Origin of the sequence: Lachnospira intestinalis (assembly GCF_040095895.1) — a bacterium.
Taxonomy (GTDB): Bacteria; Bacillota; Clostridia; order Lachnospirales; family Lachnospiraceae; genus Lachnospira; species Lachnospira intestinalis.
In genome coordinates this window covers 115,343-173,013 of sequence record NZ_JBBMFS010000002.1, presented here as the reverse complement: position 1 = coordinate 173,013, position 57,671 = coordinate 115,343, and the positions used below count along the sequence as shown (strand labels likewise).

General features: G+C 41.8%; 58 protein-coding genes (2 of these 58 running past the window's edge). All 58 read right to left on the bottom strand.

What is annotated here, in order from left to right; translation table 11 throughout:
* Positions 1-1,222, bottom strand: the 5' portion of a protein-coding gene (gene flhA, locus WMO37_RS03025) for a flagellar biosynthesis protein FlhA (protein WP_022433365.1). 818 nt of this gene lie to the left of the window's left edge; 1,222 of the gene's 2,040 nt are visible here — the first part of the coding sequence; it begins with the start codon at positions 1,220-1,222; its stop codon lies off the left edge, out of view.
* A gap of 132 nt (positions 1,223-1,354) precedes the next feature.
* A complete protein-coding gene (flhB, locus tag WMO37_RS03020) occupies positions 1,355-2,497 on the bottom strand; it encodes a flagellar biosynthesis protein FlhB (protein ID WP_022433366.1) in 1,143 nt (380 codons plus the stop codon).
* Positions 2,498-2,501: 4 nt separating this feature from the next.
* On the bottom strand, positions 2,502-3,281 hold the full coding sequence (fliR, locus tag WMO37_RS03015; protein WP_022433367.1) for a flagellar biosynthetic protein FliR: 780 nt from the start codon (positions 3,279-3,281) through the stop codon (positions 2,502-2,504).
* 14 nt (positions 3,282-3,295) lie between these two features.
* Positions 3,296-3,565 (bottom strand): flagellar biosynthesis protein FliQ, encoded by a 270-nt coding sequence (gene fliQ, locus WMO37_RS03010; RefSeq protein WP_022433368.1) that lies wholly within the window; start codon positions 3,563-3,565, stop codon positions 3,296-3,298.
* A gap of 108 nt (positions 3,566-3,673) precedes the next feature.
* Positions 3,674-4,468, bottom strand: a complete 795-nt coding sequence (gene fliP / locus WMO37_RS03005; RefSeq protein WP_022433369.1) for a flagellar type III secretion system pore protein FliP — start codon at positions 4,466-4,468, stop codon at positions 3,674-3,676.
* Between the two features lie 15 nt (positions 4,469-4,483).
* On the bottom strand, positions 4,484-4,819 hold the full coding sequence (locus WMO37_RS03000) for a flagellar biosynthetic protein FliO (protein ID WP_227089255.1): 336 nt from the start codon (positions 4,817-4,819) through the stop codon (positions 4,484-4,486).
* A gap of 35 nt (positions 4,820-4,854) precedes the next feature.
* Entirely contained in the window at positions 4,855-5,217 is a 363-nt protein-coding gene (locus WMO37_RS02995; protein ID WP_022433371.1) for a response regulator, read from the bottom strand.
* A gap of 119 nt (positions 5,218-5,336) precedes the next feature.
* A complete protein-coding gene (gene fliY, locus WMO37_RS02990; protein ID WP_349154280.1) occupies positions 5,337-6,617 on the bottom strand; it encodes a flagellar motor switch phosphatase FliY in 1,281 nt (426 codons plus the stop codon).
* 2 nt (positions 6,618-6,619) lie between these two features.
* A complete protein-coding gene (gene fliM, locus WMO37_RS02985; protein ID WP_022433373.1) occupies positions 6,620-7,603 on the bottom strand; it encodes a flagellar motor switch protein FliM in 984 nt (327 codons plus the stop codon).
* 39 nt (positions 7,604-7,642) lie between these two features.
* On the bottom strand, positions 7,643-8,170 hold the full coding sequence (locus tag WMO37_RS02980; protein ID WP_022433374.1) for a hypothetical protein: 528 nt from the start codon (positions 8,168-8,170) through the stop codon (positions 7,643-7,645).
* Between the two features lie 40 nt (positions 8,171-8,210).
* Complete coding sequence (locus tag WMO37_RS02975; RefSeq protein ID WP_022433375.1) at positions 8,211-9,029, bottom strand: OmpA/MotB family protein; 819 nt, start codon at positions 9,027-9,029, stop codon at positions 8,211-8,213.
* A complete protein-coding gene (locus WMO37_RS02970; protein WP_022433376.1) occupies positions 9,029-9,835 on the bottom strand; it encodes a motility protein A in 807 nt (268 codons plus the stop codon). Before WMO37_RS02970 ends, WMO37_RS02975 begins: the two co-directional genes overlap by 1 nt.
* 18 nt (positions 9,836-9,853) lie before the next feature.
* Positions 9,854-10,054 carry a flagellar FlbD family protein gene (locus WMO37_RS02965; protein WP_022433377.1) on the bottom strand — a complete coding sequence of 67 codons (201 nt, stop codon included), beginning with the start codon at positions 10,052-10,054 and terminating at the stop codon, positions 9,854-9,856.
* 236 nt (positions 10,055-10,290) lie between these two features.
* A complete protein-coding gene (locus WMO37_RS02960; RefSeq protein WP_022433378.1) occupies positions 10,291-11,622 on the bottom strand; it encodes a flagellar hook protein FlgE in 1,332 nt (443 codons plus the stop codon).
* Positions 11,623-11,708: 86 nt separating this feature from the next.
* Positions 11,709-12,134: a TIGR02530 family flagellar biosynthesis protein gene (locus tag WMO37_RS02955; RefSeq protein ID WP_022433379.1), complete on the bottom strand. Its 426-nt coding sequence runs from the start codon at positions 12,132-12,134 to the stop codon at positions 11,709-11,711.
* Positions 12,135-12,163: 29 nt separating this feature from the next.
* The gene (locus WMO37_RS02950) at positions 12,164-12,712 is read right to left on the bottom strand and encodes a flagellar hook assembly protein FlgD (RefSeq protein ID WP_022433380.1); all 549 of its coding nucleotides are present in this window, start codon (positions 12,710-12,712) and stop codon (positions 12,164-12,166) included.
* 17 nt (positions 12,713-12,729) lie between these two features.
* Positions 12,730-14,091, bottom strand: a complete 1,362-nt coding sequence (locus WMO37_RS02945; RefSeq protein ID WP_349154279.1) for a flagellar hook-length control protein FliK — start codon at positions 14,089-14,091, stop codon at positions 12,730-12,732.
* Positions 14,092-14,170: 79 nt separating this feature from the next.
* The gene (locus WMO37_RS02940) at positions 14,171-14,947 is read right to left on the bottom strand and encodes a MotE family protein (RefSeq protein ID WP_022433382.1); all 777 of its coding nucleotides are present in this window, start codon (positions 14,945-14,947) and stop codon (positions 14,171-14,173) included.
* A gap of 2 nt (positions 14,948-14,949) precedes the next feature.
* Positions 14,950-15,408, bottom strand: coding sequence for a flagellar export protein FliJ (gene fliJ, locus WMO37_RS02935; RefSeq protein ID WP_022433383.1), 459 nt, complete (start codon positions 15,406-15,408; stop codon positions 14,950-14,952).
* 22 nt (positions 15,409-15,430) lie between these two features.
* Positions 15,431-16,750, bottom strand: a complete 1,320-nt coding sequence (fliI, locus tag WMO37_RS02930; protein ID WP_022433384.1) for a flagellar protein export ATPase FliI — start codon at positions 16,748-16,750, stop codon at positions 15,431-15,433.
* Between the two features lie 19 nt (positions 16,751-16,769).
* Positions 16,770-17,591 (bottom strand): FliH/SctL family protein, encoded by an 822-nt coding sequence (locus tag WMO37_RS02925; protein WP_349154278.1) that lies wholly within the window; start codon positions 17,589-17,591, stop codon positions 16,770-16,772.
* Positions 17,584-18,606 (bottom strand): flagellar motor switch protein FliG, encoded by a 1,023-nt coding sequence (gene fliG / locus WMO37_RS02920; protein WP_022433386.1) that lies wholly within the window; start codon positions 18,604-18,606, stop codon positions 17,584-17,586. The genes WMO37_RS02925 and fliG overlap by 8 nt, the downstream gene beginning before the upstream one ends.
* Before the next feature lie 47 nt (positions 18,607-18,653).
* Entirely contained in the window at positions 18,654-20,264 is a 1,611-nt protein-coding gene (gene fliF / locus WMO37_RS02915; protein ID WP_022433387.1) for a flagellar basal-body MS-ring/collar protein FliF, read from the bottom strand.
* Between the two features lie 21 nt (positions 20,265-20,285).
* Positions 20,286-20,615 carry a flagellar hook-basal body complex protein FliE gene (gene fliE, locus WMO37_RS02910; RefSeq protein ID WP_022433388.1) on the bottom strand — a complete coding sequence of 110 codons (330 nt, stop codon included), beginning with the start codon at positions 20,613-20,615 and terminating at the stop codon, positions 20,286-20,288.
* A gap of 40 nt (positions 20,616-20,655) precedes the next feature.
* A complete protein-coding gene (gene flgC, locus WMO37_RS02905) occupies positions 20,656-21,138 on the bottom strand; it encodes a flagellar basal body rod protein FlgC (RefSeq protein WP_227089248.1) in 483 nt (160 codons plus the stop codon).
* A 55-nt stretch (positions 21,139-21,193) separates the two neighbouring features.
* Complete coding sequence (gene flgB, locus WMO37_RS02900) at positions 21,194-21,586, bottom strand: flagellar basal body rod protein FlgB (protein ID WP_022433390.1); 393 nt, start codon at positions 21,584-21,586, stop codon at positions 21,194-21,196.
* 206 nt (positions 21,587-21,792) lie between these two features.
* Positions 21,793-22,566 (bottom strand): GTP-sensing pleiotropic transcriptional regulator CodY, encoded by a 774-nt coding sequence (gene codY / locus WMO37_RS02895; protein ID WP_022433391.1) that lies wholly within the window; start codon positions 22,564-22,566, stop codon positions 21,793-21,795.
* Between the two features lie 126 nt (positions 22,567-22,692).
* Positions 22,693-24,771 carry a type I DNA topoisomerase gene (gene topA, locus WMO37_RS02890; protein WP_349154277.1) on the bottom strand — a complete coding sequence of 693 codons (2,079 nt, stop codon included), beginning with the start codon at positions 24,769-24,771 and terminating at the stop codon, positions 22,693-22,695.
* An 18-nt stretch (positions 24,772-24,789) separates the two neighbouring features.
* Positions 24,790-25,917 carry a DNA-processing protein DprA gene (gene dprA / locus WMO37_RS02885; protein ID WP_349154276.1) on the bottom strand — a complete coding sequence of 376 codons (1,128 nt, stop codon included), beginning with the start codon at positions 25,915-25,917 and terminating at the stop codon, positions 24,790-24,792.
* Positions 25,918-25,970: 53 nt separating this feature from the next.
* On the bottom strand, positions 25,971-27,518 hold the full coding sequence (locus WMO37_RS02880) for a YifB family Mg chelatase-like AAA ATPase (RefSeq protein WP_349154275.1): 1,548 nt from the start codon (positions 27,516-27,518) through the stop codon (positions 25,971-25,973).
* 70 nt (positions 27,519-27,588) lie between these two features.
* Positions 27,589-28,437, bottom strand: a complete 849-nt coding sequence (locus WMO37_RS02875) for an ATPase, T2SS/T4P/T4SS family (RefSeq protein WP_227089243.1) — start codon at positions 28,435-28,437, stop codon at positions 27,589-27,591.
* A gap of 25 nt (positions 28,438-28,462) precedes the next feature.
* A complete protein-coding gene (locus WMO37_RS02870; RefSeq protein WP_349154274.1) occupies positions 28,463-29,746 on the bottom strand; it encodes a hypothetical protein in 1,284 nt (427 codons plus the stop codon).
* Between the two features lie 30 nt (positions 29,747-29,776).
* A complete protein-coding gene (locus WMO37_RS02865) occupies positions 29,777-31,609 on the bottom strand; it encodes an aminopeptidase P family protein (protein WP_349154273.1) in 1,833 nt (610 codons plus the stop codon).
* 21 nt (positions 31,610-31,630) lie between these two features.
* Positions 31,631-32,263 (bottom strand): RNA polymerase sporulation sigma factor SigK, encoded by a 633-nt coding sequence (gene sigK, locus WMO37_RS02860; RefSeq protein ID WP_227089240.1) that lies wholly within the window; start codon positions 32,261-32,263, stop codon positions 31,631-31,633.
* 67 nt (positions 32,264-32,330) lie between these two features.
* Positions 32,331-33,578, bottom strand: a complete 1,248-nt coding sequence (locus tag WMO37_RS02855) for a peptidase U32 family protein (protein ID WP_022433399.1) — start codon at positions 33,576-33,578, stop codon at positions 32,331-32,333.
* A 243-nt stretch (positions 33,579-33,821) separates the two neighbouring features.
* The gene (locus WMO37_RS02850) at positions 33,822-34,472 is read right to left on the bottom strand and encodes an O-methyltransferase (RefSeq protein WP_022433400.1); all 651 of its coding nucleotides are present in this window, start codon (positions 34,470-34,472) and stop codon (positions 33,822-33,824) included.
* Positions 34,472-34,852 carry an endolytic transglycosylase MltG gene (locus WMO37_RS02845; protein WP_022433401.1) on the bottom strand — a complete coding sequence of 127 codons (381 nt, stop codon included), beginning with the start codon at positions 34,850-34,852 and terminating at the stop codon, positions 34,472-34,474. The genes WMO37_RS02850 and WMO37_RS02845 overlap by 1 nt, the downstream gene beginning before the upstream one ends.
* A gap of 30 nt (positions 34,853-34,882) precedes the next feature.
* Positions 34,883-35,236, bottom strand: coding sequence for a YlbF/YmcA family competence regulator (locus WMO37_RS02840; protein ID WP_022433402.1), 354 nt, complete (start codon positions 35,234-35,236; stop codon positions 34,883-34,885).
* Positions 35,237-35,254: 18 nt separating this feature from the next.
* Positions 35,255-36,925, bottom strand: coding sequence for a ribonuclease J (locus WMO37_RS02835; protein ID WP_022433403.1), 1,671 nt, complete (start codon positions 36,923-36,925; stop codon positions 35,255-35,257).
* A 15-nt stretch (positions 36,926-36,940) separates the two neighbouring features.
* On the bottom strand, positions 36,941-37,204 hold the full coding sequence (locus WMO37_RS02830) for a DUF1292 domain-containing protein (protein ID WP_022433404.1): 264 nt from the start codon (positions 37,202-37,204) through the stop codon (positions 36,941-36,943).
* A gap of 110 nt (positions 37,205-37,314) precedes the next feature.
* The gene (ruvX, locus tag WMO37_RS02825) at positions 37,315-37,743 is read right to left on the bottom strand and encodes a Holliday junction resolvase RuvX (RefSeq protein WP_022433405.1); all 429 of its coding nucleotides are present in this window, start codon (positions 37,741-37,743) and stop codon (positions 37,315-37,317) included.
* Between the two features lies 1 nt (position 37,744).
* Entirely contained in the window at positions 37,745-38,002 is a 258-nt protein-coding gene (locus WMO37_RS02820; protein ID WP_022433406.1) for an IreB family regulatory phosphoprotein, read from the bottom strand.
* Positions 38,003-38,287: 285 nt separating this feature from the next.
* Positions 38,288-38,977, bottom strand: a complete 690-nt coding sequence (locus WMO37_RS02815) for a DUF4956 domain-containing protein (RefSeq protein ID WP_227089237.1) — start codon at positions 38,975-38,977, stop codon at positions 38,288-38,290.
* Complete coding sequence (locus WMO37_RS02810) at positions 38,914-39,717, bottom strand: polyphosphate polymerase domain-containing protein (RefSeq protein ID WP_022433408.1); 804 nt, start codon at positions 39,715-39,717, stop codon at positions 38,914-38,916. Before WMO37_RS02810 ends, WMO37_RS02815 begins: the two co-directional genes overlap by 64 nt.
* Before the next feature lie 197 nt (positions 39,718-39,914).
* A complete protein-coding gene (locus tag WMO37_RS02805) occupies positions 39,915-40,793 on the bottom strand; it encodes a mechanosensitive ion channel family protein (RefSeq protein ID WP_022433409.1) in 879 nt (292 codons plus the stop codon).
* 77 nt (positions 40,794-40,870) lie between these two features.
* Positions 40,871-43,234: a GlgB N-terminal domain-containing protein gene (locus WMO37_RS02800; RefSeq protein WP_022433410.1), complete on the bottom strand. Its 2,364-nt coding sequence runs from the start codon at positions 43,232-43,234 to the stop codon at positions 40,871-40,873.
* An 18-nt stretch (positions 43,235-43,252) separates the two neighbouring features.
* Positions 43,253-44,098 carry an alpha/beta hydrolase gene (locus WMO37_RS02795; RefSeq protein ID WP_022433411.1) on the bottom strand — a complete coding sequence of 282 codons (846 nt, stop codon included), beginning with the start codon at positions 44,096-44,098 and terminating at the stop codon, positions 43,253-43,255.
* Between the two features lie 292 nt (positions 44,099-44,390).
* Entirely contained in the window at positions 44,391-45,623 is a 1,233-nt protein-coding gene (locus WMO37_RS02790) for a DUF1015 domain-containing protein (RefSeq protein WP_227089232.1), read from the bottom strand.
* Between the two features lie 35 nt (positions 45,624-45,658).
* Positions 45,659-47,149 carry a methyl-accepting chemotaxis protein gene (locus tag WMO37_RS02785; RefSeq protein WP_349154272.1) on the bottom strand — a complete coding sequence of 497 codons (1,491 nt, stop codon included), beginning with the start codon at positions 47,147-47,149 and terminating at the stop codon, positions 45,659-45,661.
* A gap of 136 nt (positions 47,150-47,285) precedes the next feature.
* Positions 47,286-48,449 carry a phosphoglycerate dehydrogenase gene (locus WMO37_RS02780; protein ID WP_022433414.1) on the bottom strand — a complete coding sequence of 388 codons (1,164 nt, stop codon included), beginning with the start codon at positions 48,447-48,449 and terminating at the stop codon, positions 47,286-47,288.
* Positions 48,449-49,534 (bottom strand): 3-phosphoserine/phosphohydroxythreonine transaminase, encoded by a 1,086-nt coding sequence (gene serC, locus WMO37_RS02775; RefSeq protein ID WP_022433415.1) that lies wholly within the window; start codon positions 49,532-49,534, stop codon positions 48,449-48,451. The genes WMO37_RS02780 and serC overlap by 1 nt, the downstream gene beginning before the upstream one ends.
* Before the next feature lie 77 nt (positions 49,535-49,611).
* Positions 49,612-51,303: a biosynthetic-type acetolactate synthase large subunit gene (gene ilvB, locus WMO37_RS02770; protein WP_349154271.1), complete on the bottom strand. Its 1,692-nt coding sequence runs from the start codon at positions 51,301-51,303 to the stop codon at positions 49,612-49,614.
* 56 nt (positions 51,304-51,359) lie between these two features.
* Positions 51,360-53,036, bottom strand: a complete 1,677-nt coding sequence (gene ilvD / locus WMO37_RS02765; protein WP_022433417.1) for a dihydroxy-acid dehydratase — start codon at positions 53,034-53,036, stop codon at positions 51,360-51,362.
* 115 nt (positions 53,037-53,151) lie between these two features.
* Positions 53,152-54,234: a 3-isopropylmalate dehydrogenase gene (gene leuB, locus WMO37_RS02760; protein ID WP_349154270.1), complete on the bottom strand. Its 1,083-nt coding sequence runs from the start codon at positions 54,232-54,234 to the stop codon at positions 53,152-53,154.
* 230 nt (positions 54,235-54,464) lie between these two features.
* Positions 54,465-54,749 (bottom strand): preprotein translocase subunit YajC, encoded by a 285-nt coding sequence (gene yajC, locus WMO37_RS02755; protein ID WP_022433419.1) that lies wholly within the window; start codon positions 54,747-54,749, stop codon positions 54,465-54,467.
* A 121-nt stretch (positions 54,750-54,870) separates the two neighbouring features.
* Positions 54,871-56,007, bottom strand: a complete 1,137-nt coding sequence (tgt, locus tag WMO37_RS02750; protein ID WP_349154269.1) for a tRNA guanosine(34) transglycosylase Tgt — start codon at positions 56,005-56,007, stop codon at positions 54,871-54,873.
* 14 nt (positions 56,008-56,021) lie between these two features.
* The gene (gene aroC / locus WMO37_RS02745; protein ID WP_349154268.1) at positions 56,022-57,128 is read right to left on the bottom strand and encodes a chorismate synthase; all 1,107 of its coding nucleotides are present in this window, start codon (positions 57,126-57,128) and stop codon (positions 56,022-56,024) included.
* 142 nt (positions 57,129-57,270) lie between these two features.
* Positions 57,271-57,671, bottom strand: partial view of a molecular chaperone DnaK gene (gene dnaK, locus WMO37_RS02740; RefSeq protein WP_227089229.1) — the 3' end only. It continues 1,348 nt past the right edge of the window; the window shows 401 of its 1,749 coding nt (coding positions 1,349-1,749); the start codon falls outside the window, past its right edge — the gene reads right to left on this strand; the stop codon is at positions 57,271-57,273.

Genomic DNA, 57,671 nt, shown 5'->3' with positions numbered 1-57,671 from the left:
TTCCCTTAATCTTAATAACATACTGGTTCGGATTTAACTGGATATTATCACGCAGTCTGATAATCGGCACAACCGCACCCAGCTCCAAGGCTACCTGACGACGAATCATAACGACACGGTCAAGCAGGTCACCACCCTGATTCACATCTGCAAGCGGAATAATACCATAACCAAATTCCAGTTCGATTGGGTCTACATTAAGCAGTGATACTACATTTTCCGGTTTACGGATTTCCTGTGCTTCTGTTTCTTCCTGTTCAACCTCTTCTTCTATCTTGGCAGCACCTGCATCTGCCCCCACTTTACGGCTGTATATAATCAGTGCCACGCCAATCGGAATGAAGACATACCACGGCAGTGGTGTAAATGCTCCTAAAAATGCCATTGCCGCACCAACCATCAGCAAAACCCTGTCCATGGAGAACAGCTGTCCTACCATCTCATCACCAAGCTCACCCTCGCTGGAAGCCTTCGTTACAAGAATACCGGTTGCAAGAGAAATGAGCAGTGACGGAATCTGGCTGGACAGGCCATCACCGATAGTAAGAATGGTATACTTTGACAATGCCTCATTAATTGTCATTCCGCCATAGAGCATACCCATGGCAATACCACCGATAATGTTGATACCGGTAATAATTAAACCTGCCGTTGCATCACCTTTTACGAACTTTGTCGCACCATCCATAGAACCAAAGAAGCTGTTTTCCTGCTGTAACTTCTTTCTTCTGAGTGCCGCTTCCTTATCCGTAATGGCACCTGTATTCAGATCGGAGTCGATTGCCATCTGTTTACCTGCCATCGCATCCAGTGTGAATCGCGCCGTTACTTCTGAAACTCGTTCTGTACCTTTATTGATAACAATAAACTGGATAATAATGATGATGACAAAGATAATAACACCAATAATCAAATTACCGCCGCCCACAAATTCTCCGAATGTTTCAACAACATGTCCGGCATCACCATTTTTTAAAATCAGTTTTGTTGAAGATACATTTAACGAAATACGAAACAATGTCGTAAAGAGCAGCATGGTCGGATATGCCGCCATATCCAGAACCTCTTTTGCATATAATGTATTAAATAAAATAATCAGTGCTATTCCGATATTGATAGCAAGCATAATATCCAACAACCATGAAGGAATAGAAATAATGAAGAATATAACTGCTGCAAGCAGATACAAACCCATGAATAAGTCATTCTTCTTTACGCTCATTATTCCATTCTCCTTTCGTCTATTTTAATATTTTTTCAAATGTCACATATGTATTTATTCTATCATTTTTCTTTTTACATTTCAAATATTTGTAACATTTTGTCTTTTTTTCTATCTGATCCCCATACCATTTTATAACAGCATCGTTTTTTGTTTACCCGGCTGCAGGACTCTCGCAAGAATTTCCGCTACAACCTGATATAATTCCGGTGGAATCTCCATGCCAATATCGACATTGTGATAAAGGATTCTCGCAAGCGGTTTATTTTCCACAATTTCAATATGATATTCTTTTGCCTTATCCTTAATCTGGAAGGCCAGATAATCCGCACCTTTTGCAATAACCACCGGTGCTTTGCCCGAGTTCGGTTCATATTTTAGCGCAACCGCAAAATGTGTCGGGTTGGTAATGACAACATCTGCCTCCGGCAGTGCTTCCATCATTCTTCGTCTTGAAATTTCCATCATACGCCGCTTGACCTGACCTTTTACCTGCGGATCACCTTCGGAATTCTTAAATTCATCTTTAACTTCCTGTTTGGTCATCATATTGTCTGTTTTAAACTTATGCCGCTGGAAAATTAAATCAGCAAAGCCGATGATCAAAAAGACGGCACTTACTCTAATTCCCATGTCAACCAGAATATTCCCGACTGCCGCAATCGCCGTATATAACGGAATGTTGTAAAATGTCAGTATCAACGGCAGTTTATCTTTAATCGTCTGATAAGCTACTATGCCGATAACCGCCATCATCGCAATAGCCTTTAGCAGTTCCACCAGCTGTTTTACCGAAAAAATCCGCTTAAATCCGCTTAACGGACTGATTTTACTGGCTTTCGGCTGTAACGGCTTTGCCGTTACCATCCATTTCTGCTGTAAAACATTTAATAAAAATGCAATGATAACTGCCACAATCAAAAACGGGGCCGCAATCAGCACTATTGATATCAGCATCTGTTTGACTGCCTCCAGTGAAAGATTCATCGGAAGCCCTGTGGCACTGCTTGATATAATTTTATCAAATGTATTGTAAAAATCCTGAAATACTTTCAGTAATTTTTCACCTACTATCCCAATGTAAACTTTAATCAATACAAATAGTGCAAGCAGAGATACTGCTGAAATCAGTTCCTTGCTTTTCGCTACCTGTCCTTCTTTTCTGACATCATCCAGTTTCTTGCTGGTCGCCGGTTCTGTTTTTTCACCACCCGGACCGTCTTTTGCAAAAAACTGGAGATTGTATGCCAATACCAAATTCTCCAATTCCATCATGTCACTAACTCATTCCTCTTACCAGTGCTGCAAATATGGTTTCTATTTCTTCCAATATGTAGCCGGATACCGCAGGCAGCATGGAAATTGTAAAATAAATCACCAAAAGTCCTACAAATAATTTTAACTGGATACCGACTACAAACATATTCATTTGCGGTGAAACCTTCGCCATAATGGCAAGAATACAGTTTACCAGCAGCATGACCGCAAATACCGGAAGCGCAATACGAAATCCAATCACGAAATATTCACTGACGAATTTCAAAATATCCGTATAAATCGTAGAGGAAAACTTTACGCCACCTACCGGAATTGCATTATAAGTTTCCACAATTGCCGCTACCAGATACCGGTGCAGTCCACTTACAATCAACAGAAGCATGACAAGGTAGTAATAAAAATTCCCCATGATACCGACCTGCATACGTGTCGTCGGATCATAAATCTGTGCCATGGAAATACCTGTATCCATATCAATAATCTTACCGGAAAACAGAATAATCTGTGTGCAAAATGATGTAACCGCTCCCAGCAGAAGCCCTACTGCCACTTCTTCAAGCACCAATGCCGCATATCCGATTACCCCGTTGTATGACACAGAAACATCACTGCCCTGTAAGCTGTAAACCAAAATAGATAAAAATACCGAGAAGCCGACTTTTGTTTTCTGCGGTGTCCCCGATGTATTAAAAAAAGGAGCCGTATAGACAAAAGAAGCCATCCGCATTAATATCAATATAAAAATTTCAAATTGATCTAACGCAACCTCGAAATCCATCATCTGTAACTCCTTAATCAGCTAATATACTGGGCAAAACTGCCCCATAAAATATTCATATAAGAAACGATTTCATTCAGCAGCCACGGTCCCATAATCATCAGTGCAAGCATAATTGCCAGCAGTTTCGGGACGAATGTAAGTGTCTGTTCCTGTATTGACGTCAATGTCTGCAAAAGACTGATGATCAGACCTACAATCATTGACACCAGAAGAATTGGAACCGATGTCTTTATAATAATCCAGACCGTCTGTCTTCCAATCGAAATAATATCGCCTGCATCCATACAAGTCTTCCTCCCATTTTTAGATTTCAAAGCAGAATATCTGCCTATAAAGTAAGATATTCCCCAGACTATAAAAGCGGGGAATCTTACATAAAACCAACTGAATTGCTACTTAAATGTTGTCATAAGATTGCCGATAATTAAACTCCATCCATCTGCCATTACAAATAATAAAATCTTAAACGGCATTGATATTGTCGTTGGTGGCAGCATCATCATACCCATGGACATCAGGGTTGAAGACACAACCATATCAATCACAATGAACGGAAGATATATCAAAAATCCTATGATAAATGCTATTCTCAACTCACTGATAATAAACGCAGGAATCAGTATTTCCGTAGGAATATCATCCTCTGAAGCAATAGAACCGGCCTCAAATCCTTTGATTTTCAAAAATGTATCTAAATCCTTGTTTGAGGTCTGCTTTAGCATAAATGTACGAAGCGGTTTAATTCCGGTTTCATAGGCTTCCTGCATGGAAATTTCATTGTTGGAAAGCGGTACAACTGCACTTTGATAAACTTCGTTAAATGTCGGCGACATTACAAAAAGAGTTAAAAATAAAGACAAGCCCACAATAATCTGATTTGGCGGGATTGTCTGCGTTCCTAACGCAGTTCTGGTAAAATGTAATACGATAACTATTCTTGTAAATGATGTCAGCATAATTAGAATTGACGGTGCCAGTGCTATTACTGTCAACACCAGTAACATCTGTAATACACTCGCCATATCTGAACCATCACCTGCCGAGATTCCCACACTAATCAGCTTATTAGTGTTGTCCTCTGCCGCCGGAACTGAACTCGTCATCATAGTGCTGGCAGCAACTACAATTGCTATCAGCAGTCCTGCTCTGACAAATTTTTTCCCGTGTTTCTTTAAAAATCGTAACATAATGCCTTATCCTGCCTAATCCTCTGGCTTGTCCTTTTTATACTTATCTAATATTGCCTTGAAATTATCAACGTGAATTCCTCCCGTTGAATTTTCCCTGTATATCAGCTCTTCTTCATTTACTTCACATAAATAGGTAACAGTGTCTTTACAAACTGCAATTGCAAAACACTTATTACCTATCTTCAGAATCTGAATATACTTTGAGTTAGAGATACGCATTGTTTCCAAAACTTTGACATTGCTGCCAATCATCTTTTCTTTCTGAATACCCCCAACCCATCTGGTAGCAAAATATGTAATAGCAAGCACCAAAGCAAAAATTACAATTAATGTAACCAGCTGTGCCAATGATTCCAGCGTGCTACCAATCAATAACTGTTGCATTATCCTACAACTTTCTGAACAGCTTCAAGAACACGGTCTGCCTGGAAAGGCTTTACAATAAAGTCTTTAGCACCTGACTGAATGGATTCGATAACCATTGCCTGCTGACCCATTGCTGAACACATGATAATGGAAGCGTTTGCATCTGCCGCTTTAATTTTCTTTAAAGCTTCAATACCATCCATTTCCGGCATAGTAATATCCATTAAAACAAGATCCGGCTTCAATTCAGCATACTTTTCCACTGCTTTAGCACCATTCTCTGCTTCCCCTACAATATTATATCCATTCTTTGTAAGAATATCTTTGATCATCATTCTCATAAATGCGGCATCATCGCAAATTAAAATATTCTTTGCCATAAATAATCTCCTATCTAACTATAATGATATTTACTTTTTAACATGTTTATTATACATCATCACCATAAAATTGCATACTATTTTTTTAAATTTTATGTCGATTTTATAAACATCTGTTTTTATCTGTCTTTAATAATCTCCGTAATACGTACACCGAAGCTTTCCTCGATAACAACAACCTCACCCTTTGCGACATTTTTACCATTCACAAGAATGTCTATCGGCTCGCCTGCAATCTTATTCAGTTCTACAATCGTACCCGGTGCAAATTCAAGAATATCCTTGATTGATTTTGACGTTCTTCCCAACTCAACAGTTACCTCTAATGGTACATCCTTAATCAAATCAATGTTTTCCTGCTGTGTAATTGCATTCAAATCGCCAGAGAACGGTTGGAATGTTGCCGGCTGTACATTGACATTCGGCTGTGGTGCGTATCCGGCAGGCTGGGCATAGCCCATTGGCTGTCCGTATCCCATCGGCGGCATCTGCTGCATTGGCTGTCCATATCCCATCGGCTGTGCCTGCTGTGGTACAGGTGCCGGCTGTGGTACAGGTGCCGGCTGTGGTGCTGACATCTGCTGTGCTGCTGACGGTACTTCTGCTGATGCAGCTGAACTTGCTGTTCCTCCGCCGACCTGTGGTGCTACCGTACCATCGTCCGGTGCTGTAAACATCTTTAAAAGTTCCTTTGCAAAATCAATCGGATAGAGCTGCATAATTTCACTATCGATCAAATCACCAATCTGCATTCTGAATGCAACTAATACAAACTTATTTTTCAAAAAGTCCGGAATGGTATCCATACTTGTGTCAGAATAAGTTTCAATCACATTGGCTGTTGGCGGACTGATATCAATCTTTCTGTTAAACATTGAAGACATTGATGTTGCGGCAGAACCCATCATCTGATTCATTGCCTCACCAATTGCGCTTAAATGCAGTTCGCTGAGCGGCTCGGAGTCATCAACTTCCCCCGCACCTCCCATCATAAGGTCGGTAATAATCTTAACATCGTTTTCCTTTAAAATAAGCACATTATTGCCATCAATACCTTCTTTATAAGAAATCTGCATCATTACACATGGTCTGTCATATCTTTCTGCAAGATCATCCCATGAAGAAACAGAAACCTTCGGTGTTGTAATATTTACTTTCTGATTTAACAAGGAACTCAATGTCGTTGCTGCAGTTCCCATACTGATATTGGATATTTCACCAACTGCATCTTTATCTGAGTCAGCAAGTGTAAAGTCCTCCGTCTGTGGTGCTGCTGTATCTGCTGCTGTATCTGCTGCTGTATCTGCTGCTGTATCTGCTGCTGTATCCTGTGCTGCATCTTCACCGCCCATGCCATTGAGCAGTGCATTAATTTCTTCTTGTGACAGCATGCCATCCATTCTTACTCACTCTCCTCTCTCAAAATTTCTGTAACTCTTACTGCATACTTATTATCTGAATACCCCGGCAAAGCTTTGAATTTTTTAATATTGCCCACGTAAACTTCCAATTCGTCATCGACCTTTCTATCCAGTCTGATAACATCTCCCAGCTGGAGATTTACAAAGTCTTGTACATTAATCTTACTTGTACCAAGAACTGCTTTCATTGGAATCAGTGCATTGTCAATAATATTTTCAATCGCAGCTTCATAGGAGTTACTGTCTTTTTCTTTCATTGTTGAGAACCAGTACTTCGTATTCAGCTTATCCATAACCGGTTCTAATGTTGTATATGGAAGACAGATGTTCATCAATCCTTCCACATCACCAATCTTTAAATTGATGGTAACAATCGCTATCGTTTCACTTGGCGATATAATCTGTGCAAACTGAGAATTCGTTTCAATCCGGTTCAGACGCGGTGTAATCTCTACTACGTTTTCCCACGGTTCATGAAGCAGATTCACACAGATTGTAAATACTCTCTCTAATATTGATAATTCAATTTCTGAAAAATCCCTTTCTTTTTCCAGAGAATTTCCAACACCGCCCAAGAGTCTGTCTACAATTGCAAACCCAAGATTGGATGCCATCTCCATAATAACGTTCCCCATTAAAGGATCCATTCCAACTACACCAAGCAAAACTGGATTGGACAATGCATTGGAAAATTCTGAATAAATAACAACTTCCGAATTCACCACATCTACACTAACAGATTTACGAAGATATGCAGGAAGATTGGTTGCTAAAAGTCTTCCAAAATGTTCAAATATAATCTCAAGTGTTCTTAAATGTTCTTTTGAGAATTTTGCCGGACGTGCAAAATCATAATCTTTGACCTGGCGTTCATCCGTGTTTTTCATCTCATCAGCATCTAACTCACCTGTGCTTAAAGCTTTCAAGAGGTTATCAATCTCATCCTGGGATAAGACCTCTCCCATCTTCCTCACCTCCTTTGTCTTATTTTCTTATTTCTATCATTACGATACAACCATCTTAGTCAATGTGACAGATGTGATAGAATCTGTCTGGAATAAATCTCTTAAATAACTAAGCAGATTGCTTTCTACTGTTGCCTTATTTGCATTTAATTCACTGTAAGAATACTTTAATGCTTCTGTGTTTACCTGACTGACAACTACTTTCATGCTGTTTTCAAGGCTGGACTTTTTTTCTTCATAGTCTTTTGCCTTTGTATTAAAGCCTACTGTAACATTTAATACAGCATAATGCGTTTTACCGCCATCTGTATATGATACAGTAATATCTGTACTGTCATTATTCTTAACATCTACATATGCAATATCAGCGATATTTGCACCCGCAGAAGTGGTGTCATCTTTAACGGTTGTTTCACCAATATCCAAATCGATAATCTGAGCAACTTTTGTTATCAGATTATTGGTCTTATTATTTGTTGAAACAAGTGAAAAAGTCAGCAACACTGTCAAAATAAGATTAATAAGTACTAACGCTAATGTAATCACATTCAGCATACTCTTTTTCATTACTCTTCCTCCTAAATATCATTTATATATTATGCCGCTACTAACTATTGAGCATATTATATATCTTAATCTCAACGCGTCTGTTCTGTGCCCTTCCTTCTGCTGTCGCATTTGAAGCAACCGGAACAGCCTCACCACGTCCTGTTGATGAAATACTGTTGACATTAAATCCCTTTGTATCTACAAAATATGTATATACAGAATATGCCCTGTACATTGACAGCACCATATTATCCGGGTACTGTGCCGTATTCTGCGGAACATTATCGGTATGTCCTTCAATTGAAATGGTATTGTCATCATAAATCTTAACAGCATCTGCAACCTTATCTACAACCGAAATTGCTTCTGCTTTTAAGTCCGCTTTACCGGAATCAAACAAAATTCCGCTGCTTAAGCTCAGCATAACATACTGACTGGTGGTTGTAATTTCAACCTGGGAAGAATCTACATTAGACATATCCAATGCCGCCTGTATGGTATCTGCCATCTTTTCAGACTGCTCAAGCCCTTCTTCCTGTACTTTTTCATACGCTTCATCTACGGTATTACTCTCCTTATCCAGTTCAACATCGCCTTCACTGTTCATACCCATATTATTATAGTAATCACTCAGCTCATTTAACTGGCTGGCACCGCTTCCGACTAAGATGCCGTCGGATTTAATCGTTGAACCTCCTGACGGAAGCACACTGAATGCAGAAGCTAAAGAAGCCGCAAGTTCCTGAAATTTATCCGCATCAACAGTCGACATCGAGAACAACAATACGAAAAAGCAAAGCAAAAGATTCATTAAATCACTGAATGTATCCTTCCACAATAAGGACGGTGGTGCGTCTTCTGCTCTTTTTTTTGCCATTAAGCTTCACCTCCAGCATTTCCACCTTCGCCTTCACCCTGAAGCTGTCTTGAGCCCGGTGCTAAGAATGACTTTAACTTTTCTTCGATAACACGAGGGTTTTCACCTGCCTGAATAGATAACAGACCTTCAATGACGATTTCTTTCATCTGATATTCATTATTGTTAATCAGTTTTAATTTATTGGAAATCGGAGTTGCAAACCAGTTTGCAATAATAGAACCGTATAAAGTAGTAATTAAGGCTACCGCCATGTTTGGTCCTACTGTTGAAATATCATCAAGCTTGGCAAGCATGTTTACAAGACCAATCAGTGTACCAATCATACCCCATGCAGGACCCATCGCAGCCATGTAATCAAAAAATCCGGATACTTTTCTGTGACGGTCATCCATGTTTGCAAGCTCTGTTTCAAGAATGCCTCTTACCAGCTCCGGTTCCGTACCATCGACAATCAGAAGAATACCTTTTTTCATAAATTCATCTTCAAGATTACTTGCTACTTCTTCCAGTGCAAGAAGACCTTCTTTTCTGGCCACATTAGATAATTCAATAATTTTCGAAATTACTGCGCCATGATCCAGCTTCGGATCCTTAAATGCAATACCAGCACCCTTTAAATATGTAATTAAGTCTTTGAATGTATAAGACGTAATCAAACATGAAATTGTACCACCAATAGTAATAATAATTGACGGTAAATCAATAAAGCTCTCCGTAATTGCCGCAAAACTGGCACTGGAAACAATTCCGAAGATAATCATTACAAAACCAAGGACAAGTCCTACAAGTGTCGCTAAATCCACAGTTAACACCTTCCATTTCTACATATTTTCGTTAAGTACACTAATAATACTTCTTTTATATTCCAAAACCTTTTTTTTAATTTCTTCACAGCTTTCTTTCACAACATACTTCGTTCCTGTTGTCAAGGTAATCACTGTATCCGGAGTTTCTTCCACGGTCTGAATCAGGTCACAATTCAGAACAAACCGGGTATTATTAATCCGCGTTACATCAATCACACTTTTCCACCTCCCAAGCCTAATACCTCCATTTTTTCTTTTAGTAGAGTACAATTCCCCTGTTACTCAGACTATTTATATTAAAACACTATTATGGCATGATTGCAACAAAATAGTGAAATTTTCCACTTTTTTTGTAAATTTCTGCAACTAATTTTCATTTCAAATATGATTCCAATGTTTTGGAGAGGCGTGATAAAATTCCTTCTATCACGCTCCTCCATATGAACTTTTAATTATCTCTTTAAGTTAATTAACTCTTCGAGTAAAGTATCTGAAACTGTAATAATTCTTGAATTTGCCTGATAACCTCTCTGTGTGGTAATCATATTGGTAAATTCCTGTGAAAGATCTACGTTAGACATTTCCAGATAACCGGATGTAATTGATCCGTCTGTTTCGGAAACATCCTGTCCGATTCCGTTAAACAAACCAGAATTCATAGTTGCTGCATACAGGTTATCACCAACCTTTTCAAGACCTGCCGGGTTAGAAAATGTTGTAACGGCAATCTGACCGATTGTCTTTGTATCACCGTTGGTATAATTTGCAACAATCTTTCCGTACTTGTCAATACCAACAGAAGACATTGTACCGACTGCTTTACCGGCGCCTGTCTTATTCGTTCCAAGACCACGGCTGCAGTTGATATCCGTATCATCTGCATACATTGTAAGAGAGGAGGCGTCTAATGTCAGTGTAGATGAGTTACCACCGTTGTTGACACCGATATTTGCAATATTGTTTGTACCGTCATTATCTGTAATTGTAATTGTCATCGCCTGCATGGCATCGGTAATTGCAGCACCCGTTGTTGCATTAAACTGGAATTCTGCCGGATCTAATGCCATTGTAAGGGTTGTCGGCTTTCCGTTGATAGAAATACTTCCGCCTGTTGCAGTATAACGTGCAATGGAGGCATCACTGGTATCTGCACTGTACTGTAAAGAAATTGTTCCCTGGTAGGAATTTCCCAATGAATCATAGAAGTTAAATGTAAATGAATTTAAGCCTGTATCAGAAGCCTTTACATTTCCCTTTGCTGTAATGCCGGTTGTACGTTCCGGTGCTGTATATGTAAAATCTGAACTTGTAACGTGTAATGCAGAAACAAGGTCTTTCTGTACAACACCATCTTTATCCACCTGCCAGCCCATGACATTGGCGCCTTCGCTTGTAACTAACGCACCTTCTTCATCCAGCTTAAAGTTTCCGGCTCTTGTAAAGTAAGTGTTCCCCTGATTATTTACAATAAAGAATGCATCTCCTGAAATCTGTAAATCGTATGGGTCATCTGTTCTTTCAGGAGCACCCTGTGTTGTAATGGCTGTAGAAATACTTGCTACTGAAGAACCTGTACCAATCTGCATTGGGTTCGTACCGCCTGCTCCTGTTTTGGTATTTGGTCCTGTTGCGGTCTGTGTTGTCTGATAGTATACATCACTAAATGTAACAGACTGTGATTTGAATGCTACCGTATTTACGTTGGCAATATTATTACCGATAACATCCATTTTTGTCTGATGTGCCTTTAAACCTGACACAGCAGAGAACATTGATCTCATCATAGCTTTCGCCCTCCATAATCTGATGATGAAGACAGTTATTTTTATTCCTTCTGTCATTCCGGAATAATCGCTTCCTTGCGGTCCAGCTAGATAACAATTGCCCCATCAATATTTGTATAGATATTTTCCTCACCGGAATTCTGACACATAGCAGTAATCACTGTCTTATTCTGTGTATTCACAATGAATGCCATGTTGTCTAACAGCACCAGGGATTCCTTAATTCCCTTTTCTCCGGCGCGCTGTGTGCCTTCCTCTAACCGCATCATCTGCTCACTGGTCAGCTGGATATCTCTTTGTGTGAGCCGTTCCCCTGCGTGCTTTGAAAAACGTAATGATGTGGACTGAGTTTCATCTACCGCTGCTTCAATACTTTTTTTCTGCTGTAGTATTTCACCAAAAGAAGATGTTGCGGCTGTCCCCGTATTGTTGGTTAAACTCCTTTTTCCCCCAAACTTTCCGGTTGCCTGTTCAATAGAAGAAAAGCCTCCGGTTACGATATGGTTCATCATAATCTTCACTTCCTTAATTCTTCTTTGAACTATTCTGTCTTACCCGTTGTGTCACTTTTATCAGATGATGTATCTGATGATGAACTGTCGGACTTATTCGAAGTATCTGTTGTTGAATCATTCTTATTCCACTTCTTATAATAGTCATCATCCATAACGGTATCTAAGTCGTCAATGTCATAAAGCTTGCCGTCAATACCAAGATAAATCTTATTGCTGATAACTTCCCAGTAATCTACCTTTCCTGCAATATAACCGTCTTTATTCAAATCCGTTGTCATAATAACGGTCTTTCCTACAAGATTTGAAGCTGTCTGGCGTGTTGCCGTATCTAACATTTCTTTGGTCGCTTCAACCTGTGAGAACGTTGCCATCTGTGCAATATACTGTGAGTTGTCTGTCGGTTCAAGCGGATCCTGATACTGCATTTCCGTTACCAGAAGGCTTAAGAAATCATTGACGTCCAGTGTGCTGGATTCTTTAGCATCTTTTTCCTTCGTTGACTTTGAACTGATAGTTGTACTCTCTGTCGTTGATGATGTTGTTCCGTTTGTAGTTGTTACATTAGACCAGATCATTGAAACACTCCTTTCTTTTACGCGGTGTATTCTACACTGCTGTTTTCATTCATTACTGCATTTTTTGCTGCCGCTTCGTCCTCAGACAATTCATCATCTGAGAGTTCGTCTAAGCTGCTTAAATCCAGATGACGTTTTCCTTCTTTACCGGCTTTTTCCTGCTGGGAATTGTTTCCCTGAAGATTCTGTCCGCCTTCAAATGCATGGCTCTGTACAGTAATTTCAACTGCATCAACTTTGATGCCCTGACTTTCCAGATTTTCTTTTAACATGCTCATCTGGCTTTCCACTGCACGCTTCACCTGCTCGTTCTGTGTTGCAATCTCTGCTGTCAGCACTCCGTTTCTTGCTGAAACCGTAATGTGAAGTTTACCGAGATTTTCAGGATTTAACTGAACTTCAATACTCTGTAACGATTCTTTCTGAATTACCTTTACGGCATCGACGACCTGACGGACAACCTCAACAGGATTTACCTGTGCTGCTTCCTGTACTGCATTGGCAAAAACATCCTGGATGTTCTGCGAAAGGTTTCCTGCGATTTCATTCACCGCTTCTGCCTTTGTCTGGGTCTGTGCATTTTCCTGTTTTCCTGTACCGGAATCAGAGGTCTTATTCTCTGCTCCTTCCAGTGTCAGCTTCGACTTTAATACATCTTCAAGAACTGCTGTGCTTTCAGCTGCCGTATTATCCTGTGCTTCTTCCTGCGGCTGTATTTCCTTTGCAACCGGTGCTGCCATGGCAACTGTATTTTCCTGCGTATCAGCCTGCGCTGTATCCACAGTCTGTACTGCTTCTGCCGGAACCGGTGTCAGTTCGCGTCCTGCCTGCACATCTGAAACCAGCTGCTTTGCATAATCAATCACATCAGTCAGGGTTTCTGACAATCCTGCATTTGTAATAATTGCAACTGCATCTTCCACACCAGTCAGTTCTACGACTAAATCCGTAAGATTTGCCGGCTGAAGTAAATCCTGCATGCAAAGCCCAAGATCAGCCATAGCCTTTTCAAATTCTTCATCTGTCACACCCAGCTTTTCCTTTAAAAAGTCTTTGATTTTTTCACCTGCATCTGTCAGCTTGTCACTGTTGTCAGATAACGTAGACTGGGTGTTGTCAGACGTTTTCTTTGCGGTAGAAGCTGCTGTATTGTCCTGTGCGGATACCTGTTTTGTATTCTGCTGTGTGGAAGTGCTTTTCATACCTGATGCTGTCTTTGTCTGTACCATATTCTGCGATGCCTTATTATTGACATTAGAAGACAGGGACTTTGACATAATCTTCTGAAAATTTGCACCACCGGACTTACCTGCTGACGAAAGCTGTGTTAAATCAATGCCTGAAGCTGTGTCTGTGCCTTTAATTGCTGCGCTTATCATCTTTACGCCTCCTTTCAATTCTTTTTTATATAAACTGCCACAACATATGTCATGGCAGATTATACCGTTTTTAATGTTCCTACGGATACATAATCTTTGTCATCTTTGCCGCAAAGACTGTATCCATCTCTGCAAGAATTGCTGCACGCTGTTTTGCTGTCATGCACTCTAAAATTTCTGCAACAAGATTGGTATCTCCCGTCATTTCCTGTAAGATTGCCGCAGCATTCTTTGCATCCATCTTTGCATATGCCGCAGCCCAATCCTGTACTTCCTGTTTATGTTCCAGCTGTCTTACGACTTCTGCATACAGTGCGGCTGCATTATCCGCATCAATAGATTCATACCATTTTTTATATTCTGAAATATCAGGCGCATTATCCGTAAAGACAACTTCCCTGTCGAACTCATCCTTTAACTGTTCATAGTACTCCTGATTTTCTTCAAACACCTTTAAACGATCAACCTCTGCCTGTAAATCAGCAATCTGCTGTGCGGATGCATCCCCGGAATTCTGATAAGCGGAAAGCTGGCTTTCCAGTTCTTTGATACGTTCTACTGCCTCTGCGATACTGTTAAATTTGTAACCGGTTTCATCTGCAATTTCTTCACTGCTTGCATCAGGAAGAATCTGATTGATGACCGGAACATTTTTTAAGTACGGTCTTAACATCGTTCCTACACCGCCGACATCCATTTTAATCAACAGTGCAAAGATCACAAGCCATATAATTACAACTACCAGACCAACCAGAAAACTGGTAAGCTTACTCCCTTTGCTTTCCACAGGTTCGCCGTTTTCATCTAATTCTACATTGTCTAAATTAAGCTCTTCCTTTGATTTTTTCCTCGCCATATTTATTCACCTGTTTCCATATTATTATCATTGTAGTTAAAACTTACAAGTTCATCAATTTCTTTCTTTTCCTGTGCATTTAACTCCTGCTTAAATTCCTCAAATGCTTTCTCGCGCAGTTTTTCATAAATCTTGCGCTCCTGCATGGCAAGATTTAGCTTATCCCTTGCCCTGTCAAGATTTTTCTGTGCAATTCGGATACGGACAGCCTGCTGTGTCATCAGTTCTTTCATGACCGCCATCGATTCATTACTCTGCTTTATGCTTGCAATATTTACCCGGTTCATTGCACTCTGCTTGGCTTCATTTTCATACTGTTGTCTTCTTGACGCCAGATGATGCATTTTTTCTTCTTCAGCTGCAAGTCTTGCCGCATTTTCTGCATATTCTGTCTTTGCCTGTGTTTCCAGTCGCAGCTTAATATTCAAAATATTCTGCATTCTGTAAATGAATTTTGCCATGCCCTGCTATCCCTCTATGGTTTTAAGCTTCGTAGTCCTTAAAAATCTCTGACAGCATTGCCAGTTCTTCTTCAAAACTGAATTTTTCATCCGTTGCCTGCCGCAAAAATTCATTTACTGCATCAATCTTTGAAATCGCATAGTCAATATTTTTATTAGAACCACTCTTGTATGCACCAATATTAATTAAATCTTCTGCTTCATTGTAAGTTGCCAGTACATTTTTCAATCTGCCCGCCATCTGTTTATGTTCCTTCGTTGTAATCTGACTCATACATCTTGAAATACTCTGAAGAACATCAATTGCCGGATAATGATTTTTATGTCCCAGCTTTCGTGATAACATAATATGACCATCCAGTATGCTTCGCGCTGTATCTGTAATCGGCTCATTAAAGTCATCACCGTCAACCAGAACGGTATACAGTCCCGTAATAGAACCTTTTGCAGACATTCCTGCCCGTTCCAGAAGTTTTGGCATTTCGCTGTATACACTCGGCGGATATCCTCTTGTTACCGGAGGTTCCCCGGAAGCCAGACCGATTTCCCTTTGTGCCATGGAAAAACGGGTCAGCGAATCCATCATGAGTAAAACATCTTTCCCCTGATCCCTGAAATATTCCGCAATGGCTGTCGCTGTTTTTGCTGCCTTATTACGGATTAAAGCCGGTTTATCAGAGGTCGCCACAACAAGGACACTTCGTTTCATTCCCTCAGGACCTAAATCCCGCTCAACGAACTCCCGCACTTCCCTGCCACGCTCTCCAATCAGTGCGATAACATTAATATCCGCCTTCGTATTTCTTGCAAACATACCAAGCAGGGTACTTTTACCGACACCGCTTCCGGCAAAAATGCCGATTCGCTGTCCTTTACCGACTGTCAACAGACCGTCAACGGCTTTTACACCAAGCGGAAGCACCTGACTGATAATTTCCCTTGACATCGGGTCCGGCGGCTGTGCCTCAACGGAATATTCTTCTGTGAGCCCCAGTTCTTCACCATTCATTGGATTGCCCAGTCCGTCAAGTGTATGTCCCAATATGGCATCACCGACTTTTACCGCTAACGGTTTTTCTGTATTTTCCACAATACAGCCCGGTCCGATACCATCTACATTATCAAACGGCATCAAAAGCACTCTGGAATCTTTAAATCCTACAACTTCTGCATACAGATGGGACTCATTATCTGCGGAATGAATCACGCATAAATCATTGAGTTTTGCATCCGGTCCAATGGATTCAATGGTCAATCCGACAATCTTTGAAACCTTGCCCAGCTTATCAAAGTAGGATTTTTGTGTTAAATTATAGTATTTTGCTACATTAAATTCTGCCAAATCCAAATCCCCCAACTTACTACATACAGCTTAATAATTTAATCTGTTTAATGAGATTATGCAGTTCCACATCAAGGCTGCAGTTAAAAACTCCTGAATCTGTTTCTATCATACATTCATTCTGCTTTAACGCCATATCCTGCACAATATCAAGATTTACCTCATTGTTCATCGCACAATAGATTTTCCCCTGATTATTGAGTACAAAATTGTAATCATCAGGTGATACCTTAATGCTGTAGCTGTGACTGTTCTCTACATTCTTCAAAACATTGTTAATCAGATGCAGAACAATTTCTTTGTTGTCTTCAGAAACTGTATGTGTCACTTCGGTAAATACTGCCAGCAGTGCTTCAACAATCTGTGGTTCCATATCGTTTCTGCGCTGTTCATAATCTTCTTCCAGCTGTTTTACCAGCTGTGCGTGCTGCTGTTCTAATTCCTGTTTTTTTTCTGTGAGCTGGCGTTCTGATTCAATCGTTCCCGAATTAAATCCTTCCTTCTTTGCCTCTTCACGAATCTGTCCTGCCTGTGCCTGCGCCTGTGCCAGAATTTCTTCTGCTTCCGCTTTTGCCTGTGCAAGGATTTCTTCTGCTTCTGCTCTTGCAGCTTCAGCGGATTCCTGTGTCATTTCTTCTGATGCCACTGCTTCTGTATCAATTTCATCTTCCGGAAGCCGTTCTACAACATCTGCATTTAACCCGTTGATAAATCCGTCCGAATCTGCCTTCTGACGGCTTGCCGCTCTTGCTGCTTCTACTCTGTCTTTAATAATATCATTGTAATCAATGATTCTTTCACTTTTACTGATTGTTGTTCCAACCTTTAGCAAATTAGACAATGATCTCGTCACCTCCGCCTCTTGCAATTACAATCTCTGCTGAATCTTCAAGCTTTCTGATTACATTTACAATCTTCTGCTGTGCTTCTTCAACATCTTTCATACGAACAGGTCCCATGAAGTCCATATCTTCGCGAATCATAACAGCAAGACGTTTTGAAAGGTTGTTTAAGATTACATTCTGTACTTCTTCTGTTGCACCCTTTAATGCAAGTGCCAGATCGGCATTGTCTACATCTCGTAATACACGCTGGATTGCTCTGTCGTCCAGTGAAAGAATATCCTCAAATACGAACATCTTCTTGCGGATTTCATCTGCAAGTTCAGGTTCTTCAACTTCGAGAGTTTCCATAATATGTTTTTCTGTTCCACGGTCAACCGAATTGAGGATTTCTACGATTGCATCGACACCGCCGACAATTGTGTAATCCTGGTTGACCAGTGCAGAAAGCTTTCTTTCAAGCACTTTTTCGACCTGCTTGATAACATCCGGTGATGTTCTGTCCATCTGTGCAATTCTTCTTGCTACATCTGCCTGTTTCTCCGGTGGCAGTGATGACACTACCATCGAAGACATGGAAGCCGGCAGATATGAAAGAATTAAAGCGATGGTCTGCGGATGCTCGTCCTGAATAAAGTTTAACAGCTGGCTCGGATCTGTCTTTCTGACAAACTCGAACGGTCTTACCTGTAATGATGCTGTCAGCTTGCTGATAACATCCTTTGCCTTGTCTTCGCCAAGCGCCTTTTCGAGCAGTTCCTTTGCGTAAGAAATACCGCCTTCGGCAATGTACTGCTGTGCCAGACATACTTCGTAAAACTCATTCAGTACCATTTCCTTGGTCTGTGGTGATACGCTGCTGGTGTTTGCAATTTCCAGCGTAAGCTGTTCTATTTCATCTTCTTTTAAATGTTTAAAGATTTGTGCTGATTTTTCCGGTCCTAATGCTATCAAAAGAATCGCTGCTTTTTCAACACCGTCCATTTCTTTATCTTTCCCTGCTGCCTTTGGCATACTCTCACTCCATTCCAATATACATCTATATCTTTATCTGCCTTTTATTAATCCCATCCGTCATTTAACCAGTTACGCAGCAGTAATGCCACTGCTTCCGGATTCTCATCAACGAATTTTTCAATTGCCTTTCTCGTTTCTGACTTCTCCTGAATATCAATGTCATCAACAGCAGGCTGGTTCTCTTTGGTTGTTGCAAGCATTTCTTCTACTGACAATTCTGGTTCTGTCTCCTCTACTGTTAATGGTCTTGCACTTCTGATTACTACAAATGCAAGCAGTCCTAAAATAACAACAGCGAGTGCAATCTGAATCCAGAAGCTTGCTGTCTGGAATACGCTCGGTGAATCCGAATCTTCAAAGTAATGTGTTTCATAAGCCAGTACATTGATATTGCCCTGTGCAACACCTGTACCTCTTGAAATCGCATCCAGCCATGTATTATCAACGTCTAATGCAACGGAATCTGCATTCTGTGCCTTAAACTCATCCCATGTCATGTTATCAAGATAGCCAAGCTTCTTACATTCATCCTCATTGTAAATGCGGTTCTTAATAAATGTAACCTGAAGCGTAGATGAATCATACACAATAGAACCCGGCTCTTTTGTTGTGGTTGTTACCAGTTCATTTGGCAGGTAAGCATACTTATGTACTTCATAGGTTGAAGTAGAAGATGTACCATCTGTCACCTCATAGGTTGTATCATCATTTGATGTTGTACCCGGCGTGCCGCTCGCACCGTTTGTTCCAACAGATGTTTCATCATAGGACTCTGAATAAAGCCCCTGTTCCTGACCATCTGCCGGTGTATATTGCTTTGCAATCGTATTGACTGCATCCCAGTCGAGTACAAGATTCATTGTAATATAAGCATCATCGTATAAACCGGTTGCAAGAAGTCCCTGTCTTAATGAATTCTTGGTTGTATTTTCAATACGTTCCTTATACTTTAATTTGCTGTTGTAGCTGACACCGGAAACCGTTGAATTATTTGCACCGGAGTACAGTGTTGAACCATCACTGCTTAAAATTGTAATATTGTCTGTATTGGTATTACCGACTGATGTTGCAAGGAAATTCGCAATACTTTCCGCCTTTTCATCTTCCATCGTCTTTGACAATTTTAACGTAACACCTACTGATGCGTCAGAGGTTGCCGTATAAAAGGAATTGGTTGAATCTGCAAGCTGGATATTTACTGTTGCATTTTTAATTCCATCCATGGATTCCAAATCTGATTTCAGCTTTGATTCCAGATAATGTGCATATTTCTTTGTCTTATCCGATTCTGTCGTTGTAAAACTGCTGTTCATTGCATCGTCAAAGCTGTATCCGTCTGACTGGATATTCTCAGAGGCAATTAACATTTTAGCATCTGTCAGCTTTGCCTTTGGCACCTGAACAATCAGTGAATTATCTGCCACCTTATAATCATAGCTGTTACTCTTTAACAACGCCGTTACTTCACTTAATTCGGTATAATCCTTACAGGTTGTAAGCACCTGGTAATTCGGCTGGTTTAAAACCACTGCAAGAATTACAACCGCCACCAAAAACACAGCCACTGCACTTACAATTACCGTCTTTTGTTTTTTCGTCCAATTATTCCAGATTTCCAACAGTTTCTTTGGAATCTGTTTTATTCTTTCAGCCATCTATCCATTAACTCCCATCAATTAAATTGACATATTCATAATTTCTTTATACGCTTCAAGCGCCTTGTCACGAATTGCCACCGTATACTGTAATGCCATATTAGCTTTCTGCTGATAAACACCCAGTTCATGAGTATTGGTCATATTTCCCAGTGCAAAATCAACTTCTGCCTGCTGTGCCTGCTGAATATAGGTATTAGTACTGTCTAACAGTCCGGATACTGCATTATAAATGGAATCGAATGTACTGTCTGTCTTTGCTGTACTTCCCGTTGCCGAATCCTGCATTGCCTGTGAAACCTTTGATACATAATCTGTTCCAAGGCTGTTAATTGCTGATGTTACGTCCATAATAAATCTCCATTCCTCTATTTACGGTTTTATTTACTGCTTACTGTTCTCCAATTGTAAGTCCTTTATTTGCCATTGTTTTGCTTGCATTAAATGCAGAAATGTTTGCCTCATAAGATCTGGAAGCATCAATTAAATCTGTCATTTCCTGTACAACGTTTACATTTGGATAGGTTACGTATCCATTCTCATCTGCATCCGGATGTGACGGATCATATACCATATTCATATCTGTTGAATTATCTTCATAGACAGAAGTTACCTTTACACCATCGCCTAACAATCCATTGTGTGCCTGTTTTAACACGCTGGCAAAAGATGAACCGTTTGAGCTTGAGCCGGTCACGGCGGTTGAAGCTGTCAGTGTCTTTTCCGTAAATACGACTGCCTTTCTGACATAAGGTGTTCCATCGGACGTTCTTGTCGTATTGACATTTGCAATATTCTGTGAAATCACATCTGTCCGCAACTGCTGTGCCGTCATTCCAGAAGCACTGATATTAAAAGCTGTAAACATCGACATATTAATCATTCCTCCCATTTATAACAAACATTCTGCTAAAAGCTGTCACGCCTATTTATTTTAATACTGCCTTCATTCTTGTAAATTCATTATTCATGCTGTCTATTAACGCATTGTAATTAATCTGTTCTGCTGCCAGTTCAGCATTCTCTGTAGACAAATCCACGTTATTACCATCCATTCTGTATGACAATGTTGTATTTTCCGTATATGTCCTGGTTGTAATTCCGCTCAAATTAGCTTCATTCACCTTCTGTGTCAGCGTTGAAGCCGGTGTACCTGCCTGCTCAAGCGCAGACTTTAAATAAGTTGTAAATTCCACGTCCTGTCTTTTATAATTTGGTGTATCCACATTTGCAATGTTATTGGTAAGAACTTCCTCTCTTAACCAGCTTGCATCTGCTGCCGTCTTTAAAACATCTACATATCCAAATGCCCCCGAATTCATATTCTATACTCCTTTCTTCGATGCGTTCCTATGTACTCATCACATAAAAAACCTAAGATATATTATAAATTATATATGAAAAATTACAAGTTTTTTTTAGCATTTTTTACATTATTATTCTAATTTTGACAGATTTTACCATAAAAAAAGGACTGATGCGCTACACTTGTGTATCATAATTCCTATATACGCATCAGACCTTTTTATTAGTTTTGATCAAGTTTTTTTATTTCTTCAAAAACGACTTCATTAATGACTTTGATGTACGTTCCCTTCATCCCCGATGATCTGGACTCAATAACTCCTGCGCTTTCAAATTTTCTCAATGCATTTACTATAACAGACCTTGTAATACCAACCCTGTCTGCAATCTTACTCGCAACAAGAATGCCCTCTGTCCCATCCAATTCTTTAAAAATGTGTTTAATCGCTTCCAGCTCTGAAGAAGAAAGCGTACTGATTGCCGATTTCACAATCTGCTGTTTGCGGACTTCCTCAGCATTTTCCTCATTTACGGAACGCATCATCTCCAGTCCGACAACAGTTGTTCCATATTCACACAAAATAATGTCATCAATTTCATAGCTGTTATTGCTCTTGTACATAAACAGCGTTCCAAGCCGTTCACCGGCAATCTCTATCGGTGCAAGCAGTGCCTGAAACTTTTTGACATTCTCATTTGTAAATCCCAAAGTTGCCAGATTTACATTTTCTTTTGTCGAAAGAACACTGAGCAGTCTTTCATTCAGCATATTATCCACAAATCCGCCAACCTTGTCATAAATCAGTTCATCAATAACTTCCTCACTGTTATAAAATCCCGTGCCAAGCACCTTGCCTTTTTTACTGATCACAAGGATATTGGATTCGAGAATGCCGCTCAACACAGCACAGATATCATTGAATTCAACCCGATGTGAGTGATTGTTATGAAGCAATTTATTGATTTTTCTGGTTTTATCTAATAACTGGACACTCATTTCTATCCTCCTTATGTTTACTTGGCAAACTGCCATACTCTATTATTGATAATAACACGTTTTTCATTACAATTCAACTGAATTTACTGTATTTTTCACAAAATTTCACTTTATTTCAAAAGCTTTCTATTTATTTTCATCGTTTTCACGATTTTCTACATAGCCGCAGTTTTCATCACCGCACACCAGCTTATTGCCTTTTTCCAGCATATAGCCGCCGCATTTTGGGCATTTCTTATCAGAAGGCTTCTGCCATGTCATAAAATCACATTCCGGATTATCCTCACAGCCAAAATATCTTCTGCCCTTCTTGGTCTTTCTCATAACGACTTCTTTTCCACACTTCGGACACGCCACACCGATTTTTTCAAGATATGGTTTGGTATTTCTACATTCCGGGAAACCAGGGCAGCCTAAAAACTTACCGTGCGGACCGTATTTTACAACCATGTTTCTGCCACACTTCTCACAGACAACATCCGTTACTTCATCTTCAATCTTTACCGATTCAAGTTCTTTTTCTGCCGCTTTGACGGCTTCATTTAAGTCCGGATAGAAATTTCTGATAACCTCTTTCCATTTTACTGAGCCCTCTTCCACACCGTCGAGCAGTGATTCCATGTTTGCGGTAAAATTCACATCTACAATAGAAGGAAATGCTTTCTTCATAATGTTATTGACCGCTTCACCCAGTTCTGTTACATAAAGATTTTTATTTTCCTTTGCAACGTAATGTCTTGCAATAATCGTTGTAATGGTCGGCGCATACGTACTCGGGCGGCCGATTCCCAGTTCTTCGAGTGTCTTTACAAGCGATGCTTCCGTATAATGTGCCGGCGGCTGTGTAAAATGCTGCTGTGGATTCAGTTCATTTAATGTCAGTTCTGACTGCTCATCAATTCCCTTTACCAGTGCATTGGAGACTTCCTTTTCTTCATTATCCTTATATACAGATAAGAATCCTTCAAAGTTTACCTTGGAAGCTGCTACCGTAAAACGGTATTTTCCTGCCGCAATCTTTACAGAAATGGTTTCATAGACCGCCGGACTCATCTGACTTGCCGTAAAGCGCTTCCAGATAAGCTGATAAAGACGGAACTGATCTCTGGATAACGATTCTTTAATCACAACCGGCGACAGTGCAATATCTGTCGGCCGGATTGCTTCGTGTGCATCCTGAATCTTTTTATCATCTTTTTTTCCCGCACCGGTATTTCCTACATAATCCTTTCCATAAGAAGCTTCAATATATTCTGCTGCCATAGCTACTGCTTCATCTGCTACTCTTGTGGAATCCGTACGCAGATACGAAATTACGCCTATTGTCCCTCTGCCTGCAATATCCACACCTTCATAGAGCTGCTGTGCAAGGCGCATGGTTTTTTGTGTTGAAAAATTCAATGTTTTTGCTGCTTCCTGCTGTAAGGTACTTGTTGTAAACGGCAGTGGGCATTTTTTTGTCTTTTCACCTTTTCTAATGCTTTCAACATAGAATTTTTCTTTTTCTACCGCCTGTGTAATTTCCTGTATCTGTGCTTCATCTTTAATGTCGATTTTCCCGTCAGCATCTCCGTAAAACTTTGCCGTCAGGGGCTTTTTCTCACCTTTTACGTCTAATACTGCTTCCATTGTCCAGTATTCCTGCGGAATAAATGAATTAATCTCATCTTCCCTGTCACAAATGATACGCAGAGCAACAGATTGTACACGGCCGGCACTTAAGCCTCTTTTAATCTTTGCCCATAACAGTGGACTAATCTGATAACCTACCATCCGGTCAAGCACACGTCTGGACTGCTGGGCATCCACAAGATTCATATCAATCTTGCGTGCATTTTTAATAGAAGCTTTTACTGCATTTTTTGTAATTTCATTAAATGTAATCCGGTAAATATCTTTATCCTCCAGCTTCAATGCCTTTGCCAGATGCCATGAAATCGCTTCTCCTTCGCGGTCGGGATCGGTTGCAAGATACACTTTATCTGCTTTTTTGACTTCTTTTCTTAAAGCAGCAAGAATATCTCCTTTCCCACGGATTGTTATATATTTCGGTTCAAAATCGTTATCTATATCAATTCCCATCTGACTTTTCGGTAAATCTCTGATGTGCCCCTGAGATGCCATAACCTCATAATTTGCCCCCAGAAATTTTTTAATCGTCTTTACCTTTGCCGGGGACTCTACGATTACCAGATATTTTGCCATAGTCTCTTTTTTTCCTCCTCAAATCTCTAAATCGTTCCTTACATAACAGTTTTTTGAGATTTCCGTAATCAGCCCCTCAAGCTGCATTTCCAGAATCATCTGATTTAAATCTGCTATTTCAAGCCCTGTTTCTGCTAAAAGTTCATCAAGGCTTTTTGGATACAAATCGAAACAACTATACACCATATCTTTGGGGGTTGCAAGGAATTTTTTTTGTATTTTTTCTTTTTCTTCCCCTTTCCTGACTGTTTTATTCATAAAAATTTTATCTTTTAACGCCTTTGTCTGAAAAATATCTTCCGGTTTTGTAATTACAATTGCCCCCTGTTTTATCAGTTCATTACATCCTTCACTAAGCGGCTGCCCGATATTCCCTGGCACAACATAAACATCCCTATTCTGCTCCAATGCCGCATCTGCCGTTATAAGTGAACCGCTTCTTTTTCTAGCTTCTACAACAATCACCGCATCTGATATCCCGCTGATAATGCGGTTTCTAACCGGAAATCTACCTGCTGCCGGTACTGTCCCCGGCGGATATTCCGAAAGAATTGTTCCCTTCTCCTGAATCTGCATATAAAGCCGGATATTTTCACGCGGATAGCAGATATCCACGCCGTTTCCAAGTACCGCCACCGTTCTTCCCCCGCCCGCAATACAACCTTCATGTGCCGCAGTATCAATACCCGATGCCATGCCGCTTACCACAGTAATGCCAAGTTGTGCAAATGCCTTTGCGAAGCTGTACGCAACCGACCTTCCATAGCCGGAACACCCTCTTGCCCCCACCATGGCAACTGCCGGTTCATCTGCGCGCAAAGGCTGTCCTTTGCTGTATAATCCGTAAGGCATATCATATAATTGCAGAAGGTTTTTGGGATACTGTTTTCCTTCCTTATATATAAATGATATTCCCTTATGCTGTAATTGTGTAAAACTTTTATAAACTTTTTCCATATTTCTGTTTTTCATAATCGTTTCTATGTTTGGCTGCGTAAGACCTGTACAGCCGTGCAGTGCTTCCGGCGCCGCATAAAAAACCGCCTTTGGACTTTTAAATACATCCAGCAGTCTTTTTATCCGCTTATTGCCTATCCCTGAAAGATTGCACAGCCAGTACCAGTATAATTCTTCTTTTTCCTGCATATATTCTCCATTTCTTCTGTGTAAATAAACTGCTATTTAACCCCGGTATCATTTTATTCGATTACCGAACGGTAGCTGCGGTAAGAAAGTGCCTCGCTTAAATGGGCAATTTCAATTTCTGTACACTCTTCAATATCCGCAATCGTGCGCGCCGTCTTTAAAATCTTGTGATATCCTCTTGATGTAAGGTGGAATTTATCATAGACTTTTTCCATAAACTCCTGTTCTTTTTCTCCCAGCCTGCAATATTTTTCAAGCTGCATGGCACTCATCTGCGCATTAAAATAAATATTCTCCTTTGCAAAACGCTCCGCCTGCCATGCTCTTGCACACTCCACCTTTTCTTTCATGTAAGCCGATGACCCTTTTTTATTACAGCTTTGATACTGCATTTTATGGACACCTGCATCCGTAACCTGTATACAGATATCAAAGCGGTCCCATAACGGACGACTGATTCTGCCCAAAAATCGTGTAACATCCTGCTGTGTGCAGGTACATCTGCTTCTGTCTGGAAAATATCCACAGCGACATGGATTCATCGCTGCTGCCAGCATAAAATCTGCCGGATAGACACACGTTTCCGTTAAACGTGTAAGAATCACTTTTTTCTCCTCAAGCGGCTCTCTAAGCCCCTCCAGAACTGTCTGACGATACTCTGTGAGTTCATCTAAAAATAAAACGCCTTTTCCCGAAAGCGTGACCTCTCCCGGTCTTGGCACTCTGCCTCCGCCCAAAAGTGCCGCCTGGGTCACACCATGCCCCGGCGCCCGGAACGGTCTTTTCGTCATCAACGGATGATTGGGATTTAACTGTCCTGCAATACTGTATATCTTTGTCAGTTCCAGCTGTTCCTCAAACGATAATTCCGGCATAATCGATGAAATTCTTTTAGCAAGCATCGTCTTACCGCTTCCCGGCGGTCCTACATATAAAATGTTGTGCATCCCCGCCGCAGCAATCATCGTTGCCCGCTTTGCACTCTCCTGCCCTTTTATCTCCAAGAAGTCCAGCTGTTCCTGTGGACTTTCTTTCCCTGCCGTATCATAGTTTCCTTTTAGAGGACTATTCCTTTCCTGCGCCGGACTTTTTCCCGTCTGTAAATATACCACCACTTCTTTCAGTGTCCGTACCGGTATCAGTTCCATTCCCTTTACAACACTTCCCTCTGCCATATTCTCTGCCGGCAGAATACAGCGCTTCTTTCCCTGCTGTAATGCTTCACATACCGATGGCAGAATTCCTTTTACCGGGTTGACCGTGCCATCAAGGCTTAACTCCCCAATAATGACCATATCTTCAAATGCCGTCATATTGACTTCATCCTGTGCGCCAAGAATCCCTATGGCAATCGGCAGATCAAATCCTGTCCCGTATTTGTGTATGTCCGCCGGAGAAATATTGACCGTAATGCGCCGCGGTTTCTGTTCATAACCGGAATTACGCAGGGCAATCCGCACACGCTCCTTCGCCTCTTTTACTTCTGTGGAAAGATAACCGCCCATATCAAATACCGGCAGTCCTCTCCCCACATCCACTTCTACTGTAACTACATAGGCTGTAATGCCCGTAATCGTAGTACTGTAAACCTTTGAAAACATTGCTCACCTCTGTAATATAATATAGTTTTATTCTTCTCACTATTCATATTACAGATATATTTTTAATTTGTCAACTATTATATTTTAAAATTTCACAGTTATATACAAATTTGCCTGTACTTTCACACAGCTCATACTTTTGCTGAATTACTGCCTTTGTCATTTTCCAGACCCGGGTCTTTTGCAACGGTGCTTCCATTCCCGATAACTGTGCAATCCGCTCAACAGCCGTATCTGCATCCACGCTGTTTACCGTTCCAAGCACAACAAGTCCCATCTTTGCCGCACGCAGTGCCGCCTGTACAGCTTCCGGTGTTTCAAGTTCACCGATTAAAACACCATCTGCCGATTCATGCAGCAGATTGTCCATTCCTTCCTTATAAGAACCGGTATCTTTTCCGATACAGCGGCGGCTTAACAGCCCTTTTCCTGCTTCTATCGGATATTCTACGGGACTTTCCAGCGTTACAAGATGCATAAAACGTCCTGCAAGCATCTGTTCTGCCAGTGCCGCAAGTGTGGCACTCTTTCCGCTGTGCGGCTTTCCGCAGACAAGTACCAGTCCCTGCGTAATCCCTGCCAGTGCTTTTAGTTCTTCCGGAAGTCCCTCTTTCTTATTGATAATTTTTACACAGGCTGACGGCACACCGTCATTCTGGTAAATATGCACGCGGAATCTGCCGATTCCATGAAATGCAATCACTTCATCCACGCTTTTTGTTTCCCTGTACTGTGCCGCCTGTTTTGCATCCAGCATTTCAAGCAGAATTTTTTCTGCTTCTGTGCTGCTTAATTCCGGATAATCGAGATTCTTTATCTTTCCACCAATCCGTGCTGCCGGTTTTCTGCCCGCCATCAGATATATTTCTGCTGCGCCTGCCTGCTGTGCCTGTCTGAATAACTGTTCAATTGTAACCATCTTTCCACCTCATTCCATCAACCGGTTACTGTATCTGTTCAATCCGGTACTGTGTTTCATTTTGTTCTATTGCTTCCTCATAAATTCTGTCATAATCATCCGAACAGCTGTAGCGTTTTTCATTTTCATCATGGACAATGTCAAATATTCCCTGTGATGTCACATATCCATCTGAATAAGCAAATGCAAAATAAACATCTTCTTCATTGTCATCATTTTCTATCACTGCCTGATAAAGAAAATACAGGTAATTGTCCGGTCCTGCCACCGTGTCTGCTGTTTCTTTTTTCTTTAAAAAGTATATGCCAAGACATTCAATATCCGAAGCTTCCTCAATGTTGCTGCTTCTTAAATAAGAGGTCTTTCCTGTGGCTTTATATAACATACGGAAGGTTGTATTCTCTGTCTGTGCAGAAATCGTATCCTCAATCTGTCCCTGCATTTCTGACAGCACTGCATTGTCTATGTCAACCGGTGTCTGTACATACTCACTTAAACCCTCGGCGCGCACTGTTACCTCTAATGTATCTGTGATATAACCGTGCCGTCCGAGTTCTTCTTTGCCGGTTTCACAGCGGATTGTCACTGCATCACCTTTTTGAATGTTTTCCGTCATATCCGCCGTAAATATAAGGCTGCCAAGATACTCATCGCCCCACTTGTTGGTAACCAGTGCATACGCATCCGGGCTGATTCCAGCAAAGGTCACTTCTACATTAGAGAATAAATCAATCTTTGTACCTGCATCAATACCTTTGGCACGCACGGTATAGTCTTTTGCTTTGATTTTAACTCCCAGTTCTTTTGCAAGCTCCTTATCAAATAAAACCTCAATCTTTACTTTTTGACCGTTTGCAATATTCATCTGATGCACTGCTGCCGATACGGATTCTGCAAGACTTCTGTAACGGCTCTGTTTATCTGCATCTTTTGTCTTTCCTGCAAGCCTGCGGTAGAGCTTTTCCGTATCCACGCTGCACTCTGCTACGGCATATCCGTCCGCTCCGGTGTAGGATACCGTAATGTAGTCTTCCGGCTTTACCTTTGACGCCACCGCACAGATAAGGCTTACAAGCAGGATCACCAGCACCAGTACACCGATTGCTGCACCTGCCGCCGTCTTTGGTTCTTTATGCACCCAGCAGGGAAAATCCTGCATGAAACACTTGAATTTTCCCTGCTGTCTGCGTTCTTCCTCCTCTTTTTTGCGTTCTTCTTCCATCGCAATGGATTTTTCTCTCCATTTGCCCAGTTTTAAATCGACTGTTTTATCCACAGGTTCATTTTTACTCATTTGCTGTTTACTCATTTTCCCTCTTTTCCCGCCTGATACGGCTGTTTATTCTACCGGTCTTGTATACTGCTTTAAAAATTCAAGTTCCTCACCGGATAAATGCGGTGACAATCTGCTGTAAACCGCCGCATGGTACGCATTGAGCCTTTCGATGTCTTTTTTCTCCAGCCATGCCGTGTCTACCAGGTCCAGATCAATCGGAACAAAGGTCAGCGGTTTAAATTTTAAAAAGGTGCCGTACTCATTTTCACCGTCACCGACACACTCTATTTCATTTTCAATACGGATACCGTAAGCGCCTTCAATGTATACACCCGGCTCATCGGAAGTGACCATGCCTTCTTCAAATACGCACAAATCATTTCTGCCCGGATTGTGCTTCCAACGGAAGCCGTTGGGCGACTCATGCACGTTGAGCAGATACCCGATTCCGTGACCCGTGCCGCACCGGTAATCCATGCCCTGTTCCCACAGCGGACCTCTTGCCAGAATGTCCAGGCTAAAGCCCGTACAGCCTTTTAAAAAACGTGCATTGGCAAGATTTAACATGCCTTTTAAGGTGAGTGTGAAATATTTTTTCATCTCTGCTGTCACTTCACCCAGTGCAAAGGTACGGGTAATATCTGTCGTGCCGCGAAGGTACTGTCCGCCCGAATCTACCAGAAGCATCCCCCTTGGATACAGCACCGCACAGTGGTCTTTTTCTGCGTGATAATGCATCATTGCCGCATTTTCACCGTATGCACTGATTGTATCAAAACTCAATTCCTTGTAATCCGGAATATGGCTTCTTAAATTATCCAGATACTCTGCTGCCGTCACTTCCGTGACATTCCATTCTTTTCCTGCTTCGTACTGCTTCATTGTATTTTTTAGCCAATACATAAATTTCGTCACGGCAAGTCCGTCATCAATGTGGACATCCCGCAGATTCGCAAGTTCTGTCGGATTTTTGACCGCTTTCATACGCACGGACGGATTTTCCTTACAAATGCATTCTGCAGTTTCCGGCACACTCTGGAAAAGCGCCAGATTCACTCTTTTCATATCCATCCACACCGAAGTTTTCTTACCCGCAAGACTGCGTAAATCCGCATAGATTTGATTATACGGACGAAGCTGTATCCCATCCTGTGCCAGATCAGCTTTCATTGCCTGCGTAAAACGGGATTCCTCTGTATACAGATACACTGCATTCGGTGCAAACAGCAGATATGCCATAATCACCGGATTACATGCTACATCATCGCCGCGCAGATTTAAAATCCAGCAGATGTCGTCTAACGAAGCCACCGCATGATATGCCGCGTGTGCCGTCTCCATTTCCTGATAAATTCTGTGAATTTTATCCTCACGGCTCTCTCCGCTGTATTTAAGTTCCAGTTCATACGCTTTGGAAGCCGGAAATGCCGGTCTGTCTTTCCACAGTTCCTGTACCGGCATAAAATCCCCTTTGATCCTGCCGCCGCACGCCTCTGTAAGTTTTATCCACTCCATTCCTGTCTGTGCCGCACACGTTCTTGCATCCATGCCGAGCACACCGCCTGCGCCCAGCCGCTCACGGATATACTCTGTAAGCGTCGGCACGCCTGCACAGCCCATTTTCATCAGCGTAATGCCCGTACCTTCAAGCTGTGCCTGTGCCTGAACAAAATATCTGCCGTCCGTAAAAAGTGCTGCTTCTGTCTGTGTCACTGCCAAAGTTCCCGCAGAGCCGGTAAACCCGGACAGGTATTCCCGGTCTGCAAAATATGCGCCCGAATACTCAGACATATGATAATCATCGGTAAATACTACAAATATGTCTACATTTTCTGTTTTCATGCGTTCCCTCACAAAACGCAGTCTTTCTTTTATGACTTCATGTTTTTCCTGCATGGCAATTCCCTTCTTTTGCTTTTATAGTTTGGCATCCTCCAGCAGTTTTTTAAGCTTTAAAAGTGCCTTTTTTTCAATCCTGCTGATATAACTTCTGCTGATACCCAGCCGGTCTGCCAGTTCACTCTGGGTCATCGGTTCTTTGCCGTTTAAACCATACCGCCGGATAATAATGGTTTTTTCTCTTTCATTTAATACTTTATCAAGATTCTGATACAGACACAACACCCTTTGTGCAAAAAGACAATCTTCTACTACATCTTCTTTTTCTTCACCGACAATATCTATCAGGCTGATTTCGTTGCCCTCTTTATCTTTTCCAATCGGCTCATACATCGACACTTCTTTGGATTTGCGCTTTTCCATGCGGAGCATCATCAGCAGTTCATTATCAATGCATTTTGCGGCATAGGTTGCCAGCCGGATACTTTTATCCGGTTTGAATGAATTGACCGCCTTAATCAGCCCAATCGTGCCGACAGAGATTAAATCATCCGTATCACGGTCTGCCTGAAGATATTTTTTGACCATGTGTGCCACGAGCCTCATATTGCGCTCCACCAATATATTTCTCGCTTCCATATCCCCATTATGAAAACGTTCTATCATTTCCTTTTCTTCTTTTGCCGATAGCGGCTTTTCAAATGCTTTCAAAGAAAGGCACCCCTGACACATATTTATATATAGTATGTGCCGGAATGCCTTTTATTGCTTTTCCAATCTAATCTTCTTTTCTTCTTAATATGTCATACTGGCAAAGCGGAACACCTAAATCAATATAAAGCTGCTGTTTCGGATGCGGTGCACTTTCCATCGCTTCTCCGTCTTCGTTGTAAATTGCCTTGACGGTAACTTCCATGTTCGTACCATCCGGGCGCATAACTTCTATCGTTTCCCCGACAGAGAATTTGTTACGCTGTTCAATATGATACAATCCCTTGTCATTACACTCTCCTACAATGCCGAGGTACGTATATTCCTTGACATATGTATTGGAATCATAAATCTGGGTGTTTTCATCCGGTTTTCCAAAGAAAAAACCTGTTGTATACTGTCTGTACGTACATTTCTGGATTTCAGACTTGTAAAAAGGAATCCGGCTCTTATATAATTCAGGGTCCTGTAAAAATTCATCAATTGCCAGACGGTACGTTCTTGCAACCGTTGCCACATATAATGCCGTCTTCATTCTCCCTTCGATTTTAAAGCTGTCAATGCCGGCTTCAATCAATTCGGGAATATGTTCAATCATACATAAATCCTTGGAATTAAAAATATACGTTCCGCGTTCATTTTCGTAAACCGGCATATACTCGCCCGGTCTGGATTCTTCCACAACAGAATACTTCCAGCGGCATGGATGTGTACACGCTCCGCGGTTTGCATCGCGTCCTGCCATAAAGCTGCTGAGCAGACATCTTCCCGAATAGGAAATACACATAGCCCCGTGAATAAACGTTTCAATCTCCATATCATCCGGGATATGCGCACGGATTCCCTTGATTTCATTTAAAGAAAGCTCTCTTGCCGTTACAACACGCTTTGCACCCTGCTTCCACCAGAACTGATACGTCATATAATTGGTATTGTTTGCCTGTGTGCTGATGTGGATATCCGTATCCGGCATCACTTCCTTTGCAATCGTAAACATCCCCGGATCGGAAATAATCAGCGCATCCGGTCCGATTGTCTTTAATTCTTCAAAATAGGCTCTTGCACCCTCTAAATCATAATTGTGTGCCAGAATATTTGCCGTCACATAAACTTTCACATCATGTGCATGTGCAAATGCAATGCCTTCCTTCATATCTTCCATCGAAAAATTCTTTGCTTTTGCACGCAGTCCAAAGGCTTCACCACCAATATATACTGCGTCCGCACCGAATATTACCGCTGTCTTTAAAACTTCCAGACTGCTTGCCGGAATCAGCAGTTCCAGTTCGCGTCCGTTATAAAAATGTCCAGCCATTCTCTTATCCTCTTTTCTGAGCGACTTGTTGCGAAGAAGCGATGAGAAATCCGCGCAGGCGATTTCTCATCTGCTATCAGGGAGATTTGTTTTCGCTCAGAAACAAATCTCCATTCCGCAGGCATTTTAATGCCGGAGGAATCGCGAGCCAAATCTTATTTGGCTCTGCGATAAAAAGCGACTTTGTGACGCCTGCGGCACAAAGTGCTGTGTGAAGAATCTTAGGTTTAAGGATTCTTCACACTATCCCTTCTTAACACTTAATGTAATACCGTCACCAATCGGAACGATACTCGTTTCTAACTGTTCTGCATGGGTCAGTGTATAAATATATTCTCTCATTCTTGTGTGGATTGTCCGGTTTCTTCTTGTTACACCGTAACGGGACTCTACAATATCACCCTCCTGTAATACATTGTCTGAAATGAGCAGTCCGCCCGCAGGCATTAACCGCAGCAATTCGGGCAGAAAATTAATATACTGTCCTTTTGCCGCATCCATAAAGATAAAATCATACGTTCCATCAAGTTCTTTTAAAATATCCATCGCATCACCCTCTAAAAGCGTGATGACCTCTTCTTTTCCTGCCCGTTTGAAATTGTTCTTTGCAACAGGAATCCGTTTTTCATAATTCTCAATTGTCGTAATGCGGCAGTTTTGAGGCATATTTTCACTCATAAGAATAGATGAGTAACCTACTGCCGTTCCCACTTCGAGAATTTTTTGCGGCTGCTTTAACAAAAGCAGCACCTTGAGCAGATTACCCATCTCTTTTCTGATAATCGGAACGCCGTCCGCCAACGCTTCCTTTTCTATTGCATTACAAACCGGAGAATTCCCTTTATCTAAAGAATTAATGTAATCAACAATCCGTTCATTGACAATTGTTCCCATTATTTATCCTCTCCTGTATCTGCACCCGACAGCACTTTCATCATTTCCGTCGGTGTCATCGCCGTATTTAAGGTATACGTACCTCCTACAAATTTATCCTTATAATCGGATAATATAATCTGATAATAAAAACAGGTCTTATCTTTTACAAGTCCTTTGTCATAAAGGAGCTTTGCAAGCTGCTTAGACGTAATGCCGTCTGAAATCGTAACCTGTGTTTCCCTTGCCTGTGCCTCGGAAGAAACGGCTTCTTCATCAAAAATATTATGACCAAAGGTATACGCTTTGCTTCCTGCCGTAAAAATGATAAACACACCTACCGCAATTACAATTACATTAAGCGAAACACCTAAAATCATCCGGATACTTTTTTTGTTCATTTTTTGTCAATCTCCCATACTGCCCGGCATTTATCTGCCGCTTTCATTTAAAAAGTCCACATCAAAATCTACCGCATCTACAAGCGATACGCAGACATCCTGTACCAGACGGCACAGACACAGTTCTGCCGAAAAGTAACTTTTTGCCAGTCCCTGATTTCTCATATCAGCGTATTGCGCTTCCAGCTGCGAAATATTCTCATCAATCTCCTGAATTTCATCGTTGTACTGTATTTCAAAATTCCGTCTCCGAAATTCATCAATTGCCCTTTTTAAATCGGCATTTTTGGACACTTCCGCCTCCAGCCTCTTATATTCGCGGTATTCTTCACTGTCTAAAACCGCCTGTATTAATTCTGCTTTCAGCTCATCGATTCTTCCCATTTACATCTCCATTTTACGTTACATATGTGCTTCCATAATAATCGGAAGTATAACTGGGTTTCTTTTCATCTTCTTCCAAAGATATTCGCTTAAATCATCCTTGATAATGTTCTTAATTTTGCTCCAGTCTGTAATGTTTTTATCCATACAGGTTTCTACAGAACCGGATACCACTTCTCTTGCTTCATCTAACAGTTCTTCTGCTTCACGGACATAGACAAAACCTCTTGTCACAATATCCGGACCTGCTACCAGCTGTCCGCTGTACTTTTCAAGTGTGAGTACAACGATGATAATACCGTTTTCTGCAAGATTCTGACGGTCACGCAGTACAATATTGCCGACATCACCGACACCTAAACCGTCAACAAGAATCTCGCCAGTCTGTACATGTCCTACAATGCCTGCTTTTTCTTCGCTTAATTCCAGTACATCACCACATTTTGCAATGAAAATATCCTCTTTATCATAACCTAAAGACTGTACAACTTCTTTCTGTGCCATTAAATGTCTGTATTCGCCATGAACCGGAATTGCATATTTCGGCTTAATCAGGGAGTAGAGCAACTTAATTTCCTCCTGACAGGCATGTCCTGATACGTGGGTATCCTGGAAAATAACCTTAGCCCCTTTCATACCGAGTTCATTAATAACCTTTGCGACAGACTTTTCGTTACCCGGAATCGGTGTTGATGAAAAGACAACACAGTCACCCGGCTGGATAGACACTTTTCTGTGCAGGGAAGCTGCCATTCTTGAAAGTGCCGCCATAGACTCACCCTGACTGCCCGTTGTAATCAGTACAATCTGCTCCGGTGTATAATTTTTCATTTCTTCCGTATCAATGAGTGTGCCTTCCGGAATCTTTAAGTAGTCCAGATTCTCGGCAACTTCAATGATATTGACCATGCTTCGTCCTTCAACACAGACTTTTCTGCCGTACTTTACCGCAGAATTGATAATCTGCTGTACACGGTCTACATTGGATGCGAAAGTTGCAATAATCAAACGGCTGTTTTTATTATCTGTGAAAATCTTATCAAACGTTGCACCAACGGTACGCTCTGACATTGTAAAGCCCGGACGGAGTGCATTCGTAGAATCACACATCAGTGCAAGAACACCCTTTTTGCCCAGTTCGCCCATTCTCTGTAAATCAATCGGTTCACCGTAAACCGGTGTATAATCCACTTTAAAGTCACCGGTATGGATAATGACACCTGCCGGCGAGAAAATTGCCAGTGCTGCTGCATCTGCAATACTGTGGTTTGTACGGATAAATTCAACCCTGAAATCACCTAAATTAATAGACTGTCCGTAACGTACCACCTTACGCTTTACCTGACGCTGCATGCCGTGTTCTTTTAACTTGGAATCAATCAGGCCCATCGTGAGCTTTGTCGCATAAATCGGCGCATTGACTTCCTTTAATACATACGGAATTGAACCGATGTGGTCTTCATGTCCGTGCGTAATTACAAAACCTTTGACTTTATCTGCATTTTCCTTTAAATAGGTGACATCCGGAATAACCAGATCAATTCCTAACATTTCTTCTTCCGGGAATGCAAGACCGCAGTCCACTACAATAATACTGTCATCGTATTGTATGGCAGTAATGTTCATACCAATCTTGTCAAGACCACCCAGTGGGATAATCTTAACAGAACCTACATATTCTTTCTTCATTTAACACCTCTAAAACTATTCTAAATCCATGTCTTCCAGTAACTCGGCAAAAATGCGGCTGACTGCATCCAGTTCTTCTTCCGATTCAACAAATTCATAAACCGCTTCTGTATCTTCTGCCTTTGATGTGTCTTTTAAAATATAAGCTTCCGCTTCTTCATCTTCTTCGTCTTCAGATTCGGTGACTAAAAGATAATTGATACCATTGACTCTCGTTTCCTCTATAATGTAAAAATCTACACTTTCCTGGTCTTCCGTTACAAAGGTAAGCTTTTCCATGTTCTTCTCCATTCCTGATTCTGAGATTCTATACGACAGGGTAAAAGGGACAAACCAATAGTTTTGATGGCAGTTCCGGAAGACTTTCCAAAACTGCCATGCTCACACGCTTAGTTGCCATTTGCTTTGTAATCTAAATATCCCTGTAAGATAAATACTGCCGCAATCTTATCGATTACAGCTTTACGGTTCTCTCTGCGTACACCGCTTTCCATCAATACTTTATCTGCCGATACCGTAGTCAGGCGTTCATCCCATAATACGACCGGCAGTCCCGTTCTTCTTTCTAACATTTCTGCAAAATTCTGACAATCCTGCGCACGCTCTCCAACAGAATTATCCATATTCTTTGGGAATCCTAAAACAATCTGCTCTACTTCATATTCTTCAATGATTGCCTCTATCCGGGCAAGTGTCTTTCGTAACTTATTCGCTTCTTTGCGCGTAATGGTTTCTAAGCCCTGTGCTGTAATGCCGAGTGCATCACTGATTGCAACACCTACTGTCTTCGTACCATAATCCAGTCCGATGATTCTCATATTATAAGCCTTTTCCTTCGATGAAATATTTAATCACTTCTTCAACAAGCTCATCGCGTTCTACCTTCATAATCAGGCTTCTTGCATTGTTATGGCTTGTAATATAGGTAGGATCTCCTGACATAATGTATCCCACAATCTGATTCACCGGATTGTAACCCTTTTCCTTCAAAGCACGATATACCTGCTCTAAAATTCCTTCTACTGAAATTGCCTTGTCTGGCTGTGTTTTAAAAAATTGTGTGTTATTATCTATCATTTTCCTCACGTCCCTTTCGTATATGTGTTTATAATATAATAATTGAGCCAATAATACAAGTGTTTTTTGAAAATTTCTCGATTGATATGCCCTTTGCCGTGCGCATCACATCGCTTAGTGGTGTCCACATTTTCCATAAAAATAAGGATATAAAGACAGCCCTGCCTGTAGCGGCATTTGTGGGACTGCTTCATATCCTTTTTGTTTTATTATTTTTGTGATTTGAATTCCTTCTGACTTGACTTAAATACTTCTGCCAGACTTTCGTGGCAATATCTTCACAGCTTAGTTTAAATTCGTGCTTTCCGTTTCAGGAATGCCAAGCACAATATTTAAGTTGCCGTTTTTTACACGCAGTGCGTCAATAAAGTTCTTTTCATTGACATCTTTTTTTAATGCGACCGTGTATGTAAGTTCAAACAGGGTTCCCATGTTGGTTGTCTTTACTTTGCGAAGCTGGCTGTTTGTGGTATAGCTGTCAAAAACTTCGTTAAACGCATCGGTATAATTTAAGTTTTCCGGGATTGTAATCTTTAACTGGCGGTTTCCGGATGCCATATCGCCGAAGTTTGAGACAGAAAGTACGATTAAAACAAGTATAATCACAACTGCAAATATGGCTGCAAATGCAACATATCCGAGTCCGCAGGCAAGTCCTGCTGCCATGGTGAAAAATACGACAGCAATATCTTTTGCATTACCCGGTGCACTTCTGAAGCGAACCAGTGCAAATGCGCCTGCCATTGAAAATGCTCTTGCTACGTTACTGCCGATTAATAAGATAACAACAGACACAATCGCCGGAAGCAGTACCAGACCGATGATAAAGTTTTTGTTGTAACCGTCTTTTTTGCAGGCAATCATATAAGCGATGCCAATTAAAAGTCCTAACACAAGTGCCGTAAGAAGCCCTAACATGGCTGGACCAATGCTAATTGTATCCTGCGCTGTACTTGTAAATATTGATTCAAACATAATGTTTCTCCTCCATTCATTCTTTGATTTTCCATAACATATTTTTTATATTCTGTTCCGTATTTTGAAAAAGATACGGGATAAATTTCCAGTTCCGATAAAATCCTTGTAAACCACAGCGGCACTGCCCTGTTGATTTTAATTTCCATCAGATACGTATTTTCCGGTAAAAGCTGCTGACCGTAGCTTCCGCTCTCTAACCGGACATCTTCCCTGCGGGTTGTGATATTTTTGTCAAATGTAACACGGAAATCCCCATCGTTTTTTTCAAAATATGCCCGCCGTTCATAGGATAAATAAACCTTCGGCACTAAATTATAGGTATGGCAGAAATAATTGATTTCCCGGAATACCTGCCGGTTCATCTGCGGATTTTCCATATCCGGCATCCGATGATGGTTTAAATAGTCATAGGCTTCATTTAACGGCATAATCGTACGCCGCTTGTTGACAATGCCTTTGTACTTCTTTTTAATTTCAACAAAAACATGATCTGTTTCCTTTGGTGTTCCATAGCTTCTCATGCGGAGCTTTTCTTTATACACGGGTCCTTCAATCGATGCCCGGATTAATGCATTATCTGGTGTATCATAATAAATGTTGCAGATTTCATAGAACGGCTTATCGCGGTTATACGCATCCACAACCATATATTCACTGATTGCCTGTGTCAGTTTTTCGTACTGTATGGCATTTAACATGTATTTTTTCTCATATCGGTTAAATACTTCGATTGCCATGTGCATCCCTCCCTTTGTTTTTTCAAAAATGCATTTCCTTATGTTGGATAGTTTATCCATTAAATGTGTCCAAAGTTTGTAAAATCTGCGTAAAAAATATGAAAGAAATTCACATTAGCGGCGTGCGCCGCAAGGCGCACTAAAAAGAGCCGCCACATTTTCATGTGACAGCTCTTTTAGTCTGTATCTTTTTATATTTACTTTGTAATATGTACGTCTAACTGGTTAAACGGAATTTCAATGCCGTTTTCATCAAATATCTTTTTGTATTCTTCTAACAGTTCAAAGCGGGTATCCCAGTATTTGTCATTGGCAACCCACGCTCTGGTTTCGAGTGTAATACAGCTCTCGTCCAGACTCTTTACAATAACGCGGACATCTTTGTCTTTGATGATTTCTTCCTTGCGGTTTAAGCATTCCATCAGCAGTGCCTTTGCCTTGGATAAATCCGTCTGATATCCCACGCCAATCTGGATATCCAGTCTTCGCACTTCTTCCGCACCAACATTGATAATATTCGAGTTGGACAGGGTGCCGTTTGGCATCATGATAATCTTGTTATCAATTGTATGCAGTTTGGTGTATAAAAGCTCAATGGACACAACCGTTCCTTCACAGCTTCCCGATATGATATAATCGCCGATTTTAAACGGCTTAAATATCAAAAGTAAAATTCCACCCGCGAAGTTTGACAGACTGCCCTGTAAGGACATACCGACTGCCAGTGCCGCCGAACCGAATACCGTAATCAGCGAGGCTGTCGGAATTCCCAGTATTCCTACTACTATCAGTATCAGAATGGCATATCCTGCAAACTTTGTAATTGAACCGATAAATCTGGCTACGCCGACATCTAAATCACTTTTTCCGAGTGCTTTTACAATAATTTTAACCATCCAGATAATCAGACGTTTTCCAATCTGCCAGACAATCAGTGCCATAATGATTTTTGCTGCCAGACTGACACTCCAATTGCACAGTTTATTAAACAGCGCAACCAGATTTGCCTTTGAAAAGAAAAACTCAATTTGTTCTGCCGTATCCTGTGTCGAACTAAGTGCGACAAAATAATTCATGATTTCCTCCGTTTTTTGTTTTCTTTTTTGTGTTTTTTCAGCTTTTGCGCCTGTTGGGGCATTTTATCCCGGGCTACTTATTTCCGGCGCTTTAAAGCCGCAAGCTTCTTTTTGGTTTCCTGCTCGATTTTTAACTTGGCAGCTTCTGCCTCCTGTGCCTGTTTTTCGGCTTCTTCGCACGCCTGCTGTGCCGCCTTTGCCGCAAGTTCAGCCTGTTTTTGCGCTTCAAGGGCAGCCTGTGCTTCTTCTTCGGCTTTGACTTTCAGCTGTTCTGCCTGCCATGCCTGTTCCTGTGCTGCCTTTGCCGCAAGTTCAGCTTCTTCCCGGATTCGGATTTCTTCCAGTTCCAGTTTTGTAAACGGTTCATACGCATAAACGGTTAGTGCCAACGGCGGTAAATCCAGTACAATAGAATTTTCACAGCCGTTTCTTTCCACCTTTTCCGAAGACAGCTGCTGTTCATTTAAAATGTTTTGTCCACCGAAATGTGCTGCATCTGTATTAAAAATTTCCTTATATTTACCCGGCTCTAAAACACCCATACGGAAATCCTTACGGACAACCGGTGTGAAATTCGCAATTACCAGCAAATCCTGCGATGTACTGTCTGATACCATACTCCGGCGCACAAATGCCAGCACCGTTTCCTGTTCATCCTGCGTATCTGTCCATGCAAAGCCCTCCGGTTCATAATCTGCGGTATATAATGCAGGATGTTCCTTATAAAATGCATTTAATGCTTCCATAAAGCTTTGCGGCAATGTGCCGGTACAGTTTTCCGCCGTCCGCTTTTTACCTGGATAACAATACTGATATGCCGTTGCAAGACGCATATTGGCATGTTTTTCCCCATCATTGCTGCCCGGCAGTTCCTGTTCGGTTATATGCAGTTCCTGTATAAAAAATTCACTGTAAAAATACAGCATATTATCTGTCAGTTTCTGATATACACCCTTTCTGAAAAGCGGGTCACTCTGCATAAATTTATCAAAATCATTTTTCCAGCCGTGGTTCCATTTAAAATCAAACCCCAGTGCATCTTCATGGCTGCCGGTCACCCTGCCCCACGTACTGGAATCCTGCGCAATCAGAACCGCCGGACATTTTTCTTTTATCAGCACTTTTTTTAGCTGTTTGAAAAATGCAACCGCATCGAGATTTTCATTTTCACCGTAAAGATTCGGAATCCACTCGCCCGGTGCGCGGCCATAGTCTAAGTACAGCGCACTTGCCACTTCATCTACAAAAAGCCCATCTATATGATACTCCTTTATCCACATGATTGCATTGGAAATTAAAAACATTTTTACCTGTGGCTTTCCATATTGGAATGAGGATACCGCCACATCTGCATCCGGTGTCAGGCAGAATGCACTGCTCTCATAAAGGTTCGTTCCGTCAAACCACGTAAGCCCTGATGGAAGATTCCCCATAAATGCAGCATTCCAGTCTGCAATAACACCGATATTTTCTTTGTGCATTGCATTGACAAGGCGCTTCAAGTCATCCGGTGTACCAAAAATATCCGCAGGTGCGAAATAGCCTGCTGTTTCCCGGAGATTTCTGCGTCTGCTGTCATACTGCGCTACCGCCTGCAATTCAATATGTGTGTATCCAAGTTTTGCAATCTGTGCCGCGAACTGCTCCGGTTCTTTAATCTGTCGACAGGTTTCCGGTGATATTTCATAAATGGCAACCGGTTCTTTTTCTATATCCCGGTTTTCTTCCGCCTTCTGCCATGCACCATCTTCCCATGCAAACGGAATATCTGCATACACAACCGATGCAAAGCCCTGACCGGCGTCGCACTGTCTGCAGTACGGGTCTGTCTTTACCGCAATATTGCCGCCTTTAAATTTAATTTCATATTTATAGGCTGTGCCTGCCTTCATTTCAGGTATAAACAGTTCAAAGATACCACTGTCCTCATGTTTTTCCATCGGAAAAATCCGTCCGTCCCAGTGATTAAAATCACCTACCACACTGACACGCTGTGCATTGGGGGCCCATACAGCAAAGCAAACGCCGCGGATTCCGCCCACAGTGCGCTCATGCGCGCCAAAAAGCCGGTATGCTTCCCAGTCATCGCCTGCCGCAAGTTTTTTGCGCTGCTCTGCCGTTAAAGCCGTGCCGCACGCATAAGGGTCCATATATTCTTTTTTCTGTCCTTTGATATCTTCAATACAGACAGTATAGGCAGTCTGTTTCTTTATCGGAATACAGACCGCAAAATAGCCTGATTCGTCAACCTTTTCACAAGCGTACGCTTTTTTTCTCCCCGCAATATGAATCTCTGCCTCGACCGCATCGGGACGGAAAACCTGTACCAGCATACCATCCCTGCACATATGCGCACCGAGCAGCTCCATCGGATGACTGCACTCTGAATATACCAGTCCTTCAATCTCAGGCCAGTTCATGAATTGATATAACCGATTCATACTAATCTCCATTCTTTTTTATAAATTTTCCACCCACGTTGCAAATAATTCCGGCCAGACGGATACTTCCGGCTGGAAATGTGTTCCGTCTGCGGTATCTGTTTCCCGCGTTCCAAGTCCAAGTCCGTGATTACCGTGTGGAAAAAGGTGCAATTCAAATCCAATATGTTCTTTTTGCAATGCCTGTGCAAACAGCATGGAATTTTCTACCGGTACAGCACCGTCTGTAACCGTATGCCATAAAAAGGTCTGTGGTGTGTCTTTCGTTACACGTTCTTCCAGTGATACACTTTCAAGCAGCTGCTCATAACGTGTCCCAAGCAGTCTTTCAAATGATTTTCTGTGGGCTTTCTCCCCGGATGTAATCACCGGATATCCAAGAAGCATGCCATCCGGCCTTATCATTTCCGGCTCTGTATGCAGATACTCTTTAACAAACCCTTCCAGTTCTTTGCTGTTCCACATTGTTCCAAGACTTGCCGCTACATGTCCCCCCGCCGAAAAACCGGCGATAATAATTTTATCCGGGTCACAGTCCCATTCTTTAGCATGTTCCCGCAGATACCGTACAGCGTACGCCGCTTCGTACAGCGCACACGGAAATTCATCGGGAATCAGACTGTATCTTAAAATTGCCGCATTCATGCCAAGTGAGAGCAGTTTCACTGCAACCGCTTCCCCTTCCCGCGGCGAATGATGTTCATAGCCGCCGCCCGGACAGATTAAAACCATTGGTCTGTGAAACGGCTTCTGCATCCCCGGATACATTTCCTTAATATAAGTTGTCAGTGTCGCTTTCTGTCCCTTATGTAAAATCCCCGCCCGCTCATAATCAATATCCAGTTCCATAGTTTGATGAATCATATTCTTCTCCAATTCCGCAGGCATTTTAATGTTGGAGGAACCGTGGACAAAATGACTGATTTTGTCCTGCGATAAATCTAATTGTGACGCCTGCGGCACAATTAGTTATGTGAAAAATTATGATTTATGATTTTTCACATTTTCCTCATTTCTGAGCGACTTTGTCGCGAATCGGCGATGAGAAATTCGCGCAGGCGATTTCTCATCTGCCATCTATGATATTTGTTTTCGCTCAAAACAAATATCTATGTGAAAAATTGTGATTTATGATTTTTCACATTTCTCCATATTTTTAAATCTGATGTATAAACAGTCCGCTGCGCAGCTTCGGTTCAAACCATGTGGACTTCGGCGGCATCAGCCGTCCTGCATCTGCCACGGCAAAAAGCTGTGCAATTGATGTCGGATACATTGAAAATGCCAGTACACAATCTGTTTCACAGCGCCTTTCCAGTTCTCCAATTCCACGGATACCACCTACAAAATCAATGCGTGCATCGGTCTTTGGGTCTTTAATGCCAAGTACCGGCGACAACAGGGCATTTTGCAAAACAGATACATCCAGACCGTCTACCGGGTCGTCCGATAAGATTTCCGGCTTTGCCGTCAGCCGATACCACTTCTTTCCCAGATACATGCCAAAGGTTCCCTGCTTGTCCGGATGCACCTGTACAGCACTTTCTTTAACTGTAAATTTCTCTTTAACTTTTTCTAAAAAATCCTGTTCGGTATAACCGTTTAAATCCTTTAACACCCTGTTATAGTCCAGAATCTTTAACTGCTCGTCCGGAAACAGCACAGACAGGAAATAATTAAATTCTTCTTTTCCCGTATACTGTGGGTTTTCGGCACGGCGCTTTAAGCCGACTTTAACTGCTGAAGCGGCTCTGTGATGTCCATCTGCAATATATATAGATGAAATTCCTTCAAATGCACCGCGGATTGCTTTAACGGACTGCGGTTCGCTGATTTTCCATACCTGATGACGGACCCCGTCCGGCGATACAAAATTATATAAAGAAGAATTTTTCTTTGCCTTATCAATCTCACCGTTAATCACGGCATTGGCACGGTATGCTAAAAATATCGGACCGGTCTGCGCATTACAGGTATCCACGTGCGTAATGCGGTCTAATTCCTTATCAGCTCTTGTATTTTCATGTTTTTTAATTACATTGGATTCGTAGTCATCAATTGAAGCGCATGCCACAAGTCCGGTCTGCACTCTGCCATCCATTGTAAGTTCATAAATATAATATGCCTGCTCGCTGTCTTTGATAAATGTACCGTCTGCAATAGCGTTTTCCAAAAGTTCTTTTGCCTTTGCATAAACTTCCGGTGCGTAGGTATCGACCGAACTGTCAAACTGTGTTTCTGCACGGTCTATTTTTAAAAATGAAAGCGGCTCGCGGGCAACTTCCCTGCACGCTTCTTCTCTGTTGTATACATCATACGGAAGTGCTGCCACCCGCTCTGCTTTTTCTGCCTGCGGACGTACACATTCAAAAGGTCTGATTACTGCCATATGTCCTCTTTTCCGGGGTCATCCCCTGCCCCTTTTTACTGTTCTTTTAATTCCTGTGCCAGTGTTTCAAGCTGTCCGCTTAACGCTGCCAGTTCTTCCACAATCACATTGTTGCTTTCTGTTGCGGAAAGCGTATCACTTGCATGGGCAGCCACTTCTTCGGAAATTGCCGAAATGGTAGAAATGCTGTCCACAATTTTCTTGTTCGCATCGGCTAACTTTGTAACATAGGCTGCCAGTTCATTAGAATGTCCATATACATTGTCCGAATTCTTTTCAATAACCGTAAAGCTTTCTGCTGTCTTTTCAGTGGTTTCATTCTGGCTTTCAATCATGGAAATCATACTGCCGCTGACCTCAACCACCATCTGAATGGCATTGGATACATTTTCAATCAGCTGCGAAATCTGCACCGTGGAATCTTTCGTCTGCTGTGCCATTTGTGAAATCTCGGAAGCAACAACCGCAAAACCACGCCCTGCTTCTCCGGCTCTCGCCGCTTCAATGCTTGCATTTAACGCCAGAAGACTTGTCTGTGACGTAATACTGTTAATAATATCCAGAATTGAATTCATCTGGCTCATATATGTATCCAGCTGTGAAAGTTCTTCTGTCACCTTTTTGCCGGATTCAACCGTTTCTTCTGCCTGTTTTACAAGAATACCGACATTTGCATTTCCCTGCGCAATGGCTTCTTTATTCTGATTCATACTGTCAATGATATTCTCTGTGCCTTTTTCAACCTGCTCTACCATTGCCTGAATTTCTTCGGTCTGGTTTAACTGGCTCTGCACTGCTTCTGCCGTATCATTAGAGCCTGAATTCACCTCTTCCATGGATTCTTTCATTGCCTGCATGCTTTCACCAAGCGATGCCGTCTTTTGTGCACTTTCTGTAATCTGCTGTGTCATCTTATCGGATGTATCCATAATCCGCGTCAGCAATTCTTCTGTCTTTTCATGTTCTGCCTTCAACTCTGCAAGCTTCTTCTGATTCAACTTTTCTGCCACAATTGAGACATACAGCTGAATACCACAAATCAGTACAATAACAAAGAACTGGATTTCCACAGATGCCATATCCGCTTTCGTATAAATCCCTCTTTTAAAAAACAATGCCAGCTGTATAACATTGACAATTACCACCCCCACTTCAATCGGCAGCGAATACTTAAAATCATTGTATACCGTAATGGCAATCAGCATGGGAATAACATATACAAACGTAAAGTGATTATTGGTTGTAAACATTACAAATGTATATAAAATTGCATAGCCAATTCCTACGAAATGCTTAATCATCTTTGTATCATGCTGTTTTTTATAGCAGATAATTTCTCCTACTACCGGTCCCATTGCTAAAATAATGGTTGCCAGTACATACAACAGGGTGCCGTCACCTTTTAAAAATTCCACAAAATAAGCAATGGAAATGATTCCGCATACTAAAAAGTGGCAATTCATGGCAACGGTATTCTCCCTTGCCAGCTCATAATCTTTTTCTTTTGGATTTATCCCGCTGTTCATTTTCACTCCTCCACTATCACATTTGTATTTTTTTATTATTATACCGTACCCATTTGTTTAAGTAAACAAACATTTCTAAAATCAAAGCAAAAAAAGAGCTGTTCTCCTCCAATTGTGGAAAACAGCTCTGAATTTATTATTTTACGACCCTGACTTTGATGATTCCTTCAATAGAAGCCAGTTTATCAATCACACTGTCATCTACATTCTTATCAACATCAAATAAAGAATATGCATAATCGCCTCTGGATTTATTTGCCATTTCCTCAATATTTACACCTGCATCGCCAAGAATCGTTGTAATCTTGCTGATAACAGCCGGAACATTTTTGTGGCAGACTGCAATTCGTCCTGTAGCCGTGCAGACACCCATATCACAGGCAGGATAATTTACAGAATTTATAATATTACCGTTTTCAATGTAATTTCTCAATTCCTTGACTGCCATCACTGCACAGTTATCTTCTGCTTCTGCGGTAGAAGCCCCAAGGTGTGGAAGTACAATTGCACCTTCCATTCCGGCAGTTGTCGGATTCGGGAAGTCTGTTACATACTTCTTTACCCTGCCGGACTTTAAAGCCTCACCGATTGCTGTTTCATCGACAAGAACATCTCTTGCACAGTTGACGATAATTGTACCATCCTGCATTAAATCAAATGCAGCTTTATTAATCATCCCCTTTGTACTGTCTAATGCCGGGACATGAATGGTAATATAATTACATTCTTTATAAATGTCTTCTACATTGACAATATGCGTAACCTTGCTTGAAAGATTCCAAGCAGCATTGACTGAAAGATACGGATCATAACCGTAAACATCCATACCCAGTGCAATGGCTGCATTGGCAACAAGCTGTCCGATTGCGCCAAGACCGATAACGCCAAGCTTCTTACCCTTTAATTCCTGTCCTGCAAAAGCTTTCTTTGCCTTTTCGGTTGCTTTTGCAATATCTGCATTGTCTTTATTTTCAGCAACCCACTGATTACCGCCGATTAAATCACGGGAAGCTAACAGCATTGCTGCTAGCACCTGTTCTTTTACGGCATTGGCATTCGCACCCGGTGTATTAAATACAACAATACCGGCTTCTGCACATTTATCAAGTGGAATATTATTGACTCCTGCACCGGCTCTTGCAATTGCAAGTAAATGATCATTTAATTCCATATCATGCATTTTGGCACTTCTTACAAGAACTGCCTGTGCATCTTCATAAGAACTCTCCATATTGTAGTCATCTGAAAAAAGGTCAAGACCTACAGAGGCAATATTATTTAAGCAATGTACGTTTACCATTATTTTGTATTCTCCTTTTCAAACTTCTTCATAAACTCAACCAGTTTTTCCACACCTTCGATTGGCATTGCATTGTAAATAGATGCTCTCATACCGCCAACGGTTCTGTGTCCCTTTAAGTTTACAAAGCCTGCTTTTGTTGCTTCTTCAACAAATTTTGCATCCAGTTCCTTGTCACCGGTTACAAAAGGAACATTCATTAAAGAACGGTCTTCTTTTACAACAGTTCCCTTAAATAACCTGCTCTCGTCAAGGAAATCATACAGAATCTTTGCTTTCTTTTCGTTATGTTCCTTCATGGCGCTTAAACCGCCCATCTTCTTAATCCACTTAAATACCTTACCGCAGATATAAATATTATAGCAAGGAGGTGTATTGTAAAGAGAATCTGCATCTGCCTGTGTCTTCCACTTTAACATGGTCGGTGTTCCCGGTAATACGTCATCTGTAATCAGGTCTTCCCTGATAATTGCAATAACCACACCGGCCGGTCCGATGTTCTTCTGAACGCCGCCGTATACAACGCCGTACTTTGTTACATCAATCGGTTCAGATAAGAAACAGGATGAAACATCCGATACAAGCAGATGTCCCTTTGTGTTTGGAAGAGTCTTGAATTTTGTACCATAAATTGTATTGTTTTCACAGATGTAAACATAATCGGCATCTTCCGGAATATCCAGATCCGAACAATCCGGTATGTACGAGAATGTCTTATCCTCAGATGAAGCAACTGCAACGGCTTCACCGTAAATCTGAGCTTCTTTATAAGCTTTCTTTGCCCACTGTCCTGTGATAATGTAAGCTGCTTTCTTATTCTTCATAAGGTTCATCGGAACTTCTGCGAAAAACTGGGATGCACCGCCCTGTAAGAATAATACCTTATAATTATCCGGGATATTCATCAGTTCTCTTAAATCTGCTTCTGCTTCTTTGATGATGTTATCGTATACTTTAGAACGATGGCTCATCTCCATAACAGACTGTCCTGAACCCTGATAATCCAGCATTTCATCTGCTGCTTCCTTCAATACTTCCTCCGGTAATACTGCCGGACCTGCACTAAAATTATAAACTCTTGCCACTTTTCTTTCCTCCTAGAAGTTTTAAAACTATTATTTGACATTTTATTCCATTAAAGTGTTCCTGTCAACTCAATTCTTTATTTTTCTGAGTTCATTCTGTCTAAATCTTTTCTGTCAAATGCTTCTGAAATTGCCGCACCCGGTGAAACCATCGGGAATACTTTATCTTCTCTGTCAATAAGACAGTCAATGACACACGGAATATTTAATGCCATTGCATCCTTTAATGCTGCTTCAAATTCCTCAATAGTCTGGACACGGTAGCCCTTTGCCCCCATGCCTTCCGACACTTTGACAAAATCCACACAATCATCCAGAACAGTTGCCGAATAGCGTTTTCCGTAGAATAAATCCTGCCACTGGCGTACCATACCGAGTACATGGTTATTGAAAATAATCTCGATAACCGGAATGTTATAACGGGTTGCTGTTGCCACTTCGTTCATATTCATTCTGAAGCAGCCATCACCTGCAATGTTGATGACTGTTTTATCCTTGCAGCCTACCTTGGCTCCAATTGCCGCACCAAGTCCGTAGCCCATTGTACCAAGACCACCTGATGTAAGCAGCGTTCTTGGCTTTTTATATTTGTAATGCTGTGCTGCCCACATCTGATGCTGTCCGACATCAGTTGAAATAATCGCTTCACCCTTTGTCAGCTCATAAATTTTTTCCATAATGAGTGGTCCGTTTAAGCAGTCCTTACGATATGCCATCGGATACTGTTTCTCATAATCGTGGATATGTTCCAGCCACTCATGTCTGTCCTGCTGTTCTAACTTTGCATTGACACGTTTTAAGATTTCAAGGGCATCACCGACAACGCTTGCATCAGAATGGATATTCTTGTTAATCTCTGCTGCATCGATATCAAAGTGAAGAATCTTTGCATTTTTTGCAAATTTATTTGCATTACCGGTTACACGGTCTGAGAATCTCGCACCAATGGCAATCAGCAGATCACATTCAGATACTCCGAAGTTAGACGTCTTTGTACCATGCATACCAAGCATCCCTGTATAATGCGGGTCTGTTCCGTCAAATGCGCCTTTGCCCATCAGGGAATCTGCAACCGGCGCATCAATCTTCTTTACAAATCTCGCCAGCTCATCAGAAGCATCCGAAGCAATGACACCACCGCCGACAAAAACGTATGGACGCTTTGATGCTTTAATCATTTCAACGGCACGTTCCACATCTTCTTCTTTAATCGTATCTGTCTGACGTTCAATTGCCTTCGGTGTTTCCTTGATATAATCACATTCTGCTGCCGTTACATCCTTTGTTACATCAATTAAAACAGGACCCGGTCTGCCTTCCTTTGCAATCCGGAACGCCGCACGGATAACGTCTGCCAGCTTTGTTACGTCTTTAACAATAAAGTTATGCTTTGTAATCGGCATTGTCACACCTGCAATATCGATTTCCTGAAAGCTGTCCTTACCTAACAGCGGAACGGTTACATTACAGGTAATTGCAACAACCGGAATCGAATCCATATATGCTGTGGCAATTCCCGTTACGAGGTTTGTCGCACCCGGACCGGATGTTGCAAAACATACGCCAACCTTCCCCGTTGCTCTTGCATAACCGTCTGCTGCATGGGAAGCACCCTGTTCATGAGATGTCAGAATATGTGTAATCTCATCTGAATGTTTGTATAACGCATCGTATACATTCAGAATTGCGCCGCCCGGATAACCAAAAATCGTATCCACATTTTGTTCTTTTAAACATTCTACAATGATTTCTGAGCCATTTAACTTCATGTATCTTTCCTTCCTTTATATTCTATTTTTCATACCGGTACCCACTGACCTTTTTGTTACTGTTCGTTTTCCGGTACCTGAAGAACAGCCCCTCTGTTTCCTGAGGTTACTAATGAAGCATATCTCTTTAAGTAGCCTGTTGTAACCTTCGGTTCACGTGGCTGCCATTTTGCTTTTCTTGCTGCAAGTTCTTCATCAGATACTGCCAGTTCCAGTGTTAATGCCGGAATGTTAATCTTAATGATATCGCCTTCTTCTACCAGTGCAATCGGTCCGCCGACTGCTGCTTCCGGTGAAACGTGTCCGATAGAAGCACCGCGGCTTGCACCGGAAAAACGTCCGTCTGTAATCAGTGCAACGCTTGAACCCAAGCCCATGCCTGCAATTGCAGAAGTCGGATTTAACATTTCTCTCATACCCGGACCACCCTTTGGTCCTTCATAGCGGATTACAACGACATCGCCTGCTACAATCCTGCCGCCCTTAATTGCCGCAATCGCATCTTCTTCACAGTCAAAGACTCTTGCCGGACCTTCATGAACCATCATTTCATCTACAACGGCTGAACGCTTTACAACACTGCCGTCCGGTGCAAGATTTCCGCTCAATACCGCAAGTCCGCCTGTCTTACTATATGGGTTATCTAACGGTCTTATGACTTCCGGATTTAAGTTTACCGCATTTTTAATATTTTCTCCGACCGTCTTTCCTGTTACGGTCATGCAGTCAGTATTCAGAAGTCCTGCATCAGCCAGTTCCTTCATAACCGCATATACGCCGCCCGCTTCATTTAAATCTTCCATATAAGTAGGACCTGCCGGTGCTAAATGGCACAGGTTCGGTGTCTTTTCGCTGATTGGATTTGCAAATTTAATATCAAAATCAAAGCCGATTTCATGCGCAATGGCAGGAAGATGTAACATACTGTTGGTAGAACAGCCTAATGCCATATCGACTGTCAGTGCATTCATGATTGCTTCTTTTGTCATAATATCTCTTGGACGGATATTCTTGCGGTACATATCCATCACTGCCATACCGGCATGTTTTGCCAGCTTGATTCTTTCAGAATATACTGCCGGGATTGTACCGTTGCCGCGAAGTCCCATACCCAGTGCTTCTGTCAGACAGTTCATGGAGTTTGCCGTATACATGCCGGAGCATGAACCGCATGTCGGACATACTTTTTCTTCAAATTCACGTACATCGTCTTCCGTCATTGAACCGGCTGCATAAGAACCGACTGCTTCAAACATGGATGAAAGACTTCTCTTTTTACCCTTTACATGACCTGCAAGCATCGGACCGCCGCTGACAAATACAGTCGGCACATTCACTCTTGCTGCTGCCATTAAAAGTCCCGGTACATTCTTATCGCAGTTTGGCACCATAACAAGTGCATCAAACTGATGTGCCAGTGCCATACATTCTGTGGAATCCGCAATCAGATCTCTTGTTACAAGAGAATATTTCATGCCGATATGTCCCATTGCAATACCGTCACAGACTGCGATTGCCGGAAATACAACCGGTACACCGCCTGCTTCTGCAACACCTAATTTTACGGCATTTACAATCTTATCCAGATTCATGTGTCCCGGTACAATTTCATTGTAAGAGCTTACAATACCAACGAGCGGTTTATCCATTTCTTCCTTTGTAAAGCCTAATGCGTTAAACAGCGAGCGGTGTGGTGCCTGCTGCATTCCTTTTTTAACGTTATCACTTTTCATGACTGTTCTCCGTTTCTTTTCTTTTTATTCTAAACATGAAAGCCTGAAATCCCGCTGTATCTGCACAAACAGGATTCCGGCTTCATAACAGATTTTACTTTTTTATATCCGTATCTTAAACACGTTCTGCGATTAAATCGCCCATCTTTGTTGTTGAGCACTGCTGCATGCCGTCTGCCATAATATCCACGGTTCTGTAGCCTTCCTTTAATACCTGTGCTACTGCCGCTTCGATGGCATCAGCTTCCTTATCTAAATCCAGTGAGTAGCGAAGCATCATTGCCGCACTTAAAATGGTGGCAATCGGATTGGCAATGTCTTTGCCTGCAATATCCGGTGCAGAACCGTGGCTTGGTTCATATAAGCCGAGTTTTGTCTTTCCTAAGCTGGCACTGGATAACATACCGATTGAACCGGTAATCATGCTGGCTTCATCAGATAAAATATCACCAAACATATTCTCTGTTAAAATCACATCAAACTGTCCCGGATTCATAACCAGCTGCATTGCACAGTTGTCTACAAGCATATCGCTTACTTCAACTTCCGGATAATCCTTTGCAACTTCCTTTACGACCTTTCTCCAAAGTCTTGAAGAATCAAGAACATTTGCCTTATCCACGCTTGTCAGCTTCTTTCTGCGCTTCATGGCAATTTCAAAGCCTTTAATGGCAATTCTTCTGATTTCTTCTTCATTATAAGTGAGCGTATCGGTTGCTGTTATGACACCGTTTACTTCTTCTGTGTGTCGTTCACCAAAATACAGTCCGCCGGTTAATTCTCTCATGATAACCATGTCAAATCCGTCCCCGATTACTTCCTGCTTTAACGGACACGCATCTTTTAATTCATTGTATAAATATGCAGGACGAATATTGGCAAACAATTCCAGTTCCTTACGAATCTTTAACAGTCCTGCCTCCGGTCTTAAATTCGGAGCAACGTCATACCACTTGGAGTTGCCGACATTGCCGCCGACTGCCCCCAGTAATACGGCATCGGATGCCTTTGCTACAGCAATTGCCTCATCTGTAAGTGGCACACCGTATGCATCAATGGAACAACCGCCCATTAAAATCTTTTCATAGGTAAAATGATGCTCATACTTCTTTCCCACAGCATCTAATACCTTTACGGCCTCTCTTACGATTTCCGGTCCGATTCCGTCTCCCGGAATTAATGTTATTTTACAATCCATGCTACTACCACCTGTCTTTCTCTTTTCTTACAGGAATCCGGAGGGTTCTACCCGTACCTGCCGCCCCTGAATACTTCTCCACTTTCATATTTATGTATGAAAAAGGTTATTGTTTATTATCATAACGTATTTTTATGTATTTTTCAATATGTAATGCCCGATAAATAAATAACAAAAGACACCGGAGCGGGAATTGATACTTTCCGCTCCGGTGTCTTTACTTTCGTTACTTATTCTTCTGAACTCTTTGCCTTTTCTACCTGTGCAATGGCTTTCTTCTGCATGGAGATACGGCAGTTTTTGTTGTTACCGAATTCTACAATAACATCATCATCTGTAATATCCATAATTACGCCGTAGAAACCGCTTGTTGTTAATACATAATCGCCGATTTCGATTGAATCCATTAACTGCTGCTGTGCCTTCTGCTGTTTCTTCTGTGGCTTGATTGCAAGAAAATACATCATCAGTCCTAATGCAACGACATAAATAACGATAATTCCGATTGAACCCATTTTAATTTGCCTCCTAAAATATACTTTCAAATGTAATGACATACGTGTCCCTGACACATACACTCTATAATAGCGGAATTTATTCTTTCTGTCCACTAAAAAACATTTTGTTTATAATTTTTTACTTTTTATCATAGGTCTTTAACATTTCCAGGCGTTCTTTCTTAAAGGCACTGTATCTTCCTTCTTCAATCGCTCCCCGGATATCCTCCATTAAATGATTGTAGAAGTACAGATTATGCAATACACAGAAACGCATACCAAGCATTTCTTTTGCCTTTAAAAGATGGCGTACATATGCTCTCGTATAGTTTTTGCAGACCGGACACTGACAGCCTTCTTCAATCGGTCTGTCGTCCTTTTCGTACTGTGCGTTAAAAAGATTGATTTTACCAAACTTTGTATACACATGCCCGTGTCTTCCGTTTCTGGACGGATATACACAATCAAAGAAGTCAATCCCTCTGTCTACCGCTTCCAGAATATTTGCCGGTGTACCGACACCCATCAGATAAGTAGGCTTGTCCTGCGGCAGATACGGAACGGTTTCATCGAGTACGTGGTACATTTCTTCATGGGTTTCACCGACTGCAAGTCCTCCGACTGCATAGCCCGGCAAATCCAGTTCCGAAATACGTTTTGCATGATCAATACGGATATCTGCATAAACTGCACCCTGATTGATACCAAATAAAAGCTGGTTTGGATTAACGGTATCCGGCAGGGAATTCAAGCGTTGCATTTCTTTTTTACAGCGTGCCAGCCAGCGCGTTGTACGGGCAACAGACTTTTCCACATAATCGCGTTCTGCCTTCGCCGGTGCACATTCATCAAATGCCATGGCAATTGTAGAACCTAAGTTAGACTGAATCTGCATACTTTCTTCCGGACCCATAAAAATCTTTCTGCCATCAATGTGGGACTGGAAAGTTACGCCTTCTTCTTTAATCTTTCTAAGACCTGCAAGGGAAAACACCTGAAATCCACCCGAATCGGTCAGAATCGGTCTGTCCCAGTTCATAAACTTATGCAGACCGCCCATTTCCTTAATCAGTTTGTCCCCGGTACGTACATGCAGATGATACGTGTTTGACAATTCCACCTGTGTTCCGATTTCCTTTAAATCCATGGTCGATACGGCACCCTTAATGGCGGCTACTGTTCCGACATTCATAAATACAGGTGTCTGGATTGTTCCATGCACAGTCTGTAATTCACCGCGTTTTGCACGCCCGTCTGTTTTTAATAAACGATACATCTCTTTCCTCTTTCTTACTTGCTTCTATTATAAAAGGCACAGATTCCATCCAATCTTGCCGTCATATTTTCAAAAATCAGATCCACGAGTGTCAGCGCCGTCATTGCTTCCACAACGACTACGGCACGCGGCACAATCATCGGGTCATGTCTGCCCTTAATGGAAATTTCAATATTTTCACCATCTTTATTGACCGTATCCTGCACTGCCGAAATAGACGGTGTCGGTTTAACCGCCGCACGGAATACAATGTTGCTGCCGTCACTCATGCCGCCTAAAACGCCGCCTGCATGGTTGGTTTTTTTTGTAAGTTTTCCGTCCTTCATGACAAAGCTGTCATTATTTTCGCTGCCGGTCATCTTTGCCGCTTCAAAGCCACTTCCGATTTCAAAGCCTTTAACCGCACCAATTGAAAGCATTGCTTTTCCAAGAGAAGCGTCCAGCTTGTCAAATACCGGTTCACCGATTCCCGGCATCATGCCCTCAACCACACACTCAATGATACCGCCGATTGAATCGCCCTCCTGTATCTTTTGCGTGGCATACGCTTCAACCTTTGCTGCCGCTTCCTTATCCGGCATTGTAAATGCATTTTCGCGTGCTGCCTGCAGATCAAACTTTTCATAGTCAATCGCAATTCCGCCGATTTCCTTTGCGTAAGCGTGCAGGGTAATCCCAAGGCTTTCCAAAATCTTTAACGCAATCGCACCCGCTGCGACCCTGCCAATCGTTTCTCTTGCGGAACTTCTTCCGCCGCCGCGGTAATCCCTGAATCCGTATTTTGCATCAAATGTATAATCGGCATGTCCCGGTCTGTAGTATCCTGCAATCTCCGAATAATCGCCTGAGCGCTGATTGGTATTAAATACTACCATGGATATCGGTGTTCCTGTCGTTTTCCCTTCAAAAACGCCCGACAGAATCTTTACTTTATCAGCTTCTTTGCGGGGTGTCGTAAATTTAGACTGTCCCGGTTTTCTTCGATCAAGAAGTTTCTGGATATCTTCCTCACAAAGCTCTAAACCCGCCGGGCAGCCGTCCACTACAACGCCTAACGCTTCTCCATGGGATTCGCCCCATGTCATAATCTTAAATCTGTTTCCATATGTAGAACCAGCCATTTTCTCTCCATTCCGCCACACAATGCGGCATTTCCACTTTCTATCTGACACTTCATCATACCATATACAAGGTTATGTTTTCAACTGTCTGTTTTGTCCCGGTTCTGCATTTTTATAGATTTTTAGAAAGTGCAGGAATGTCCTAACTGTTTAATGCCCGCTGCAGCTCTTCCTGCAAATCACGGATAACTGCGGCAGAATCCGCCGTAATCTTTTCCGGCGGCACTTTATATAAAGTACGTTTCAGCTTACCGAGGATTTCTTTAACCGCCTTTTTCTTACTGCGTTCCCACTCTTTTTTATGGCTGTCCAATTCTGCCTGCGCCTGTCCTGCAAACTGCACTGCCTCTTGACGTACCGCAAGCAGCTGTGTCTTTGCTTCATCCTGTCTTCCGTACATCTGGGCTTCCCATTTTGCGCGCTCAATCTCCTCCTCGGACAAATTGGAGCTGGACGTAATCGTAATGGACTGTTCATGACCCGTGCCTAAATCCTTTGCCGATACATTGACAATGCCGTTGGCATCAATATCAAAGGTCACTT

Bases quoted from the DNA above. Each gene is read 5' to 3' on its own strand.
- flhB (WP_022433366.1), bottom strand. From the start codon at position 2,497: ATGATGGAATTGGAGAATTTGGTATTGGCATACAATCTCCAGTTTTTT.
- fliR (WP_022433367.1), bottom strand. From the start codon at position 3,281: ATGATGGATTTCGAGGTTGCGTTAGATCAATTTGAAATTTTTATATTG.
- fliQ (WP_022433368.1), bottom strand. From the start codon at position 3,565: ATGGATGCAGGCGATATTATTTCGATTGGAAGACAGACGGTCTGGATT.
- fliP (WP_022433369.1), bottom strand. From the start codon at position 4,468: ATGTTACGATTTTTAAAGAAACACGGGAAAAAATTTGTCAGAGCAGGA.
- WMO37_RS02995 (WP_022433371.1), bottom strand. From the start codon at position 5,217: ATGGCAAAGAATATTTTAATTTGCGATGATGCCGCATTTATGAGAATG.
- fliY (WP_349154280.1), bottom strand. From the start codon at position 6,617: ATGGATGGCATGCTGTCACAAGAAGAAATTAATGCACTGCTCAATGGC.
- fliM (WP_022433373.1), bottom strand. From the start codon at position 7,603: ATGGGAGAGGTCTTATCCCAGGATGAGATTGATAACCTCTTGAAAGCT.
- WMO37_RS02980 (WP_022433374.1), bottom strand. From the start codon at position 8,170: ATGAAAAAGAGTATGCTGAATGTGATTACATTAGCGTTAGTACTTATT.
- WMO37_RS02975 (WP_022433375.1), bottom strand. From the start codon at position 9,029: ATGGCAAAAAAAAGAGCAGAAGACGCACCACCGTCCTTATTGTGGAAG.
- WMO37_RS02960 (WP_022433378.1), bottom strand. From the start codon at position 11,622: ATGATGAGATCAATGTTCTCTGCTGTGTCAGGTTTAAAGGCACATCAG.
- WMO37_RS02955 (WP_022433379.1), bottom strand. From the start codon at position 12,134: ATGATGAACCATATCGTAACCGGAGGCTTTTCTTCTATTGAACAGGCA.
- WMO37_RS02950 (WP_022433380.1), bottom strand. From the start codon at position 12,712: ATGATCTGGTCTAATGTAACAACTACAAACGGAACAACATCATCAACG.
- WMO37_RS02945 (WP_349154279.1), bottom strand. From the start codon at position 14,091: ATGATAAGCGCAGCAATTAAAGGCACAGACACAGCTTCAGGCATTGAT.
- WMO37_RS02940 (WP_022433382.1), bottom strand. From the start codon at position 14,947: ATGGCGAGGAAAAAATCAAAGGAAGAGCTTAATTTAGACAATGTAGAA.
- fliJ (WP_022433383.1), bottom strand. From the start codon at position 15,408: ATGGCAAAATTCATTTACAGAATGCAGAATATTTTGAATATTAAGCTG.
- fliG (WP_022433386.1), bottom strand. From the start codon at position 18,606: ATGCCAAAGGCAGCAGGGAAAGATAAAGAAATGGACGGTGTTGAAAAA.
- fliF (WP_022433387.1), bottom strand. From the start codon at position 20,264: ATGGCTGAAAGAATAAAACAGATTCCAAAGAAACTGTTGGAAATCTGG.
- fliE (WP_022433388.1), bottom strand. From the start codon at position 20,615: ATGGACGTAACATCAGCAATTAACAGCCTTGGAACAGATTATGTATCA.
- flgC (WP_227089248.1), bottom strand. From the start codon at position 21,138: ATGTCGATGTTTACAGCTTTTAATATCAGTGCTTCTGGAATGACGGCA.
- flgB (WP_022433390.1), bottom strand. From the start codon at position 21,586: ATGAATTCGGGGGCATTTGGATATGTAGATGTTTTAAAGACGGCAGCA.
- codY (WP_022433391.1), bottom strand. From the start codon at position 22,566: ATGAGTGTCCAGTTATTAGATAAAACCAGAAAAATCAATAAATTGCTT.
- topA (WP_349154277.1), bottom strand. From the start codon at position 24,771: ATGGCAAAATATCTGGTAATCGTAGAGTCCCCGGCAAAGGTAAAGACG.
- dprA (WP_349154276.1), bottom strand. From the start codon at position 25,917: ATGCAGGAAAAAGAAGAATTATACTGGTACTGGCTGTGCAATCTTTCA.
- WMO37_RS02880 (WP_349154275.1), bottom strand. From the start codon at position 27,518: ATGTTTTCAAAGGTTTACAGTACTACGATTACGGGCATTACAGCCTAT.
- WMO37_RS02875 (WP_227089243.1), bottom strand. From the start codon at position 28,437: ATGGTTACAATTGAACAGTTATTCAGACAGGCACAGCAGGCAGGCGCA.
- WMO37_RS02870 (WP_349154274.1), bottom strand. From the start codon at position 29,746: ATGAGTAAACAGCAAATGAGTAAAAATGAACCTGTGGATAAAACAGTC.
- WMO37_RS02865 (WP_349154273.1), bottom strand. From the start codon at position 31,609: ATGCAGGAAAAACATGAAGTCATAAAAGAAAGACTGCGTTTTGTGAGG.
- WMO37_RS02855 (WP_022433399.1), bottom strand. From the start codon at position 33,578: ATGGCTGGACATTTTTATAACGGACGCGAACTGGAACTGCTGATTCCG.
- WMO37_RS02850 (WP_022433400.1), bottom strand. From the start codon at position 34,472: ATGGGAACAATTGTCAATGAACGGATTGTTGATTACATTAATTCTTTA.
- WMO37_RS02845 (WP_022433401.1), bottom strand. From the start codon at position 34,852: ATGAACAAAAAAAGTATCCGGATGATTTTAGGTGTTTCGCTTAATGTA.
- WMO37_RS02840 (WP_022433402.1), bottom strand. From the start codon at position 35,236: ATGGGAAGAATCGATGAGCTGAAAGCAGAATTAATACAGGCGGTTTTA.
- WMO37_RS02835 (WP_022433403.1), bottom strand. From the start codon at position 36,925: ATGAAGAAAGAATATGTAGGTTCTGTTAAGATTATCCCACTGGGTGGT.
- WMO37_RS02830 (WP_022433404.1), bottom strand. From the start codon at position 37,204: ATGGAAAAGCTTACCTTTGTAACGGAAGACCAGGAAAGTGTAGATTTT.
- ruvX (WP_022433405.1), bottom strand. From the start codon at position 37,743: ATGAGAATCATCGGACTGGATTATGGTACGAAGACAGTAGGTGTTGCA.
- WMO37_RS02820 (WP_022433406.1), bottom strand. From the start codon at position 38,002: ATGATAGATAATAACACACAATTTTTTAAAACACAGCCAGACAAGGCA.
- WMO37_RS02815 (WP_227089237.1), bottom strand. From the start codon at position 38,977: ATGTTTGAATCAATATTTACAAGTACAGCGCAGGATACAATTAGCATT.
- WMO37_RS02810 (WP_022433408.1), bottom strand. From the start codon at position 39,717: ATGGCAATCGAAGTATTTAACCGATATGAGAAAAAATACATGTTAAAT.
- WMO37_RS02805 (WP_022433409.1), bottom strand. From the start codon at position 40,793: ATGAATTATTTTGTCGCACTTAGTTCGACACAGGATACGGCAGAACAA.
- WMO37_RS02800 (WP_022433410.1), bottom strand. From the start codon at position 43,234: ATGAATCGGTTATATCAATTCATGAACTGGCCTGAGATTGAAGGACTG.
- WMO37_RS02795 (WP_022433411.1), bottom strand. From the start codon at position 44,098: ATGATTCATCAAACTATGGAACTGGATATTGATTATGAGCGGGCGGGG.
- WMO37_RS02790 (WP_227089232.1), bottom strand. From the start codon at position 45,623: ATGGCAGTAATCAGACCTTTTGAATGTGTACGTCCGCAGGCAGAAAAA.
- WMO37_RS02785 (WP_349154272.1), bottom strand. From the start codon at position 47,149: ATGAACAGCGGGATAAATCCAAAAGAAAAAGATTATGAGCTGGCAAGG.
- WMO37_RS02780 (WP_022433414.1), bottom strand. From the start codon at position 48,449: ATGGTAAACGTACATTGCTTAAATAATATTGCCTCTGTAGGTCTTGAC.
- ilvB (WP_349154271.1), bottom strand. From the start codon at position 51,303: ATGAAGTTAAATGGCTCAGAAATCATTGTAGAATGTTTAAAAGAACAA.
- ilvD (WP_022433417.1), bottom strand. From the start codon at position 53,036: ATGAAAAGTGATAACGTTAAAAAAGGAATGCAGCAGGCACCACACCGC.
- leuB (WP_349154270.1), bottom strand. From the start codon at position 54,234: ATGGATTGTAAAATAACATTAATTCCGGGAGACGGAATCGGACCGGAA.
- yajC (WP_022433419.1), bottom strand. From the start codon at position 54,749: ATGGGTTCAATCGGAATTATCGTTATTTATGTCGTTGCATTAGGACTG.
- tgt (WP_349154269.1), bottom strand. From the start codon at position 56,007: ATGTATCGTTTATTAAAAACAGACGGGCGTGCAAAACGCGGTGAATTA.
- aroC (WP_349154268.1), bottom strand. From the start codon at position 57,128: ATGGCTGGTTCTACATATGGAAACAGATTTAAGATTATGACATGGGGC.